Source organism: Vibrio sp. M260121, assembly GCF_036533715.1.
GTDB lineage: Bacteria > Pseudomonadota > Gammaproteobacteria > Enterobacterales > Vibrionaceae > Vibrio.
On the sequence record NZ_JATABF010000011.1, the window covers coordinates 57,064 to 114,501 of the forward strand.

Annotated in this window: 57 protein-coding genes and 1 pseudogene; 30 read left to right on the plus strand and 28 right to left on the minus strand. The window is 45.7% G+C overall.

The window, feature by feature from the left end; all coding sequences use genetic code 11:
• Nucleotides 1-328: 328 nt before the first annotated feature.
• The 4 genes from QTO06_RS08720 to QTO06_RS08735 all read left to right on the plus strand — a co-directional run bounded on the left by QTO06_RS08720 (nt 329) and on the right by QTO06_RS08735 (nt 4,542).
• Nucleotides 329-1,087: a PhzF family phenazine biosynthesis protein gene (locus QTO06_RS08720; RefSeq protein ID WP_077263401.1), complete on the plus strand. Its 759-nt coding sequence runs from the start codon at nt 329-331 to the stop codon at nt 1,085-1,087.
• Nucleotides 1,088-1,209: 122 nt separating this feature from the next.
• On the plus strand, nt 1,210-2,232 hold the full coding sequence (locus QTO06_RS08725) for a helix-turn-helix domain-containing protein (RefSeq protein ID WP_331407457.1): 1,023 nt from the start codon (nt 1,210-1,212) through the stop codon (nt 2,230-2,232).
• Between the two features lie 127 nt (nt 2,233-2,359).
• On the plus strand, nt 2,360-3,799 hold the full coding sequence (locus QTO06_RS08730) for a pyridoxal phosphate-dependent decarboxylase family protein (RefSeq protein ID WP_331407458.1): 1,440 nt from the start codon (nt 2,360-2,362) through the stop codon (nt 3,797-3,799).
• Between the two features lie 152 nt (nt 3,800-3,951).
• Entirely contained in the window at nt 3,952-4,542 is a 591-nt protein-coding gene (locus tag QTO06_RS08735; RefSeq protein ID WP_079401918.1) for a hypothetical protein, read from the plus strand.
• Between the two features lie 45 nt (nt 4,543-4,587).
• Here QTO06_RS08735 and QTO06_RS08740 read toward each other — a convergent pair whose 3' ends face one another.
• The 9 genes from QTO06_RS08740 to fliD form a co-directional block, all read right to left on the minus strand.
• Nucleotides 4,588-4,875: a hypothetical protein gene (locus QTO06_RS08740; protein ID WP_331407459.1), complete on the minus strand. Its 288-nt coding sequence runs from the start codon at nt 4,873-4,875 to the stop codon at nt 4,588-4,590.
• 88 nt (nt 4,876-4,963) lie between these two features.
• Complete coding sequence (locus tag QTO06_RS08745; RefSeq protein WP_005435951.1) at nt 4,964-5,956, minus strand: flagellar motor protein MotB; 993 nt, start codon at nt 5,954-5,956, stop codon at nt 4,964-4,966.
• A complete protein-coding gene (gene motA, locus QTO06_RS08750; protein ID WP_331407460.1) occupies nt 5,956-6,813 on the minus strand; it encodes a flagellar motor stator protein MotA in 858 nt (285 codons plus the stop codon). Before motA ends, QTO06_RS08745 begins: the two co-directional genes overlap by 1 nt.
• Nucleotides 6,814-6,823: 10 nt before the next feature.
• Nucleotides 6,824-7,552 (minus strand): FliA/WhiG family RNA polymerase sigma factor, encoded by a 729-nt coding sequence (locus tag QTO06_RS08755; RefSeq protein WP_331407461.1) that lies wholly within the window; start codon nt 7,550-7,552, stop codon nt 6,824-6,826.
• 12 nt (nt 7,553-7,564) lie between these two features.
• The gene (locus tag QTO06_RS08760; protein ID WP_331407462.1) at nt 7,565-8,074 is read right to left on the minus strand and encodes a flagellar basal body-associated FliL family protein; all 510 of its coding nucleotides are present in this window, start codon (nt 8,072-8,074) and stop codon (nt 7,565-7,567) included.
• A 22-nt stretch (nt 8,075-8,096) separates the two neighbouring features.
• The gene (locus tag QTO06_RS08765; protein ID WP_199454007.1) at nt 8,097-9,155 is read right to left on the minus strand and encodes a flagellar hook-length control protein FliK; all 1,059 of its coding nucleotides are present in this window, start codon (nt 9,153-9,155) and stop codon (nt 8,097-8,099) included.
• Nucleotides 9,152-9,472, minus strand: a complete 321-nt coding sequence (locus QTO06_RS08770) for a hypothetical protein (RefSeq protein WP_009705006.1) — start codon at nt 9,470-9,472, stop codon at nt 9,152-9,154. The genes QTO06_RS08765 and QTO06_RS08770 overlap by 4 nt, the downstream gene beginning before the upstream one ends.
• On the minus strand, nt 9,456-9,842 hold the full coding sequence (fliS, locus tag QTO06_RS08775) for a flagellar export chaperone FliS (protein ID WP_331407464.1): 387 nt from the start codon (nt 9,840-9,842) through the stop codon (nt 9,456-9,458). Before fliS ends, QTO06_RS08770 begins: the two co-directional genes overlap by 17 nt.
• Nucleotides 9,843-9,861: 19 nt before the next feature.
• Complete coding sequence (fliD, locus tag QTO06_RS08780) at nt 9,862-11,199, minus strand: flagellar filament capping protein FliD (RefSeq protein WP_331407465.1); 1,338 nt, start codon at nt 11,197-11,199, stop codon at nt 9,862-9,864.
• A 417-nt stretch (nt 11,200-11,616) separates the two neighbouring features.
• On the opposite strand from fliD, the gene QTO06_RS08785 reads away from it, so the two are divergent.
• Nucleotides 11,617-11,904, plus strand: coding sequence for a hypothetical protein (locus QTO06_RS08785; RefSeq protein ID WP_005435960.1), 288 nt, complete (start codon nt 11,617-11,619; stop codon nt 11,902-11,904).
• Nucleotides 11,905-12,020: 116 nt separating this feature from the next.
• Here the strand turns inward: QTO06_RS08785 and lafA are convergent, their stop codons facing one another.
• From lafA to QTO06_RS08830, 9 genes are all read right to left on the minus strand, one after another.
• On the minus strand, nt 12,021-12,869 hold the full coding sequence (gene lafA, locus QTO06_RS08790) for a lateral flagellin LafA (protein ID WP_005435961.1): 849 nt from the start codon (nt 12,867-12,869) through the stop codon (nt 12,021-12,023).
• 226 nt (nt 12,870-13,095) lie between these two features.
• Nucleotides 13,096-13,893 carry an EAL domain-containing protein gene (locus QTO06_RS08795; RefSeq protein WP_331407467.1) on the minus strand — a complete coding sequence of 266 codons (798 nt, stop codon included), beginning with the start codon at nt 13,891-13,893 and terminating at the stop codon, nt 13,096-13,098.
• Nucleotides 13,886-15,976, minus strand: coding sequence for a flagellar biosynthesis protein FlhA (gene flhA / locus QTO06_RS08800; RefSeq protein WP_038895901.1), 2,091 nt, complete (start codon nt 15,974-15,976; stop codon nt 13,886-13,888). Before flhA ends, QTO06_RS08795 begins: the two co-directional genes overlap by 8 nt.
• A 31-nt stretch (nt 15,977-16,007) precedes the next feature.
• Nucleotides 16,008-17,135 carry a flagellar biosynthesis protein FlhB gene (flhB, locus tag QTO06_RS08805; RefSeq protein WP_005435967.1) on the minus strand — a complete coding sequence of 376 codons (1,128 nt, stop codon included), beginning with the start codon at nt 17,133-17,135 and terminating at the stop codon, nt 16,008-16,010.
• Nucleotides 17,132-17,908, minus strand: a complete 777-nt coding sequence (gene fliR / locus QTO06_RS08810; protein ID WP_331407469.1) for a flagellar biosynthetic protein FliR — start codon at nt 17,906-17,908, stop codon at nt 17,132-17,134. Before fliR ends, flhB begins: the two co-directional genes overlap by 4 nt.
• Complete coding sequence (gene fliQ / locus QTO06_RS08815; RefSeq protein ID WP_005375036.1) at nt 17,908-18,177, minus strand: flagellar biosynthesis protein FliQ; 270 nt, start codon at nt 18,175-18,177, stop codon at nt 17,908-17,910. The genes fliR and fliQ overlap by 1 nt, the downstream gene beginning before the upstream one ends.
• Nucleotides 18,178-18,189: 12 nt before the next feature.
• Complete coding sequence (fliP, locus tag QTO06_RS08820) at nt 18,190-18,957, minus strand: flagellar type III secretion system pore protein FliP (protein ID WP_032802164.1); 768 nt, start codon at nt 18,955-18,957, stop codon at nt 18,190-18,192.
• An 18-nt stretch (nt 18,958-18,975) separates the two neighbouring features.
• Nucleotides 18,976-19,344, minus strand: a complete 369-nt coding sequence (fliN, locus tag QTO06_RS08825; protein ID WP_005435977.1) for a flagellar motor switch protein FliN — start codon at nt 19,342-19,344, stop codon at nt 18,976-18,978.
• Complete coding sequence (locus QTO06_RS08830; protein ID WP_331407470.1) at nt 19,341-20,159, minus strand: FliM/FliN family flagellar motor switch protein; 819 nt, start codon at nt 20,157-20,159, stop codon at nt 19,341-19,343. The genes fliN and QTO06_RS08830 overlap by 4 nt, the downstream gene beginning before the upstream one ends.
• A 486-nt stretch (nt 20,160-20,645) precedes the next feature.
• Between QTO06_RS08830 and QTO06_RS08835 the strand changes: the two genes are divergently transcribed.
• The 8 genes from QTO06_RS08835 to fliJ are packed head-to-tail and all read left to right on the plus strand — an operon-like array spanning nt 20,646 to nt 28,597.
• Complete coding sequence (locus QTO06_RS08835; protein ID WP_331407507.1) at nt 20,646-21,584, plus strand: MotY family protein; 939 nt, start codon at nt 20,646-20,648, stop codon at nt 21,582-21,584.
• Complete coding sequence (locus QTO06_RS08840) at nt 21,584-22,915, plus strand: sigma-54-dependent transcriptional regulator (protein ID WP_009704998.1); 1,332 nt, start codon at nt 21,584-21,586, stop codon at nt 22,913-22,915. Before QTO06_RS08835 ends, QTO06_RS08840 begins: the two co-directional genes overlap by 1 nt.
• 14 nt (nt 22,916-22,929) lie before the next feature.
• Nucleotides 22,930-23,286 (plus strand): flagellar hook-basal body complex protein FliE, encoded by a 357-nt coding sequence (fliE, locus tag QTO06_RS08845; RefSeq protein WP_331407472.1) that lies wholly within the window; start codon nt 22,930-22,932, stop codon nt 23,284-23,286.
• Between the two features lie 3 nt (nt 23,287-23,289).
• Nucleotides 23,290-25,041 carry a flagellar basal-body MS-ring/collar protein FliF gene (gene fliF, locus QTO06_RS08850; protein ID WP_005435986.1) on the plus strand — a complete coding sequence of 584 codons (1,752 nt, stop codon included), beginning with the start codon at nt 23,290-23,292 and terminating at the stop codon, nt 25,039-25,041.
• Nucleotides 25,004-26,023, plus strand: a complete 1,020-nt coding sequence (locus QTO06_RS08855; RefSeq protein WP_331407473.1) for a flagellar motor switch protein FliG — start codon at nt 25,004-25,006, stop codon at nt 26,021-26,023. Before fliF ends, QTO06_RS08855 begins: the two co-directional genes overlap by 38 nt.
• Nucleotides 26,024-26,027: 4 nt before the next feature.
• Entirely contained in the window at nt 26,028-26,783 is a 756-nt protein-coding gene (fliH, locus tag QTO06_RS08860) for a flagellar assembly protein FliH (protein WP_331407474.1), read from the plus strand.
• Nucleotides 26,776-28,125, plus strand: coding sequence for a flagellar protein export ATPase FliI (gene fliI / locus QTO06_RS08865; protein ID WP_331407475.1), 1,350 nt, complete (start codon nt 26,776-26,778; stop codon nt 28,123-28,125). The genes fliH and fliI overlap by 8 nt, the downstream gene beginning before the upstream one ends.
• Before the next feature lie 31 nt (nt 28,126-28,156).
• On the plus strand, nt 28,157-28,597 hold the full coding sequence (gene fliJ / locus QTO06_RS08870; RefSeq protein ID WP_038895910.1) for a flagellar export protein FliJ: 441 nt from the start codon (nt 28,157-28,159) through the stop codon (nt 28,595-28,597).
• On the opposite strand, the gene QTO06_RS08875 is transcribed toward fliJ, so the two are convergent.
• The 3 genes from QTO06_RS08875 to QTO06_RS08885 all read right to left on the minus strand — a co-directional run bounded on the left by QTO06_RS08875 (nt 28,592) and on the right by QTO06_RS08885 (nt 32,993).
• Complete coding sequence (locus QTO06_RS08875) at nt 28,592-30,814, minus strand: EAL domain-containing protein (RefSeq protein WP_331407477.1); 2,223 nt, start codon at nt 30,812-30,814, stop codon at nt 28,592-28,594. The two genes, fliJ and QTO06_RS08875, sit on opposite strands and share 6 nt — an antisense overlap.
• Nucleotides 30,815-30,946: 132 nt before the next feature.
• On the minus strand, nt 30,947-31,939 hold the full coding sequence (locus QTO06_RS08880) for a trypsin-like serine protease (RefSeq protein WP_331407479.1): 993 nt from the start codon (nt 31,937-31,939) through the stop codon (nt 30,947-30,949).
• Between the two features lie 151 nt (nt 31,940-32,090).
• The gene (locus QTO06_RS08885; RefSeq protein WP_331407480.1) at nt 32,091-32,993 is read right to left on the minus strand and encodes a LysR substrate-binding domain-containing protein; all 903 of its coding nucleotides are present in this window, start codon (nt 32,991-32,993) and stop codon (nt 32,091-32,093) included.
• A gap of 143 nt (nt 32,994-33,136) precedes the next feature.
• Here QTO06_RS08885 and QTO06_RS08890 point away from each other — a divergent pair, with 143 nt between their 5' ends.
• Together QTO06_RS08890 and QTO06_RS08895 are read left to right on the plus strand one after the other, a co-directional pair.
• Complete coding sequence (locus QTO06_RS08890) at nt 33,137-34,090, plus strand: DMT family transporter (RefSeq protein WP_331407481.1); 954 nt, start codon at nt 33,137-33,139, stop codon at nt 34,088-34,090.
• 249 nt (nt 34,091-34,339) lie between these two features.
• Entirely contained in the window at nt 34,340-35,287 is a 948-nt protein-coding gene (locus QTO06_RS08895; RefSeq protein WP_331407482.1) for an XRE family transcriptional regulator, read from the plus strand.
• Between the two features lie 8 nt (nt 35,288-35,295).
• Here QTO06_RS08895 and QTO06_RS08900 read toward each other — a convergent pair whose 3' ends face one another.
• Complete coding sequence (locus tag QTO06_RS08900) at nt 35,296-35,979, minus strand: diguanylate phosphodiesterase (RefSeq protein ID WP_331407483.1); 684 nt, start codon at nt 35,977-35,979, stop codon at nt 35,296-35,298.
• Between the two features lie 453 nt (nt 35,980-36,432).
• On the opposite strand from QTO06_RS08900, the gene QTO06_RS08905 reads away from it, so the two are divergent.
• From QTO06_RS08905 to QTO06_RS08915, 3 genes are all read left to right on the plus strand, one after another.
• Nucleotides 36,433-36,873 carry an SRPBCC family protein gene (locus tag QTO06_RS08905; protein ID WP_331407485.1) on the plus strand — a complete coding sequence of 147 codons (441 nt, stop codon included), beginning with the start codon at nt 36,433-36,435 and terminating at the stop codon, nt 36,871-36,873.
• An 86-nt stretch (nt 36,874-36,959) separates the two neighbouring features.
• Nucleotides 36,960-37,712, plus strand: a complete 753-nt coding sequence (locus QTO06_RS08910; RefSeq protein WP_331407508.1) for a phosphatase — start codon at nt 36,960-36,962, stop codon at nt 37,710-37,712.
• Between the two features lie 100 nt (nt 37,713-37,812).
• A complete protein-coding gene (locus QTO06_RS08915) occupies nt 37,813-38,202 on the plus strand; it encodes a cytochrome b562 (RefSeq protein WP_331407486.1) in 390 nt (129 codons plus the stop codon).
• Between the two features lie 215 nt (nt 38,203-38,417).
• On the opposite strand, the gene QTO06_RS25530 is transcribed toward QTO06_RS08915, so the two are convergent.
• Nucleotides 38,418-38,639, minus strand: a complete 222-nt coding sequence (locus QTO06_RS25530; protein ID WP_443088830.1) for a sigma factor-like helix-turn-helix DNA-binding protein — start codon at nt 38,637-38,639, stop codon at nt 38,418-38,420.
• Nucleotides 38,640-38,781: 142 nt separating this feature from the next.
• Nucleotides 38,782-39,288 (minus strand): sigma-70 family RNA polymerase sigma factor, encoded by a 507-nt coding sequence (locus tag QTO06_RS08920; protein ID WP_331407487.1) that lies wholly within the window; start codon nt 39,286-39,288, stop codon nt 38,782-38,784.
• Between the two features lie 538 nt (nt 39,289-39,826).
• On the opposite strand from QTO06_RS08920, the gene QTO06_RS08925 reads away from it, so the two are divergent.
• Complete coding sequence (locus QTO06_RS08925) at nt 39,827-40,186, plus strand: hypothetical protein (RefSeq protein ID WP_079401910.1); 360 nt, start codon at nt 39,827-39,829, stop codon at nt 40,184-40,186.
• 415 nt (nt 40,187-40,601) lie between these two features.
• Nucleotides 40,602-42,041, plus strand: coding sequence for a PepSY-associated TM helix domain-containing protein (locus QTO06_RS08930; RefSeq protein ID WP_331407488.1), 1,440 nt, complete (start codon nt 40,602-40,604; stop codon nt 42,039-42,041).
• Nucleotides 42,042-42,093: 52 nt separating this feature from the next.
• Here the strand turns inward: QTO06_RS08930 and gloA2 are convergent, their stop codons facing one another.
• The 3 genes from gloA2 to QTO06_RS08945 all read right to left on the minus strand — a co-directional run bounded on the left by gloA2 (nt 42,094) and on the right by QTO06_RS08945 (nt 43,988).
• A complete protein-coding gene (gene gloA2 / locus QTO06_RS08935) occupies nt 42,094-42,477 on the minus strand; it encodes an SMU1112c/YaeR family gloxylase I-like metalloprotein (protein WP_331407489.1) in 384 nt (127 codons plus the stop codon).
• Nucleotides 42,478-42,507: 30 nt separating this feature from the next.
• Complete coding sequence (locus QTO06_RS08940) at nt 42,508-43,437, minus strand: LysR family transcriptional regulator (RefSeq protein WP_042601221.1); 930 nt, start codon at nt 43,435-43,437, stop codon at nt 42,508-42,510.
• A gap of 77 nt (nt 43,438-43,514) precedes the next feature.
• Nucleotides 43,515-43,988 (minus strand): hypothetical protein, encoded by a 474-nt coding sequence (locus tag QTO06_RS08945; RefSeq protein ID WP_331407493.1) that lies wholly within the window; start codon nt 43,986-43,988, stop codon nt 43,515-43,517.
• A gap of 287 nt (nt 43,989-44,275) precedes the next feature.
• Here QTO06_RS08945 and QTO06_RS08950 point away from each other — a divergent pair, with 287 nt between their 5' ends.
• From QTO06_RS08950 to QTO06_RS08995, 10 genes are all read left to right on the plus strand, one after another.
• Nucleotides 44,276-44,959, plus strand: a complete 684-nt coding sequence (locus QTO06_RS08950) for a spondin domain-containing protein (RefSeq protein WP_331407494.1) — start codon at nt 44,276-44,278, stop codon at nt 44,957-44,959.
• 9 nt (nt 44,960-44,968) lie between these two features.
• Nucleotides 44,969-45,664: a spondin domain-containing protein gene (locus QTO06_RS08955; RefSeq protein WP_331407495.1), complete on the plus strand. Its 696-nt coding sequence runs from the start codon at nt 44,969-44,971 to the stop codon at nt 45,662-45,664.
• 142 nt (nt 45,665-45,806) lie between these two features.
• The gene (locus tag QTO06_RS08960; RefSeq protein ID WP_331407496.1) at nt 45,807-46,538 is read left to right on the plus strand and encodes a response regulator transcription factor; all 732 of its coding nucleotides are present in this window, start codon (nt 45,807-45,809) and stop codon (nt 46,536-46,538) included.
• A gap of 73 nt (nt 46,539-46,611) precedes the next feature.
• Nucleotides 46,612-47,985, plus strand: coding sequence for a sensor histidine kinase (locus QTO06_RS08965; RefSeq protein WP_045416902.1), 1,374 nt, complete (start codon nt 46,612-46,614; stop codon nt 47,983-47,985).
• 556 nt (nt 47,986-48,541) lie between these two features.
• The gene (locus tag QTO06_RS08970; RefSeq protein WP_331407498.1) at nt 48,542-49,942 is read left to right on the plus strand and encodes an aminotransferase class V-fold PLP-dependent enzyme; all 1,401 of its coding nucleotides are present in this window, start codon (nt 48,542-48,544) and stop codon (nt 49,940-49,942) included.
• 61 nt (nt 49,943-50,003) lie between these two features.
• On the plus strand, nt 50,004-50,936 hold the full coding sequence (locus tag QTO06_RS08975) for a transporter substrate-binding domain-containing protein (RefSeq protein WP_045370749.1): 933 nt from the start codon (nt 50,004-50,006) through the stop codon (nt 50,934-50,936).
• The gene (locus QTO06_RS08980) at nt 50,933-53,260 is read left to right on the plus strand and encodes a putative bifunctional diguanylate cyclase/phosphodiesterase (protein ID WP_077201992.1); all 2,328 of its coding nucleotides are present in this window, start codon (nt 50,933-50,935) and stop codon (nt 53,258-53,260) included. Before QTO06_RS08975 ends, QTO06_RS08980 begins: the two co-directional genes overlap by 4 nt.
• Before the next feature lie 212 nt (nt 53,261-53,472).
• Nucleotides 53,473-54,666: a glycine C-acetyltransferase gene (locus QTO06_RS08985; RefSeq protein ID WP_005432273.1), complete on the plus strand. Its 1,194-nt coding sequence runs from the start codon at nt 53,473-53,475 to the stop codon at nt 54,664-54,666.
• A gap of 202 nt (nt 54,667-54,868) precedes the next feature.
• Nucleotides 54,869-55,900 (plus strand): L-threonine 3-dehydrogenase, encoded by a 1,032-nt coding sequence (gene tdh, locus QTO06_RS08990; protein WP_331407500.1) that lies wholly within the window; start codon nt 54,869-54,871, stop codon nt 55,898-55,900.
• A 536-nt stretch (nt 55,901-56,436) separates the two neighbouring features.
• Nucleotides 56,437-57,156 (plus strand): carbonic anhydrase, encoded by a 720-nt coding sequence (locus tag QTO06_RS08995; protein WP_331407502.1) that lies wholly within the window; start codon nt 56,437-56,439, stop codon nt 57,154-57,156.
• A gap of 76 nt (nt 57,157-57,232) precedes the next feature.
• Here QTO06_RS08995 and QTO06_RS09000 read toward each other — a convergent pair.
• Nucleotides 57,233-57,438, minus strand: a pseudogene (locus QTO06_RS09000) (IS4 family transposase); the annotation flags it as partial.

Below are 57,438 nucleotides of genomic sequence, written 5' to 3' on the forward strand. Positions count from 1 at the left end.
ATATTGGGATTTACGGCCGGTGTGATCTTTTATCTGATGATTCGTTAATCTGAGCTTCGATACTTAACGCTTCAGAGTTCAAACACCACCTTCAAAGGGAGCCCTCACGGCTTCCTTTTTCATTCCCCTCATTTAGTTTATACCTTTACAGAGATAAATCGTCGCTTAAGGTCACTTAATGATATGAGCGTGCTTGCGTAATGATTTGTCGCACGATATTTTCACCTTCTGTTAGGTAAAAGTAGCATTTCCATCGTTTAGGGATGTTTGCTATTACCGAGCAATTTGATGTTTGAATGGCGATATGAGGTGAGTTATCGATACCCAAATTTATGATGTATTCTGCTCTGAGGATGCGCAAGGTAATCCTTGTGGCGTAGTGTTTTTGTCTGAGTGGTTGAGTGACTCAGAGATGTTGGAGATAACTCAAAGTATCGGCCAACCTATCACCTCATTCCTTTGTTGTGTGGATGGGCGTTGGTGGATTCGTTGGTTTTCTTTGGCCAGTGAAATCAACTTGTGTGGTCATGGCAGTATGGGCGCTGGCGCGGCGTTGATTGCTCATCTAAACCAACGCTCTGTTAAGTTGCACAGTAATTATGGGGACATCACCATTGCTAAGCATGGCACTCAGTACCAAATGGCTTTGCCTGCATGGGATGCCAGTCCTGTTCCTGCCAGTTTAGATTTACAGTTATTAAACATAGAGCAATCTGGTGTGCAAGTGTTAGATGTTGTCACTACCCGAGATCTTGTGGTGGTGTTAGCGTCTGAGCAGCAAGTGAAACAGTACCAGCCGGATTTTGAGCGCCTATGCCAAATCCGAGACTTTCATGCTGTGATGGTCACCGCTCAAAGTGGGCCTAACGATTATGTTTTGCGTTACTTTGCGCCCAAAATCGGCATCAATGAGGATATCGCAACAGGGTCAGCACAGTGCTCACTCGCTCCCTATTGGTTTAAGAAGTTGGATGTAGATAACCTCAATGCGAGTCAACTTTCCTCAAAAGGCGGCTTTTTCCAAGTCGCGAAACTCAGCTCTGATACGTTAGTGATATCTGCATCAGCGCGATTAAGAGAGCAGTAAAGCTAACGAGTTACTCCAAGAAGAACCACAAAAAGCGCAATGATCTCATTGTCGCCAAATGACAAGACAAGGCGCTTTCTTTTCTTTACCTTCCAACCAAACTCAATGTGGTAAGGAGAAAGATGATGGTGGGTTCATTCAAGGGCGTTCCGTTAGTCAGGGCGACATGTGCCCATGGTTTAGGTGAGCTTTTCAAAGAGCTTGATATTGATACTCATCAATTGATTCAAGTAACCGGAGCCCCAGATGATGTTCAAAAAAGAGAGTTCGAGTTCCTACCTGAAACGACATTAAAAAATCTCATTTTGACATTTGGAGAGTCTTGCTCGACAGAAGATTTTATCCTTACGATTTGGACTAAGTGCCGAGAGCTCTATATACCAAAGGTATTGGAGAACTTACATCTCGTACCAAGCATGACAGTGGCTGACGCCATTGAGGCCTTCTGTCGATTCATCCGAAAATACTCCAACAATGCTCAATTTTGTCTTGAGAGATACCATCATCATACTTGGTTTGCGCGGTACAAAGAGGGAGAAAACGAGCCGTGGTATAAGTATGCGGAGGTGTTCAGTATCATCTTTATGGATGAACTGGTCGCCGCACTTTCAAACTCTCGTCAAAAAACCATGAATGTGAGTTTGAAAAGTACTGAGATGGAGCCGTTTTTCACCTGTCCGCAGCTCCTGCATATTCAGTTTTATACCAATCGTGCTGCAACCGGTATTCAGCTTGATGATGCTATCCTTAACAAAGCGATTTTTATGCCCAAAAAACAAAGACGGGAGAGGGCAGCTACGCTTTGTGAGGTCCCAGAGTCTTTTCTATCTTCGTTTCGATTTGCAATTCAGCCTTATATCTCTGTTGGCCGACTTTCTATTCTCGATGCGGAACGTATTTTGGGGGTTCCGAAGCGGACTCTACAACGACGCTTGCACAAGGAAGGAGTGACCTATAGTCAGATTGTTGAAGAGCTGCTATTGGAGAGAAGTCTGCAATTATTGAGAAACTCTCGCCTGTCTATCACGGCTATCGCATCTTCTTTGGGTTATACCGATACAGCAAACTTTACTCGATTTATTCGTCGAAGAGTGGGCATGACCCCTTCAGCCTATCGAAAGCTTAACTCTTCGCGTCAGACATAGTAATAACCTGAGGTGCTGCGTTTCATCATTGCCACAACTTGTTCCATTTGATGGCACAGGATGACAAGTTATATTTCTCTCGATCAATAAGATGAAGGGCATTGAAACTAAAGAGAGAGAAACGAATATGTCCCATCGATTCCACGAATACCGTTCACCACTTTCCCAGTCCTTCGAGCACGCTGTTGAATACTTAGAATCACTAAATGAACGACCAGTAGACAAGTGCGTGACGTCTCAGGAGTTAAGAAAGGCCATTGGGGGAACACTTCCAACGACACCAACAGATCCATCCACTGTGATTAACGAGATGGTAAAAAATGTTGATGCAGGTCTTATCGCAACAGGTGGTCCGCGTTTCTTTGGTTATGCTATTGGTAGTTCTTTTCCTGCATCTTTGGCGGCAGATTGGTTGGTGAGTGCGTGGGACCAAAACGTCCCGTACTACGTTGCTAGCCCTGCGCTATCAGTGGTTGAAGAGACCGCCGCTGAGTGGATGACTCAACTGCTTGGTTTGGCTCCCAACTGTGGCATTGGCTTTACCTCTGGCGCGCAGGAGGCAATTTACACCAGTCTTATCACAGCCCGTAATGCGCTCTTGCTACGTGCTGGTTGGGATGTTGCCAACCAAGGCATGTACGGTGCACCACGTATTAATGTGGTTGTCAGTGACCAAATCCACTCAACGATTAAGCGAGCACTTTCGATGATTGGCATCGGTTTGGAAAACATTGTTAAGGTGCCGACCGACGACAATTTACGCATCATTCCAGACAATCTAATGGAAACGATCACCGCACTGGAAGGTCCAACGTTAGTTTGTGCGCAAGCAGGTTGTATCGACTCTGGTGCTTTCGACCCTTTCCACGCTTTGGCTGATGCCGTCGCTGCTCATGGCAATGCGTGGCTGCATGTTGATGGTGCGATTGGTCTATGGGCAGCAGCAAGTGCCAAACATCGTTACCTGCTTGATGGTATTGAGCGGGTAGATTCGATTGATACCGATGGCCATAAATGGTTCAACATGCCATATGACTCAGGCATGGTCATCGTAAAAGATGCGGGCTTGCTTTCTCAAGCCATGGGGGGGAGCAATATGGGCGACTACCTCAATGATGCAATGGACAAGCCTGATCGTAATGCGATCAACTTTGGTATTGGTGCTTCGCGACGTGCGCGCGGCGTGCCTGTGTACGCTGCGTTTAAGTCGCTAGGAAAACAAGGCATTGAAGAGCACGTTGATCGTTGTACTTTGCTGGCACAACACATGGCAGAAAGACTTTCAACGGTAGATGGCATTACTATTTTGAATGATGTGGTGTCTAATCGCTTCTCAGCGCAATTTGGTGAAGGGGATGAGGCATATCGGAATGAACTGACGGCGCGTGTGGTTCATCGACTGCAGCAAGAAGGAACGCTTTACCCTTCTACTTCGGGTTACAAAGGACTGAAAACTATGTTGTTCTCAGTACTAAGTTGTCATACCTGCTTGGAAGATATTGAACTATCAGCTGAGAAGATCATTGAAGCTTATCTGACTGAAAATGAGCTAATGAACGCTGAATAAAGCCGGTGGCTTTGCCTCCTAAATGAAAACCCAGCCTCGACGCTGGGTTTTTTATTTCTGGTCGATTTCTTTAGGCATGCAATGACAATTAATCACTCTTTGCTTTCCTTATTCTTTTTGAATCACTTCTCCGATTCAATAAGGATTCAGATATGAAATCAAAACCACTCACTCTTCTCTTTGGATTATTCATTTCCTTTGGGCTAGCTATGCTTAATGGCTGCTCAAGTGCGACGCCCTTAGATAGCCACCTCATCAGTGCCTCGGGGTTAGATACAGCCTTCTTAATAAGTAAAAAGGCTAGCTTGTTAGGGGAGATGGAGTACTCCAAAGCAGACACCAAAAGTAATGCTGCGCTTAACCAAACCCAAACCAGTATCAAAGTATTTAAAGATGACCAAAACACACTAACACTGGCCCAAGTAAAGAGCTGCAACAATTGCAATTATCAGCTAGAACGTAGACAGAAAGGTGTATTGTTTCCCGTTGGTGGTGAAAACCAACACACTTACATCGGTAGAAAGAAGTTAGAAGACTTGTACTCGGAGCATCCGGTTTATGTGGACAAGATTCGTTCTTTTATCACAGCTAACCCATCGCTAGAAGCGCATGAAGAAGCGTGTCTTGACGTGCTAGCTATCTACTCAAAAACCAGCCGTATCGAGGTTGGAACCATCACCAGCTGTGCAACGCCGCTAAAAAGTCATTCGATTAAAAATGTGCAAATGGTGCCTCTAAGCTAGCGTTTCTGCTGGATGGGCAAAAGTGCAATCGCATCATGCTTGAAGTTACACCAGAAAGAAAAAATACAGGAAGCAGACGAACGCCAGTAGCGTCGCTGAAAGTACAGGATAGATGATGTAAGAATCATGGTTGCTGGTACGCTGGTAGCAGAACGAAACCAGCAAGATATTATAAACCACGAGCAGTAGGCTAATCATGGTGCCGCTGTTAAGATTGAGGCTTGATAGCTGAGTGAGAAAAAACGCCAACAATAGGTAGTCGAAAATGATCAGCCAGAGAAAGGCTTTTTTAAGCGAGTCATTTTTTGATTTATTGGGCGCGGGTACGGGCATATCGAACTCAACTAAACAAATTTCAGCAATATTATCGTTGGAAATAAAAGGTCACGCAGAGGGTAGAAACTGGTGACCTTTTAGGGGGTTAGAGGTCTTGAATCTGAGCTTTTTGATCGCTCGGTTCGACCGAGTAACGAATCACTTCTTGCCTAATGACGGGCTGATTAAATTCCGCTTGTTGCTTGGCCTTTTGTAACTCACTGCCTTCTTGATTGCCAAAGAAGGTTTCCAAAACTTGTGCCGCTGGCGTAGTCAGAATAAACAACTCGATTCGACGGTTTTCGCTAGAGTCGGGCTCTTCAGGGTTCAGTAACGCCCGATCCGACATTCCCGTCACTTGCATAACGCGATCATCTGGCATGCCACCTTCCACCAAGGTATTTCTTGCCACATCAGCACGAGAGGCAGACAACGCCCAGTTTGATTGTCGACCAAAACGCTTCTTGAACGGTGTCGAATCAGTATGACCACTGATGATCAATGGATTGCTGATGCGTTCAAACACGGGAGCAAGCGCAAGTAATAAGTCTTCAAAGAAAGGGGTCAACTCAGCGCCGCCGCGGCTGAACATGTGCTGCTTGTAGTCATCTTGCAAAACAATACGCAGACCTTGCGGTGTGATGGTGACATTAACGTTACCCTGCGCACTGATTTGCCCGACGACTTCATCAATTACTTTAGCCAGCAGAGCAAGTTGCTCTTGAGTGTCGAAATTGCCCGGGATAAGTGAGTCTATCTCTGGGCCATCGCCGTCCCCTTGAAAGAACGAGCTGACGACATGGTTGGAGTTGTGTTTACTTGGCACAGAAGAGTCCTGTGCCAAGTCGATAGGAGAGATACTTTGTGAGGTATCGAAAGGGTTGCCGTAACTCTTATCAAAAACGCTCGAACTATGAAGGTGCGCCACAATGGCTTTGCGCTCTTCCTTGTCGACCACTTGCATGACCCAAAGGACAAGAAACAGCGCCATCAACGCGATCATGAAGTCGGCAAACGCGACCTTCCACGCGCCACCATGAAACTCATCATGGTTATGTGCTTTCGCGCGTTTGAACACCACATGCTCTTGTTTTTGCATTATCCCTCCTGTTCAGCTAGCCACTTCTCCATTTGGTTGAAAGTTGGTTTGATGTCTAACTGAATGTGTTTACGGCCAGCGTCGATAGCGAGCAATGTTGGTTTCTTCGCTACGTAAGCAACCAAAGTGGCGCGTACACACTCGAAAGCCGTCATGTTTCGTCTAACTCGTTGAGCCATGGCGTTACTGAGTGGATCTAAACAACAGTAACAACCGAAAATACCAATGAATGTACCAACGAGGGCGGCGGCAACGTGATAACCAATCAGTGCAATTGAGCCGTCAATGGCTTGCATGGTGATGATGATGCCACCGACTGCCGCAAGAATACCGAACCCAGGAAGAGCCTCTGCCGTGCGCTGCATAGAGCGTGAAGGCAAAAGCATCTCGGTTTGAATCGCTTCGATTTCTTGTTCTAACAGTCCCTCTAATTCATGAGGCGACATTTGTCCCATTGCCATTAAACGTAAATTGTCGGTAATGAAAGAAATTAGACGATGATCGTTACTGACTTTTGGATAAGCGAGGAAAATTGAGCTCTGCTCTGGTGATTCAATGTGCGAATCGAGAAACTTAAAACCGCGGCTGCGTGCGGTTTCGAGTAGGTTATTAAGCAGCGCCATCAGCTCCATGTAGTACTCATACTCTTGACGCGGGCCAGAGATGGTCGCACGTACTTGCTGACGCATTTCTTTTAACACTTGGGGCGGGTTGCCAATGATCAGTGAACCTGCGGCCGCACCGATGATGATCAAAAACTCGGCTGGCTGCCAAATTGCACCTAGGTTACCGCCTGCCCACATGTACCCGCCGAAGACACACATCAGGACGGTAATGGCTCCAAAAAACTTTTGCATCTTGTGACTCCTAAGAGGACATTAATTGGTTGAGTTGTTTAAGCGCTTGTTTGTGCAACTGACAGATGCGAGGTGGTGTCAGGTCGAGCACGAGCGCGATTTCATGGAGGTTGAGTTCGTGTTGATAGAACAAGGTGAGCAAGAGCTGATCGCGCTTCGACATTTTGCCAAGTGCGGTGTCTAAACTACGACGAATGTGTTCATGTTCCATACCGTCGTATTGGCCGCCGAAGTGGCTGTCTCCACCTGTTTCCATCAGTTGATCAAGGCTTTGCATTTCGCCCGCCAGTGCTGCATTTTGACGGTTGTAGAAGTCTTGCTCGTCAGTGCCAAGCGCTTTGATGATTTCAGCATCGGTCGGCATTCTGCCCAGCGCACGAGTGAGGTCTCGGGTTACGTCGTTCAACTCATGCGCTTGTTGGCGGGTTTTGCGAGAGCGCCAATCTAAACGGCGAAGCTCGTCCAAAATCGCGCCACGAACACGACAAACCGCAAAAGCGGGGAAGTGTGGGTCATCCACATCCCCATAACGACGTCCAGCTTCGACAAGCGCTATCAAACCAATTTGCTGCATGTCTTCAATACTGCAATGAGAGGTCGCGTGAACGCGCAGCTGGTTGACCACGCGTTTGACCATGACTTGATGACGTTGCAGCAAGGCATTTTCATCAATTGGGCAAGACGGAGTATTCACTTCCTCCGTCGCGGTATAACTTTCCTGTAAGTTCATCTCCAACATAGCTGTGCTCCGTTATTGCACAACGTATTTGGTCAGCAGAACATCATCGATATCGCGAACGATGTCAGTTTTTGCAAAGGCCAGTAGTAGGGTTTCCTTCACTTCGCTTTGCAGAATATCGATAGCGCCCGTTTGTTGAAGCTCATCAAAGGTTTTGTCACTGAACAGTTTTAACAGCGAGTTTTGTACCATTGGCATGTAAGCATCGATGTTCTTCATGCGTTCAGGACGGCGTGTTTCCACGGCAAGCTCAAGCATCACAAAGTGCGTCTGCTTTTTGCCTTTGATGGTCAGAACCACTTTGTCTAAAGGATGAAAGCTTGGGCCTTTCGTCGTCGGTTGCTCAGCAGTCAGGAAAGCCAGCGGAGAATCTTCTAAGAAAGTGCTCACGCTCGACTCTGATGAAGAAGACACCGAACTTTTGTTGAGGTACCAAATACCGCCTACCACAGTGGCAGCGGAAACGAGGGCACTGGTGATGATCATGGCGATAAACAGGGCGATCATTTGTTGTTTGGTCATAACCTTTTTCCTCGATGTTTAATTAGGCTTGAGTGTTCAGCCAATGCTCTGAATAGTTTGTTGTTGTATGTGTTTGAAATGCGTTGGTTTCACGCGCAGCGAAGATGTTTGCCTCTTCTTGAGCACCATCATGTGCTTGTCTTTCTTGACCTTGGTCCGAACCTACGTTGACATCTACATGCACAAAGTTTTGTTCTTGAAGCTCGGTGCGAAGGCGCTCAGATACTTGCATCAAGGCTTCACGAGTTGCAGCAGTATTGGCGTTGATTTGCACGCTCAGGCGGTCACCTTCCACGCGTACCAGCAAATCCAACTTGCCCAGTTCTGGTGGGTCGAGGCGGATCTTGGCTTCTTGTAGGTTTTGCTGAGCCTGCAAAGTCACGCGGTCTTGCAGTACTTGCATCATCTGCTCGCCCCATCTACCAGAGCTGGTATCCACGCGAACGGCCGCCCATTCGGCACCTTGAGCTTGAGTCGCTGCCAGTGGTGAGGTTGGGTTCGAATGCGGCGCTGCTCCTGTTGTTTGCGCTTGTGAGCTGGTCACTAGTACTTGCCCTTGAGCGGGTTGATTAAGCAGAGTTTGCAAGTCCGAAGCCGACACCTTTAGTGTGCTCGTTGAGCTGGTTTGAGGGGCGTTTTGGCTCTCTTGCACTGTGGCGTTAAGCATTAGGTTTGCTTGGTTTCCGACATTTGTATTTTGAGACACCTGGCCTGCCGATACTTGCGCAAGTTGGTCGGTTTCGCCTTGCTTAAGCGCGGTTTTGCTCATTCCTTGGATGAGGACTTGCGCTTGAGTGGCGAGATCCGTGGTAGCAGGAACCGCAGTCAGTAACGCGCCATCAGGGCTGACTTCAGCGTTGAGTTCCTGTGTGTCAGCTTCTGGTGGGGTAGCTTGCGTCGGTAAGGCTTGTGCATTTAAACGAAACCCCGCAACCACAAGAGGTGCGTTGGTTTGGCCCTGTTGATTTACCGAGGTTGCATCGGTTTGCGAAAAGCCTTGCTCTGAACGCGCTTGTGAGATTTTGCCAGCTGATGACGACTGAGAAGGCGCATTTGCAGGCACTGAATTGGTTACCATCATTGCGTGAGCTCCATCGTCATCGCGAGCTGATAAGCCATGGCACGTTCTTGTTGATCGTTCACCATATTCATCTCTTGTTTTAGCTCGCTGGTGGCTTTTTCCAATGCCGTGAACGCGCACGCATGCACGGCTTTTGCTCGCTGAATTTCCGGTGCGAGTTTCGGATCTTTCAAAAATGGCTTATGGCTGATCAGCAGTTCACGCAACTGTAAGTCGTAGCGTTTAAGCGCTTGCCAATCGGCCGTTTTAGTCGCGATTTGGATCAGTTTTGATAAGTGGCGAAATCGCTCTGGCGACACTTTATGCTTGCTGTCCAAAATTCATCCATCCTTCTCGTACGTTACCCATCACGCGCTCTACGTTGTCTAAACGTGCTGCGTCGTTCTGTGTGCTGGCGTAATACAACTCGACTTGGCAGAAGTCATAGAGCTGACGTAAGTTTTCCGCGATTTCGCCACCGTTTTCGTCATCTAACGCACTGCTTAAGCCGATAAGGATGTTCATGCACTTGTTAATGCTAACGCCTTTTGCTTCTAGGCGGCTCGCGGCAAGGTGGCCACGAATACGTTCAATTTCATCGAGTAACCCATCGATCAACATAACGACGAGTTGGTGTGGGTTGGCTGATGCTGCTTGCGCATCAAGATCGACCTGTTGGTATGAGTCGTAGCCGGAATCCATTAGCATGAGTACTTCTCCTAAAGCCTTAACCAAACATCGACATGGTTTGGTTCATTTGCGTCATTAAGGTGTTCATTTGAGTAAACTGGGTGAGGTAGCGGTTGTACGACATCTCGTACTTGCGTTCTAAAGTGGTTTGTTTGTCTTCAATTCGGTCTAAGTTGGCTTGCAGCGCATCTTTGCGAGAATTGAACGTGCCTGAAGAGAACTTCAAGAATGGTTCTGCCATGTCATCAAGCGAGTCGAGCAAGGCGCCATCACCGTTAAACATGGTTTCTAGTGCAGCACTGTTGTTCTTCTGTGCTTCGGCAAACTTATCCTGATCGACTTTCATTTTGCCGTCACGATCAATAGTGATGCCGACTTCACTTAAACGCATACCACCATGCTCTCCACGAACGAGCGTATTCAATTGGCTCTCAATAGAGCGCAGGGTAGGGTCACTGGCGAGCACACCACGAGCTTGGTCTTCGCCGCCGATTTGAGTGTACTCATCTAAGGTCGAAATCAATGCGTTATAGGTATCGACAAACTTGGTGATTTGTTCTTTCGTTCCCTCGCTATCTGCGCCTACTTCCATTGAGATCGGCGCTTCTCCTGAGGTTTGTGCTTTGGTGACGGTGATGTCGACACCATCAATCACGCCTTCAAAAGTATTGCTAGAGTTGGTGAGCTGAAGTCCTGTGCCTTCCGCGCCAAGCCAGATAACAGCATCTTGTGGTTTGCTGATTTCTGTCGTGTTGGTGAACGCATCTTCAAACCAAGCTTGTCCTGTTCCCGTCGCATTGACATTGATGGTGTTTGCCACGCCTGTCTCGGTACTAGAGAGCATTAAGTGTGTTTGTCCGTTTGAGCGAACAAGTGTGGCATTTACGCCTGGGTTATCAGGGTTGTTGTTGATTGCACTGACTAGGTCTGTCACGGTCGCTTTGCCATCGCCGTCGGTATCTACCGTCGACATATCTAACGTCATAGTTTCACCGTTGATGGTGAACTCTAGAGTGCCTGTAGTCGGAACTTCCGTTGAGGCATCTAGATTTGCTGGCATGCCAGTAGAGATTTGGTGTGACGTTGCGACTTGCTCAACAAAGATCTGGTAGTTACCGACTAACGCGTTCGCATCGGCACTCGCGGTGAAAAAGCCATCTTGAGAGGTCGTTGCCGTATTCTTGATGATGCTGTTTGTGCTGCTGTTCATCTCGTTAACCGCAGTGCGGAACTCACGTAGTGCACTTTCCACCTTACCTAAAGCAGTAAGCTGCGCCTGGTATCGATCGGCTTGCAATTGGTAGCGCTGTTGAAATGGCTGAACATCTAACGTGGCGAACTGGGTTGCCATAGTAATTGGATCTAACGAACTCATGAGGTCGCTCCCTCTCTCATCTGTATTTGGCTTTTGTTGTGCCAGTAATAAATACTCAATCGCAAGATGTGTGCCTGATGTTTATATCTATATAAAACAGTATCTTACGATATTTTTTGTTAGTTGGGAGGAAGCGCTTTTTCCACCTTGTTGGTTCCGCTTTCCCCTTGATGGTTAAAGGGGTTTCCCAAATAAAACAGGCGACCAAAAAGGCTGAAAGATTTAATCCAATGGAGGAAAGAAAGAAGAGGTATGGGGTTGTATGCATAACGAGCAGAATTCGGCGTTTACTGCTAAAGGATTCAGATTTTTCTGACCCTGTCTGAATGCAAAGGTTTGCTATCTTATGCCCCTGCAATTTTTGTGGTTGCTAACGTCTGGCTATTCCCCCCAATTCGACTAAAAAGAACGACAGTAATGAATGAATTTGTTTTACGACTGATGAAGTGTGCCCGTGCGTATGAGGCTTTCATTGGCACTAAACTACGCAGTAAACAGAACATTAATGCCGAAGAACTGGCGAACATCCGCATAGAAGCGATCTCTCGATTCCCCGAACTCAAAGCGTATCAACCTCATCGAGGAGTAGAGTCCGCCGAGTTGGAGTTGTTCAACAAGGTTTTGCACAACACCATGCTAAAAGCCGGTTTCCGTATTCCTGCTAGCCACACCAACGAAGCCACTTCCATCTACATCCGTCGCTAGAATTCTTTTCCAAACGCTTTTTTGCAGACAAAGAAAAAGCCTCCCGGATGAAGGGGAGGCTTTGAGCTTTCGGACGAACTAAATTTTGCGCGTTGTTAGCGAATAGAAAGGTTCTATTAACGCAGTAGCGACATTGCCATGCCTGGCAGCTGGTTAGTTTGAGAAAGAACTGTGGTACCTGCTTGCATTAGCATTTGGTTCTTAGTCATGTTTGAAGATTCAACTGCAAAATCTGCGTCAGTGATACGGCCTTTCGCTGCAGATGTGTTCTCAACCATGTTGCTTAGGTTCACTACTGTGTGGTCTAGGCGGTTGATTGTTGCACCCAATCCAGAGCGTGCTGCACCTACTTCATCAATAGCTGTAACTAGAGCATCCATAGCTGCGCTTGCATCACCACCGCTGCCAATGTCTAGGCCTGGTACTGTTGTTTTTAGAGCAGTATGTGCCGCTGCAACGTCAGTATCTACTGTTGTTGCTAGGTCTAGAGTTTCTGCAGAAGAAGAACCGATTTGTAGAGTAAGACCACCCGCTTTAATACCAGCACCAGTAATCAATGTATCGCCAGCGTATTTGGTGTTATCCATGATGTTTTGTAGCTCAGTACCTAGTTCTGCAAATTCTTTTTGAAGAGCATCTTGGTCTTTTGCTGTGTTTGTGCCGTTTGCAGACTGAGTCGCTAGGTCGTTCATACGGTACAGAATGTTAGTTGCTTCATCGAAAGCACCTTCCGCTGTTTGCAGCATAGACGTACCGTCTTGTGCATTACGCATCGCTACACTCATACCGCGAGTTTGAGCTTCTAAACGGTTAGAGATTTGTAGGCCAGCTGCATCGTCTGCTGCTGAGTTGATGCGGTAACCAGTGCTCAAACGCTCCATTGCAGTGTTAAGTAGGTTACTAGTGTTGCTTAGCGTGTTTTGAGTAACCAGCGAAGCGTAGTTAGTGTGCATTGATAGAGCCATAATCTGTTCTCCTTGATTGTTCAATGTGGGACTATCGCCCCGCTCACTAACTAGAGGCGGTCGGTTGGTTTTAATGATTAATTGGAAATTTAAAAATTTTTTCGAAATCGCCTAATTTGATGATTTTTGGTGATGTCTATTCCAGAAAATCCGCATTTTAAGGCTATTCAGACTTAAAAAAGGGCGAGTTCTTATTGCTGAACTCGCCCTTTATCGTTATCCCAGTTTATTCATCGTCGAACGATTTAAACGACAATGAGGTGGGAATATCACTGAAATAGCCGAAGTAATAACTCGCACCAAGTAAGCGGTAGCGATTGAGCTCATTTTGGCTTGCGACTCTCCCGGCTACCCAAGGAAATTGGTTGCGACGCAGAAAGCGCGCTATAGGTAGGAACGCGTGCTGATCTTGTTTGTTTTCCATGGTGACGGACAGCTTGATCATGTCGGGTTCAAACTCAGCGATGCGCTCGAAGTGTGCTTGGCTGGTCGCGATTTCAAACCATAAGGCATACGCATTGTCTTTCAGTTGCTCAACCAAAGTGGTGACTCGTTCGTGCAGACACAGGGCTTCATCGGCCTGCAAAGAGGGTACCACATGCTGAAATGCCGCCTTGTGGAACTGAATCATTTGATTCAAAAAATAGCCGCCTGCCTGCCACAACAAAGCGTCAACACGAATGGGCACGACGACATTGCTGATAAGGTCGGGATGAAAGGTCTCAAGTTGGAACTGTGTTTGGCGTAGCGCTAAATACAAGCTGTAAAAATCTAAGCAATATTGCATTTGCTCTGACAGTTCAAACTGATAGACACTCTGTTCGCCGCGTAGGCCAAAGCGTAGAGTGAGGTGTTGGTATTCCACCTCGCCAGTTTTGGTTTCACGGATGGCCTGACAGGCGTGTTGAATGTCATTGTGTTTAAGTGCATCAAACACCAGTTGGTCGTCGTCCGTGACAATGTGTTGCAGTGCGAGATCGCACAAATAGTCGTACATCGCTTTTGTTGAGATGAGATTAACCAAGGTTTCCTACCACGTTGATCTGTTTGTTTTCTGGAATTTCATTGTAAGACAGTACCGCCAATCCTTGGGTAAAGGTACGTGCGTATCGTGCCAGCAATGGGCGCAGTTGAGGCATGACCAATAAGATTGGCGGCAGCCCTTGTTGCTTCAATTGCTGACGAATTAAAGGCAAGTTCTGTTGGAACTGGCTAAGAATGTTTGGCTCGATTGGGAAACTATCGAGCATGACAGCGCCTGCGGCTTGTGCTTGTTGTAACGACGTCATTAGCATCTGTTCAAGTTCATCAGACAAGGCGTAGACGTTCAGTTCGTTTTTCTGACCTGCGACTAAGTTAACCAAGGTTCGCTTAAGTGCGCAGCGAACATCCGCCGCGAGTAAAATCGGATCTTTGGTGTTTTCTGAAGATTCCAACATGGTGTTAGCGATGGTGCGAATGTCTTTCAATGGCACTTGGTCGAGCAGAAGCTGACGGTAAACCTTAAGTTGCTGTGCTGGCGTTAGTGCAGCGGCTAAGGCTTCAGCCAATTTTGGCGCTTGCGCCGTAAGACGTTGAGTCATGGCTTCAACATCGTCATGGGTAAACAATTCAGCCAAATTGGTTTTCATGATTTTGCTGATGTGTGTGGCGATAACCGTGCCATCATCAACCACTTGGTAGCCCATGTTCAGCGCTTTCGCTTTGTCTTGATGTTCAATCCAAACCGCAGGCAGTTGGTAGGCTGGGTCACTGCCAAGAATACCATCCACTTCGCCATAGGTTTCACCCACGGCAATCGCCATCAAACGTTCTGGCTCGATAAAGCCTTGCTCAATCACTTCGCCGTTCAGAGCAATAGTGTATTGGTTCGGCTTTAAACTTAAGTTGTCGCGGATACGCACTTCCGGAAGTAGAAAGCCCACTTGTTCGGATAGATTACGACGAACACCGCGAATACGCTGCGCCAAAGGTGCACCTTGCTCTTTGTTAACCAAGTGCACCAATCGGTAGCCCAACGCCAGAGACAGGGTATGGACATGAGGAATATCGTCCCAAGTAAGTGCGGTTTCTTCTTCCTGCATCGCATGAGAAAGTGCTTCTACTTGGTCGATTTGCGTATCTTGCACTGGCTTTTTGCTCTGTCGCCAACCTGCAAATGCCAATACTGCTGCAAAGGTGAAGAACGCGAGATGAGGCATTCCCGGAACTATACCAATAACAACCATGATCGCTGCTACGGTAAACAAGGTAGCCGGAGTTGCGAGCAACTGCTTGTGCATGGTTTCCGACATGCCGTTATCGCTGTCGTTAATACGCGTCACGATAATCGCGGCAGCGGTAGCAAGCAACAGTGATGGAATTTGAGCAACTAAGCCGTCACCGATAGTCAGTAGGGCGTAAGTCTTGAAGGCTTCTGATGCAGGCAATCCGTGCTCGAATACACCAATGCTGATACCACCAATGATGTTGATGAACAGGATCAGCAAGCCGGCAACCGCATCACCACGAACAAACTTGGACGCACCATCCATTGAACCGTGGAAGTCTGCTTCGTTCGCCACTTCTTTGCGGCGTTGACGTGCGGTTTCTTGGTCAATCAAGCCTGCATTTAAGTCGGCATCGATGGCCATTTGTTTGCCCGGTAGCGCATCCAAGGTAAAGCGTGCTGATACTTCAGAAATACGTTCGCCACCTTTGGTGATCACGACAAAGTTAATGATCATCAAGATGATGAACACCACCATACCGACCACGTAGTTACCGCCGATCACCACTTCACCGAAGGCTTGAATCACCTTACCAGCAGCATCGCCGCCGTTGTGGCCTTCAAGCAATACGATACGCGTTGAAGCCACGTTCAGAGTAAGACGCAGCAAGGTCGCGACCAACAGAATGGTTGGGAAAATCGAAAAGTCGAGTGGTCGCTTCGCTGTGGTGCTGACCAACAATACTAAGATGGCTAATACGATATTGAAGGTGAACAGCGCATCCAATAGCAAGGGTGGCAAAGGCAAGATGACCATCGCCAGTACCATCAACAAGACGATTGGAATGCCAATGTAGCCTTTGGTGGAAGTTTGAAGTTGTTTTAACCGGTTAAACATACTCTGGTGTCCTTGGGTAAACGCGGGTTAATCAGTGTTGCAAATGCTTTGGAATTGAAAAATGAGGCAAAGGCGTTGGCTCTTTTCCATCCCCTTTACGGAAGGCTTTCAACTGCAAAACGTAAGTCAGAATGTGTGCCACGGCGATGTAGAGCTGGCTTGGTATGGCTTGTTCAATCGCAGTGGTGTGATAAATCGAACGAGTCAGCGGCGGCGAGTTGATGATCTCAACTTTGTTCTCGCGTGCGATGCGTTGAATGTGCATGGCGGTTTCATCGACGCCTTTGGCTACCACAAATGGTGCATCGGACAGGGATGGCTCGTACTTCAATGCAACGGCATAGTGGGTCGGGTTTGTGATCACCACGTCTGCGGTGGGCACCATCTTGTCGATTTTTCGACGTGCGAACTGTTGCTGAATTTGGCGAATGCGTTGTTTAACTTCAGGTCGACCTTCGTTGTTCTTAAACTCTTCTTTCAGCTCTTGTTTGGTCATGCGCAGCTCTTTGAGGTGCTCCCAACGTTGATAAGGAATATCAATCACCCCAAACAACAACAGGGCAAAGCCCATTAGCAACAGACCTTCAAACAGAATCGACATGATAAGTGAGAAGCCTTGGCTGAGTGGTAAGTTTTGCATGCCAAGCAGTGGCTGAAGGTGGTTGTCTAGGTAGCCATAAAGAATGCCGAAGATGACTAACACTTTGACGGTGGATTTAACCAACTCCACCACTGAGCGAGTGGAGAAAATACGCTTAATGCCCGAAATAGGATTGAGCTTACTCAGTTTCGGTAACACGTTCGCTGGGCGGAACATCCAGCCGCCTAACACCATGCTACTGCCAAAGGTGACAATGATGATGACCGTGAAGAGAGGCAAGAGCATCTCAATGATCACCGCGAGGCTTTGACCAAGATGCTCCACCAATTGCTTTGGGTTTTCTAGGTCTGCCTTGGTTAAGGTCATGTTGTAACGGAATACGCCCGACATGCTCTCCCAAATGCTATTGAGCTGGGAATAGAAAAACATCGCAACAGCTAAAAAGATAACCGCGGTAGTGAATTCTTTTGCGCGGGGAATTTGCCCTTCTTGGCGGGCTTTTTTCACCTTCTGGGGGGAGGCTTTCTCGGTTTTGTCTTGAGACGACTGTTCGCTCATGCGCCCCCCAACATAAAGTTATTTAAGAAACGAATGGTGTCGTGGACTAACGCGGTATAGCGACTTGGCACCCCAGAGACAGAGATCAACACGCTGAATAAGCCTAAGAGCATGGTCATCGGAAAACCCAGCGCATAAACGTTTAGAGAGGGCGCGGCTCGGTTCATCACACCAAAGCTGATGTTGGCGAGCAGCATAGAAACGATCGCTGGTAATGCTAAGGCAAGCGCAGAAGCAAACATCCACCCAAAGATATTTACGACGCCTTGCAAAGACAGGGCGGTGATACCCGATCCCACCGGCCAAACGACAAAGCTCTGAATGACGATGTCGATAACCAGTAAATGCCCTTCAAGCGCAAGAAACAGCAGAGTTGAGAAGATAAGGAACATGCGACCGAGAATCGCCACGGACAAACCGTTAACCGGATCGTTCATCACGGCCATACCCAAGCCCATTTGCAATGAAATTGTCTGGCCGAGCATGGTGAAAACATTGAATAACATGTGCAGGATTAAGCCGAACATCAGACCCCATATCGCTTGCTCAAACGCTAAGAAAAGCGAGGTCATTGAGAACAGTTCGACTTCTGGCATTGGTGGCATCAGTGGCGCGGTGATCACCACAATTGAGATGGCAAGCAAGCTGCGAACCCAGACTGGAATCAACGCGTCACCAAAAAATGGCATGGAAATGAACACGGCACCGACGCGAAAAAATGGCCACCAAAGCTGACCTAGAATCACAGACAGTTCCGCAAACGTGATCGCCATTAGCCGATCATCCCCGGAATGTTGTGGAACAAGAAATCAAACAGCTCCATAATTTTTCGCAGCATCCAGTGACCGGCAAAAATCACCATTAGCAGCGTGACCAACAAACGTGGCAGGAAGCTTAGCGTTTGCTCGTTAATTTGCGTTGCAGCCTGAAATACGGCAATACACAGGCCGACAATCAAACCCGGTACGACCAAAACGGCCACCATCAAGATGATCAGCCAAACAGCATCAGAAAATAGGGTAACGGTGAGTTCCGGTGTCATGATGCGCTCCCACTATCCAAAGCTGGCGGATAGTGTGCCGACCGTCATTGCCCAGCCGTCGACCAACACAAACACCACCAATTTGAACGGCAGAGAAATGATCAGGGGTGACAGCATCATCATACCCATAGCCATCAAGACGCTGGCGACGACAAGGTCGATGATCAGGAATGGGATAAACAACATGAAGCCGATTTGAAACGCGGTTTTCAGCTCACTGATGACGAAAGCTGGCAATACGACTGCAAACGAAATGTCTTCCACATTTTGGTCGATGGGCTCGTTGGCAATACGTAACATTTGTTCCAGCGAGCTTTGGTGGGTTTGTGCCAACATAAAGTTTCGCACTGGCTTTTCGGCCACCGAAAACGCCTGCATCAAGGTGATCTCGCCATTGTCATAAGGCTTAAAAGCATTGTCGTGGATATCGGTCCAAACAGGGCGCATGATCAGTAACGTCAATGCCAGTGCAATGCCGACCAAAACACGGTTTGGCGGGCTTTGTTGTAGACCTAATGCCTGACGCAGAATCGCCAAAACCACGATAATGCGCGTAAAGCTGGTGGCCATGAGGATGAAAGCTGGCAAGAAGCTGAGCGCCGTCATCAGCAATAGAATCTGCAGCTTAACGCTGTACTCTTGCTGCGTGTCCCCGTCGGAAACGGATAAGATGGTTAAACCGTTGTCAGCAGCCATGGTTGGAAGCGTAAACAACAGCAAACCAAGCAATGCAATCACCAACAAAGGTAATCGACGTTGACTGGCACCCAGAACATTCATCGCACAACCCACCTGAAACTATCGACCTACGCTGTTAAGCGCAGAATCATGAACGTTGATCAGGCGTAGGCCATATTTGTCGTTAATGACCACGACTTCCGCTTGTCCCATTAGAGAACCATTTACTTTTACATCAAGTGGTTCACCATTGAGCTTGTCCAGTTCAATCACTGTTCCTTCACCGGCTTTCATCAAGTCGCCCAAAGGAATTTCTTTGCTCGCCACCTCAAGAGTCACGGTAACCGGGATGCTTTTGAAGAAACTCAAATCGCGCTCAGCAACGGGCTCAGGAGCGAAAGCTTGTTCGGTTTCGAAATCTTCTAATTGAAAATCGTCAAAGTTTAATTCATCGGCGTCGAATGCTTGGTTCTCTTGCGCTTCGCTCATCGCTGCGATTCCTTATCTGGGTTAAAGATCAATACAAGCTGACCGTCTTGTTCTGCAACACGACCAGAGAAAAGAGTTTGGTTACCAATGCTTACTGGCACGGTGTTGAGAAGCTCGATGGGCAATATATCGTCCGGTTGCAATCCGACCACATCACTCAGTGCCATGGTTTTCTTGCTCAATACGACATTGAGACGCACCGGTGTTGATTCCAGAGAGCGACAAAACGGCTGATACAAGTCCGTATCGTTATGAAGGGCTAACTGCTCGATCAAAGTTTGAATCATGGTGCTATCAAGCTTGAGATGAATGGCACCTTGGAAATCTTCAAACGCGATTGAAAGCTCAGCATGCAGACCGATACCTCGTGGCGTTTCGTATTCGCAGGGCTGCCACATTTCTTGCGGCGCTAGCCAGTTGATGATGATTCGACTGATACGCTCTTGAAGGCGCAGGTCACTCGCGGTCAAGCTAGTAGAAGTACGCTCTGTTGCCGCACCGTAAAAACGGTCAGCCAGTTTGATTAATGCTTGTGCGTCTCCATGGATATACACCATGCCACCATCTTGATGCTGATAAGTGGAGGTTTGGTCTTTATCCAATAACGTTGGCGAGAATCTGTGTAACTCTACTGCAATTAAATTCGCTTCGATTTTGTTGGTGATGAGCCAATTTTGTAATTCATTGGTTAGGCTTGAACAAGATTCTGAAATCAAACTTTCGAGCTTTTCACGAATGATATGAATAGGTTTGCCTAGCAACTCTACATCAAGCAATTTGATGTCGGAAATAGGCTCGTTAACTCTGCTTTCCATTTATATTTTACCGTGCGTTAACAAACGAAACTGTTTTAACTTAATTGCGGACAGTCTACACAGACTTTTTTATGATCCTTTAGTTTCAACTTTAAAGATTGTGACTTTAGTTCACATGTTGATTTGAAGCTAACCATAGGTACTTTTAATAAAAATTAAAAAGAGTTAGTTTTGACTTATAAAAGAGTTAATAAAAAATTATAACAATTATTAGCTAAGTTGTTGTTAATTCGGTCAGTTTATGCTGATGGAGAAAACAGCGACTTTTTCAATTTGAGCTTTGTAACTCATTGTTTTGTTGGTCTGAAAAAGTCTTTCGACGAATGCTCCTCTAAGCTGCATGAACGATTAATGACCACTTTTAATATTTCAGAATAGGGAATTAATATGATTACCTATGCCAAATTTTTTCATCCAATGGCATATTTAATTAAACCTTCAATGTCAGGGTTGTGTGATAAATACCTGCAAAGAAGAGGTTTGATAATATTTTCTAAAGTATTCCTATTAGCTGGTTTAACTTCACCTAATTTTTCATTGGCAGGTGAAAAAATCACCATACCCATGGACCTTTCTACTTGGCTATATAAAGGAAATAAATTTGAGTGCAACTTAATGCATTCAAATATTCCGCAGGGGAAGTTTTATTTCCTAGCAGAACCAAATAACCAAGTTACATTTATTGCTGACGTTCACAATAACAACAATAAATGGAATAACGTTTTATTGTTTAGTGAGAGCGCTCCTTGGGAAAAAGAGCTTTTAAGGAAAGAAGAGGCTTCTCTTGCATTAACAACAGCAACGAATCAGTTTGCTTTCACGCATGGGACGGAGCCCCTACTTAAAGCCATTACTTCCGGAAATTGGGTTACGTTGTCACTAAGCGGAAAGAATGATTCCGCCATCAGTAGTGTCACCTTACCAACCATTCAAATTCAAAATGCGTTGGCGTCATTCAATCAATGTCGAGCGCAGTTGCCGAAGTTGTCGTACTCCCAAGCTCGTGATGTGAACTTACCATTCCAGTTTGGACAAAAAACACTAAGTCGCAGCCAACAAAGCACTATCGCAGCGTTATACAGCTACATTTCTGTCGATGATCGCGTCACCAAGATTCTGGTTGATGGTCATACCGACAATGTTGGCTCTCAATTGGCGAGCTTAACTGTATCTCGCCAGCGAGCGGAGCAAGTCGCAGAAGCTCTGGTTCAACAAGGTGTTGACCGTTCGTTGATTGAAGTTCGTGCTCATGGCTCGCGATACCCAATAGCAAGCAATAACACTCAAGCGGGACAAGCTAAAAACCGTCGCGTGACGTTGCGTCTTGTTCGAGATAACGAGCGTGTGGTTGCCAAAATCAACGTTGCTACCAACAACGCAGAAGTAAAACAACAAACCCAACAAGAGAAGGTAAAGGTTCAATGATGACGAAAACGGATATTTTGTTGGTTGAGCCAAATGAACACCTCGCTCAACCAGTGCTTGATGTACTTGGGAATGCTGGTTATTCCGCAAGACACAGCCGCACTGGTCGCAGCGCGCTATTGGAAGAGCGAGCTTGCATTACGTTGGTCAGCTCAAACTTACCGGACATGTGTGTGCGTGAGTTCGTCGCTTGTCATCAAAAGCAGCGCAATGCTGGCGTGGTGATTGCGATTGTTGACCAAGAGCAGGGCATTTTGGCGGCGGAGACGATGAAGTCGGGTGCGACGGATTACTTGCTTCGCCCATTTGAAACAAACCAATTGCTGAACTTGCTCAAGCGTGTAGAAGCGTTGGGCAAACCACTGGCAAACATCGTTGCCGAATCATGGCGCAGCAAACAAGTGCTTCAACTCGCGCATCGCGCTGCGTGTACTAATGCTAGCGTACTTATTACTGGCGAATCTGGCACGGGTAAGGAAGTGCTAGCGCGTTACGTTCATGAGCAATCGCCTCGTGATGATGGCCCGTTTGTTGCCGTGAACTGTGCCGCTATTCCAGAATCAATGCTGGAGGCGGTGTTGTTTGGTCACGTGAAAGGGGCATTTACCGGAGCCACCAACTCGCAAAGTGGTAAGTTTGAAGAGGCCAATGGCGGCACAATTCTGCTCGATGAAATTGGTGAAATGTCTCCAGCGGTTCAAGCAAAGTTGTTACGTGTACTTCAAGAGCGCGAAGTAGAACGTGTTGGCAGCCACAAAGCGATTCAGTTAGATATCCGAGTGATAGCCGCGACCAACAAAGACTTGCGTGAAGAAGTGCAAAAAGGCACGTTCCGTGAAGATCTTTACTACCGCCTAGATGTGCTGCCATTGCATTGGCCGCCATTGCGTGAGCGCAAAGAAGACATCTTACCTATCAGCCAATTCTTTATTGAAAAATACCAAGATAGCAGCCGTTGTCATCTGTCCCAAGATGCCATTGCTGCGCTGAGCCAGTACCACTGGCCGGGTAATATTCGCGAACTCGAAAACGTCATTCAACGAGCACTTGTCATGCGCCATGGGGATTACATCACCGCTCATGATCTAATGTTGCCGATTGAATTGCTGACGCCAGTGCCTTCCGCTGAGCCTGTTTCAAGCTTTGGCCATGTCGAAGCGAAGAAGCAAGCCGAGTTCCAATTCATCCTAGATAAATTACGTCAGTTTGGTGGAAACCGAACCAAAACCGCCAACGCTTTGGGTGTGTCTACTCGGGCGTTACGTTACAAGCTTGCAGCAATGCGCGAACACGGTATTGATTTACAGTCGGCGCTTGGCTCGGCTGCCTAAAAGGAGAAAAGTAGATGGCAAGTCAACCAACTAATGCAGTCTCAGCAGAGCAGTTAATGCTGTCTAAAATGGAGGCGATGCGAACGCAAGTTCAGCCACCTGAATTTGTTGTGAGTGCAAACCCGTTAGATCAACAGACTTTGAATGCACCGATTTCTTTCTCACAAGCGATGACCAATGTGCTCGACACGGTCAATCAGCATCAATCGGTAGCAAGCCAAAAAATGACCGCAGTTGAAACCGGCGCGAATGACGATTTGGTCGGCGCGATGGTCGCCAGTCAAAAGGCGAGCCTTTCATTCAATGCTTTGATGCAAGTGCGCAACAAAGTGGTCATGTCCTTTGAAGATATCATGAAGATGCCGGTGTAACCCATGTCAGAACTATCCACTCAAGTGGCCGGAAATTCTGCAATGCACGCCGGCTCCACTCAGACTCTGTCCTCAAACCGTGGGATGGATGACGTAACCAATAAACTCAAGCAACTGTGGTCAAGCAGCCAACGTAACTTGGTGTTGTCTGCGGTTTTAGCGGCCATTGTTGCGGCTATCATCGTGGTAGCACTTTGGAGTTCTTCGCAAAGTTTCCGTCCGCTTTACAGTCAGCAAGAGCGTTTTGATATCGGCGAAATTGTGTCGGTATTAGAAACTGAAGGCATAAGCTACCGCATGCAAGAGCAAAATGGCCAAGTATTGGTTCCAGAAGGTGAAGTCGCCCGTATCCGCATGTTGCTTGCGTCGAAAGGTGTCAAAGCCAAACTGCCTACGGGTTTAGATTCGCTTAAAGAAGACAGCTCTCTGGGTACGAGTCAGTTTATGGAAACGGCGCGTTACCGCCATGGTTTAGAGGGTGAGTTAGTGCGCACTATCATGTCGCTGAATGCGGTCGCAAACGCGCGAGTGCACTTAGCGATTCCTCGTCAAACCTTGTTCGTGCGTCAAAACACGGAAAACCCTTCGGCTTCTGTCATGTTAGAACTCAAGCCGGGTGAAGATCTTAAGCCAGAACAGGTGGAAGCGATCATCAATTTAGTGGTTGGCAGTGTCACGGCAATGAAGCCGGAATTTGTTTCAGTGATTGACCAATACGGCCGACTACTTAGTGCAGATGTGGCTTCTGCCGAGGCAGGTAAAGTCAACGCGAAGTACCTTGAATACCAAAAGAGTGTTGAGAAGCAGATTATCCAACGAGCGGCAGACATGCTAACGCCAATCGTGGGGCCAAGTAACTTCCGCGTACAAGTTGCGGCAGACATGAATTTTAGCCAAGTCGAGGAAACCCAAGAGATCCTTGATAACGCGCCAGTGGTTCGCAACGAGCACACCATTCAAAACAATTCTGTTGATCAAATTGCGCTGGGCATTCCAGGCTCGCTGAGCAACCAACCGCCAGTAACGGGTGAAACACCAACCAACGATAGCCAGAACACCAATGCGCGCTCAGAGATCAACCGTCAGTATGCGGTAGGCAGTAGCGTGCGTCGTACTCAATACCAGCAAGGCCAAATCGAAAAGTTGAGCGTTTCGGTATTGCTTAACTCGCAAGCGGCACCAGACGGCGTTGCTTGGAGTGAAGCGGACAAAACTCAGATCTCAACCATGATCATGGACGCCGTAGGTATCTCAAATACTCGTGGTGACAGTCTAAGTTTGATGAGCTTTAACTTCACTCCGATTGAGATTGATGCGCCGCCAGCACTGCCTTGGTGGCAAGACCCGACGGTACAGCAGCCACTGCGCTACGTGATTGGCGGCATGCTGGGCTTAGCGATGATCTTCTTCGTGCTTCGTCCTTTGATCATGCACCTAACGGGCGCGGACAAACCAGCACCAGAGCTTGAATTTGCTGAGCCACAAGTGGAGCCGGAATACGACAATCTTCAAACTCGTGAAGAGCGTGAGCGAGAAGAAGTGCTTAACCGAAAACTGTCGGAGAAAGGCATTGCCGTGTCGTCTGGCTTAGATGTGAACAGCGATATGCTGCCGCCAGCAGGCTCTCCACTCGAGATTCAATTGAAACACCTACAGCTTATTGCTAACGAAGAGCCAGAGCGTGTAGCCGAAATTCTGAAACAATGGGTAAACATCAATGAACACAGCGCAGTCGACGTCAAAGCAGACGCTTAGTTATGTAGAACAAACCGCACTTGTGCTGTTGGGCATGGGTGAAGATGCGGCCGCCAAAGTGTTGCAGCACTTCAGCCGAGATGAAACCCAACGCGTCACACGTGCAATGGCAAAGTTGAATGGCATTAAGAGTGATTCTGCACGAGGTGTGATTCAACATTTCTTTGAAGATTTTCGTGAACACAGTGGTATCCGCGGCGCATCAAAAGAGTACCTATCGAATACGCTGCGTAAAGCATTGGGTAATGACCTAGCGAAAGGCTTACTCAACAATCTGTATGGCGATGAAATTCGCAACAACATGCAGCGTTTACAATGGGTAGAAGCAGAAACGTTGGCACGCTTTATTGTCAATGAACACCCTCAGATGCAAGCTATTTTCTTGGCCTATTTGCCAGCAGACAGCTCTTCTGCGGTTTTGAAGCATCTACCTCAGGATTACCACGATGAAATCTTGTTCCGTATAGCTCAATTGCAAGACATCGACCATCAAGTGGCGAATGATTTGCATGAACTGGTGGAGCGTTGCATCGAGAAAGTGTCAGCAAGTCAAAGCACAACGCTTTCGGGCGTGAAACAGGCCGCAGACATCATTAACCGATTCGAAGGTGACCGCGCATCCTTGATGGAAATGCTCAAGTTGCACGACGAAAACGTGGTCAACGAAATCGAAGAGAACATGTTCGACTTTATGGTGCTTGGCCGTCAGCGCGAAGAAACCATGGATGCGCTTGTTCAGCAGATCCCGTTGGAATTGTGGGCGGTGGCATTAAAAGGCTCCGAAATTACCTTGCAGCAAACCATCAAACGTTCAATGCCACAACGCATGGCGAAAGCATTGGAAGACGACATGGAGCTGCGTGGTGCAGTGGTACTGAGCCGAGTACAGCGTGCTCGCCAAGATATTATGCAGTTGGTAAGAGAGCTTGATGAAGCGGGCGAAATCCAACTGGTACTCTACGAAGAACCAACGGTGGAGTAAAGCGATGAGCGAAAGAAGATCAAGTGCCATGCGCTTACCACCAAGCGGCTACCGTTTACATCGCTTTCCGCCTTTGGCTCAGCCAGTGAACATTGAAGATGACTTCGCCCTAGACGAGCAAGGTTGGCAAGATACGCAAGCGGATGTTCAACAGCAGCTTGAGGCTGGCTTCCAGCAAGGTCTACAACAAGGGCATGATGAAGGGCTCCGTCAAGGGATTGAACAAGGCAAACAACAAGGATTGCTTGAAGGGCAGAAAGAAGGCTTCCAGAAGGGATTCATCTCTGGTGAGCAATCTGGTAAGCAAAGCTTTGTCGAAGCGGCGAAGCCCGTCAATGAACTGTTTCAAGTCTTATCTCGTTGGCAAAATGACAAAGAACAACAGCAGCGTCATATGATTTGTGAGCTGGTGCAGAAGGTAGCGCAGCAAGTGATTCGTGCGGAGCTCACCTTGATGCCACAACAAATTCTGGCTCTTGTTGATGAAACCTTGTCAGCCATGCCGGGTAAAGCGGAAAGCGTGATTGTTCATCTCAATCCTCAGGACTTAGAGCGAATTACGCAAATCAATGCTGATTTACCAACGGCTTGGAAGTTAGTAGCAAATGCGGAACTGCCCGTTGGTGGATGCCAACTTGTGACAGAAGACGCAGAGGCAGACGCAAGCTGCGATTCACGTCTGCAAGCCTGCATGGATAACGTAAAACAGCATTTGCTTGATGAAGTCTCGATGCCACAAGTAGAGACTGAGCATGAGTAATACATTGAGCCATGAACTGTTAAACGAACGATTGAGTGATGCGTTGGCGTCGCTCGATTCGATTCCTGTTGCGCGAGTAACGGGACGTTTGATTAAAGTGAACGGCTTAATGCTGCAAGCCGTCGGGTGCCGATTCAAACTTGAACAGCGCTGCTTAGTGGAAACGGCAGAAGGCGACATGATCGAGGCACAAGTGGTTGGCTTTGATCATACCGTGGCCTACCTAATGCCAATTCGCCGCTTAGGGGGCTTGTTCGCTGGCGCCAAGGTGATTCCCCTTGATGGCGACAGTACGGTTCAACTCAGTTCACAATGGCTAGGGCGTGTAGTGAATGGACTTGGCGAACCTTTTGATGACGGTGCGCCGCTTAAGGGGGGAGATCGTGTTTCACTTGAACCTAAACCGATCAACCCACTTAAGCGTCGTCCTGTTGATACGCCTTTAGACGTTGGCGTCCGCGCGATCAATGGTTTGCTCACCGTGGGCAAGGGACAACGCATCGGCTTAATGGCGGGTAGTGGTGTCGGTAAAAGTGTCCTTATGGGTATGATTACTCAAAACACCGAGGCCGATGTGATTGTGGTGGGCTTGATTGGCGAACGTGGCCGAGAGGTGCGTGAGTTTGTTGAACGAAACCTAACTCCAGAAGCGCGTAAAAAAGCCATTATCGTTGCCGCGCCAGCCGACGAATCTCCGTTAATGCGATTGCGTGCGACACTACTTTGCCATCGTGTGGCGGAGTATTTTCGTGACCAAGGCAAAGATGTCTTACTGCTGATGGACTCATTGACGCGTTACGCGATGGCACAACGTGAAATTGCCCTTTCCTTAGGTGAACCACCTGCATCACGAGGTTATCCGCCTTCGGTGTTCAGTGTATTGCCTCAGCTTCTTGAGCGAGCAGGGAACAGCGAAAACCCCCACGGCAGTTTAACTGCGATCTATACCGTTCTCGCAGAGGGGGATGATCAACAAGACCCGGTGGTGGATTCGGCGCGTGCTATTCTTGATGGGCACGTGGTGTTGTCTCGTCAACTGGCTGAGCAAGGCCATTATCCAGCGATTGATATTAACGCCTCCATCAGCCGTTGTATGAACGCTTGTGCCCATGAAGCGCACAGTACGATTGCGAATAACTTCCGTCAGCTTTATTCCAACTATCTGCAAGTGAAAGAGTTATTGCCTCTTGGTGGATACCAACCAGGGCAAGATCCTGAACTGGATCAGTCGGTTTCTATGTATCCGCATTTACGTGCTTATTTACAACAGTCAGCCAATGAAGCGGTGGACTATCCAACCAGTTTGACGTCGTTAGCACAGATGTTTCAAAGCGAGCCGTAATTGCTGCTTGATAAGCGGATTAAGGAATTAGATGGAATCGAAACTTAAGGCGGTGGGCAAGCTGCAATTGATGGAAGAGAAGCAGCGAGACAAAGTCGGGCAGCAACTTGATGTCATGCGTCAGCGTCACTCCCACCTTACGATGCAACTAGCGCAACTTTCTGCCTTGAAAAACCACGCCGGACAATCCGCTTTAACCACGCCTGTGCTGAATAGTGCTGCGCTGATGAACCTCAACCGCGTAGACCAAATGCTACAAAAGATGCTGCGTCACCACGAACATGAACAAGCGGTGATGCAAGCGGAGTGTGCATCGGTACAAAAACACCTCGAATACAAACATGCTCGTGTACAAGGCTTGGAGAAGGTACTGGAACGTTGGCGCACTAAACAAAACTACGAAAAAGCCAAGAAAGAACAAAAGCTGATTGAAGATATCATCAACTCTCGCTTAAAGCGCAAAGCTCTATAGCGTCTCCAACTCTGGCTGTAGGGTTTGGTGCGCAACCGTAAACAACTCGTCTAAATACTCGCTCAAAGGCATCGGTTTCGCGACCCCATAACCCTGCGCAAAGTCGATGCCTAGACCTCTTAATATCGCAATGTGTGCGGTGCTCTCGACAAACTCTGCCACTGTTTCTAAATGCATTTCTTTTGCGACCGTCGCGATAGAGCTGACGATCAAACGGTCGGTTTCATTCTGCGTAATCTCACGAACAAACGCTCCTTCAATTTTAAGGATATCCAGTGGCAATCTGCGCAAGTACGCAAAGCTAGCATAGCCTGTTCCAAAGTCGTCTATCGCGATTTTGCAGCCCTGATTTCGCAAGTAATTCAAGGTTGCAATGGCTTGCTGTTCATTGATCAGGGCGGATGATTCGGTGATCTCAAAGCAAATCTTATTTAACGGAATAGAAAAGCTTTGGGCACTTTCAATAATGCGCGCTGCAAGGTTTTCGGCACTGAGTGTTTTGGCGGTTAAGTTGATGGCACAGTGCCCAATCGCATCCCAATTCTTAACCTTGTCACTCAGAATTCGAAAGGTATTGAGGATGACCCAATGGTCGAGCTTGAGTTCCAATCCAAACTGATTAATCAATGGGAAAAATGCCGAAGGTGGTAGAACTTGACCATCGCGCTCTTTCAGGCGAAGGAGCACTTCAAAGCTGTGCTTAGACGGCTCAGATTCAGAAAGCTTCATGTATGGTTGGCAGAACAACTCAAACTGCTCGCGCTTAAATACCTGTTGAATGTGATTGAGTTTGTCCACGCGGTCCATTTCAAAAGATTGAATGTTGACCCAATGGATGCTGCTGTCATTCTGCGGTGGCTGATCGCACAGAATCGACACCACTTTCTCAATGTCTTGGTCTTGGCTAACGAGCGTGCAGAAGATGGTTGGTGACACCAATGCGACGGATGTACCCCGCCAGTAGAATTGGAAGCTCTCTAAGTACTCGGCGACTTCGCTAAGGTCATCCTCTGCAGTATCTGAGTAATGGGTAAAGCTCAGCAGCCCTGTAGAGAAAGGCGGGCGATAGCAGCGATTGATGCTGTTGTTCCGTGAGTACAAAAACTCACTAAGCTGCATGATGAGTTGAGATTTTCCCTCATGCCCTAAATCGGTCAACATCGACAGCGTTGGCGTTAAGTCAAGGTAGATCAACAAGGAACGCGATTGATGACTGATGTCCTCTTTCAACTGAGCGATGTTTGAAAGCCCTGAATATGGGTCGATACGCTCTGAGCGGATTTGTCTTTGGGTCATCTCAAACAGTTTCACTGAGTAGCCACCAAGTAGGTAAGCTAACGTAGTGAGTACGGTAATGATGATCAGTAAGCCGTAGAACTGTTTGTCTCCAATCAATCCTTCATTGAAGTGACGAATACTGTCGTTAAGGATCAACAAAATAAACGGCGAGCCTACAAAGAGCGGGCGAATCAAACCGTGTTTTGCTAAACCAACTACGACAAGTAAGACGGCAAAGAAGCTCAGTGAATTGAGCATAAATGAAGAAGAAGAGAGTGCGGCCGCAAAGAAAATCGCGACGCAACTTACCAACCAAGTTATGTAGCTTTGACAACGGTTGTTAGAGACCCTCAAACGTTTATCCAGTGCGAGGTAGGACTGGGTATCGGTGTCGGTCAACAAACTGACCACTACGTACAAGATTGGCGTAACCAGCAATTGAGTTAAGTAGTTACCAAACGTTGCATAAAACAGAAAATCGGCACTCAAGAACTGGCCATCAACGAAGGTGTTGACCAACATCATTTTGATGGTATTAACGAACGGAAATAAACAACCAATAATGATGAAAAACAGGCTTATCCGCCGTGCAGCAGGTTGATGAAGTGAGCGACTGTTGAGGTAGTGAAATAGGCTTGAAAACGCAAAAGGTAAGATCGGAACGGTGAGCGAATACAACAAGGCATGCTCAGGGCTTCGACCGGTAAAGGCATAGTAGGCGAACAAGCTCAAGACAATTGCAGGCAAGGCTCGCCATTGATAGCGCAAAAAACTCACCACCATAACCGAACTCACCACCGAGATAAGCTGGAATGCATCTTTTTCTATGACAAACATCTGCGAAAGGGCAAATCCGGCAAACACAGAGAAGGTGACACCAAGCGTCAGAAACAGCATCGCTTTAACTTTAATACGGCGATCCGATGCAGCATTATTCATGAGTTTGATCTGAAAATGGTTGGGTAGCCGATAATAACAGGATTATCGGCATGGAATGAATAGGAAAATTTCGATAAATAGAGTTTTTATTCTAAAAAGTGTAACTAAGGTTAAAGCCACGTGCTACAAGGTTTATCGACGTCTTAACCACGTGAGTAAACCGCCTAATGCGAGCCATCCGAACCCGATAGAACCCCCACCGCTGTCATTGCTGCCAAAGTCGTTACTGGTGGTATCTTCTGGGTCAAAACCGGAGTCTCCTTCACTATGATAATCCTCGGTTGCCGCAAGCGAGGCATCATAAGTCGTTTTTGTTCCAGCGCTGGTTTGTGCTTCGATCCACGGGGTGTAATTCAACACTTCGGTAAATACGCTTGGAATCGCTGGGGATTCACATCTAGAAGAGCCATAACTGACAATACCTATTTGCTGATAGTTACCGTTGTTATCCTGGTAGGTTAATGGCCCGCCCGAATCGCCACTACAAATCCCTGTGTAATCACGGTCTGGAAAGCCATTCGCACACAAACTTTCTTGTGAGTTGAAGTCGGGCACCAGTGAAATACATTGGCTATCGGTGAGCGGCTGAATTTCTGCCCAGCGAAGGTAATTCGGTCCTGTTTGGTCGTCGGTTGACGTTTGCCCAAGCCCGAAGATCTGGTACACCGACTGGTTACTGTAGTCACCAAAGTCTTGCGGCAAAGTGATAGATTGAACGTTATCAGTGATTGGACGAGTGAGCTCCAAAATGGCGATATCGTTAATCCACAGGTCATTGGGATTGTAGTCTGGATGAATCGTAATTGAACGTACATCTTTGAACTCTTCCACAAACACATCATTCATGGTTGGGTTCTTCACTAAGACTCGAAGATCATTGATTGTCCAACCATCAGTAAATACGTCCGATTCTACACAGTGTGCAGCGGTCATGATGTAGCGGTCATTGACGATCGTACCACCACAGATGTTGGCAAACTGACGTGAGCCAGTGCGGTGCAATATTAGGCGAGCAAAGAAAGGGAGTTGATTAGCAGAGGCTTGTTGGCCGCCAATAATAAATGTTGTGAAATCAGAGTCGTCACCGTTATTCGCCGTTTCTGCACAAACTGCCAGTGGTCCCATGAGTAAAACACTACTCAGAAAAACATGATACAACCGCATAAAACCGTCCTTGGGTTTGAAAGTACTCTTCTTACTTTATACCAATTCCGGCATTATTCTATTCACCTAGAAAACGAATAAATGTCTTAATGCCTAGCTAATACTCAACAAGTTACACTTTCGTTTGGCTAAATTCTTGTCGTAGCCAAGAACGTAACAAATGAAAGGCTTCATGCTTAAGTTTATGCGGTGGACATATCAAGTAGAATTGTTGGGATGGATTAACGATAGGCCGCCCCAGTTCGACCAACTGGCCGTATTTGATGTCATCTGTTACGAACAATCGATGTGTGACCAGCAAGCCCAGACGGCGAATGGTCGCTTGTACTGCTTGAATGGACATGTCAAAGGTAACCGGTTTTTTTCCTTTTGGCCTTTCTATGCCAGTTTGTTCCTGCCAGATTTGCCAATCGTGCTTGCGGCGGTCATTGGTGACTTCAATAATTGGGTAGGTTGATAACAGCTGTTTGATGTCTTGGCTATTTGGTTGATCTAATAGTTCTGGGCTGCACACCAGGACTAACTCATCGTCGCTCAACTTCTCGCAGTAGTAATCTTGCCACTCTTGAGGGCTACCGTGCACTAAAGCAGCATCAATACCTTCTTGTTCCAAACTGAACTGCCCAATAAGGTTGGATAAGCGAACATCAAGTTGTGGAGCGAAGTCTTGTAAACTCGACATTCTAGGAATCCACCAATGCAGGGCCAGTGAATTGGCCATATTAAAGGTAATCCGTTTTGAATTTTGGTCGTGAAGGAGCGCTTCTGTTGCATCAACGATCTGCTCGAGTGCAGGGGCGACCTTGCGATAGTATTTTTTTCCTTCATTATTGAGGCGAACTTGGCGACCAACTCGATCAAACAGAGGCTTGTTCACTTGGCTTTCTAGGGATTTGATTGCTTGGCTAACCGCAGAGTGGCTAACAGAGAGCAGTTGAGCCGCTTCTGTCATGCTGCCAGTCTCTGCTACCGCAACAAAGGCATAGATTGACTTCAGTGGGACTAATTTGCGCATAGTGTCTTCACTCCTATTACCTTTGTAGTTAGCGGTAAGCTGATTCTTAATTTGTAAGTTTTTCTTACATTAGCGTTTAAAATAACTCGCTATTTCTGATTAACGCCTTTGCCTAAAATACTCCATGGATTAAGGAGTATCCAATGAAAGTCGAAAATAAACCCGTCATCTTTATGCTGATGTCTACATTAAGCTTATCTGTTACTGGACTGCTAGCGAAGCAGCTTAGTGATGATCTTTCGGTGACCTTATTCAGTTTCTTGCGTTTTTTCACTCCGGCTTTGATTTTATTGGTCATGCTGCGCTTCAAAAACCTGACTCTCCCTAATAGCAAGACTTTTAAACCCATTTTGCTTCGTGCCTTTTGTATTGGTATGTGTCAGTTGTGCTTTATCGCTTCTTTGCAAACGCTCACCCTAGTCGAAGGTGTGGTGTTGTTTGCGACAGGGCCTTTGTTTATGCCTATCGTTGAAAAACTCTTTATGCGCGGACAGATTCGAATGTCGACCATAGTGGCGCTGGTTATGGCATTTACTGGGGTCATTCTGTTGGCTGGCGCAGATGGTGAATTTACATGGCGAGTCGACCTGTTATTGGGCTTGGCTGGTGGTTTGTTTAACTCAGGCTCGCAACTGACACTCTATAAAGCCAGTAAAAGTGACCTGTCGCCATTAGAAATCAACTTCTGGACGTTCGGTTGTGCTGCTTTACTGATATTGCCACTGATGCTTTTCAACGATACAAGTGTGTTATTGCACTCGCTTTCACTCCACGCGTTTGAAACACCGAATACATTGCTTGTCTTTTTGATGTCTCTTTTGATCATCAATACACAGGTCTTTCGTTCGAAAGCGTATCAGCTGGTAAGTAGTGGATCTCAATTAGCTCCACTTATATTCACCAACCTGCTGTTTACCGCGGTGTGGCAGCACGCCTTCTTTGATGATCAAATGAGCCATAAACAAATATTCGGTATAAGCCTTATTGTTTTGGCGGTGATATCAAACACATGTTGGGTTCGGTTTTCTGTAGTTTTAGAGAATAAAAAGCGTTGTAATGAACGATATGACTTTAAAACAATAGGAAAAAATCAATAGGGTTTAATGCTCAAGTTAAAAATATCTCACCTTATAAATATTATATATCAATTGATACATTTGACTATTAGCACGAGCGTATGACTATTGATGCAGTTGCTAACTAATCTACTTTGTAAATTAGTGTAAGATCTATATATGAAACTGATCTGTTTGAACAGGTAATTTCGGTATAGCCACTAGTATGATTTTTATTAGTATTCACTAGTGTCTTGACTAAATAATTATAAAGATAGAGTGGTAGGATGTATGGAATATAACTTTGAGCGAGACTTGGCACATTGGTTAGAAGCAAGGGAAACCTCAAGGAAGGAACTCATCGCTATTTTACAACAAGCATATTATGAGGAGTTTGGGGGATTAGATTCGATAACGTTGAGTCGCTGGTTAACCGGTAAGGTGGTTCCCCCATTATATAAACAATTTCTTATTGCTAAGTGTCTTGACTATGATTTGAGAGAGATTATCTTAAATATTAATGTCGACGAATTGAAGAGTCCTTCGAGATATACCAACATCTTAACTAATTTGGTTAAAGCTTTTGACTTTTCTTTAACGGCGCTATCGTACAAAAGCCTACCTGAAAACGTGACTAGTGAGATAAGATCTCATACTTACTATGACCATATTGAATTATTTGATGAATTCTATGGAAATCTATCTGCGATAAGTGGTTTTTTATCAGAACTTTATTCCCTTAAATCAGAAGTTAAATATAAATGTATTTTACTTAAAAATAGTGAAGGCGAAGTTATTGGACATTGGGCTGGCATTTTGAACCTTGAGAAAATAGATAACTTGCCTTCCTTTATTCCTATTCCTGAAGATGAAGTTAAGCGTAGTTGTTTAGTTAAGTTAGGGCATGCAATGAATTCTAATTATTTTTTTGAACTCGTTGTACAAGCTATTTGTTATTACTTGCTTAACCATTTTAAGAGTAAAGATTATGTTTATATTTTTATCGCTGGTTATCCAATACTTGAATTTGCAAGAAAAGTTTTTAATGCAAAAGAAGTCAAGTATTACCCTCCTGTAAAAGGATCTCAAAAAATGGGACTCTATCTTGTAAAAATAAATATTATAAAAGCAATTTCAAACCCTATATTAATTCCAAAAATAAAGAAAAAACTCAAATGTCTACAGTCTTGTGATTTTGTAGATTGTAACTTGTGCAATCTTAGGAATTTCCGACAGTAGAATTTCTCTTACAAATTTACGAAAACAGTGGAATACAAAAAACCTTGCAGACCCCAGAAATTAACGTCATTTTTCATTATTTGCTTACGGGCTGCTTTAGTCTCGACGCGCTCAATTATTAATTTTGTGCGCGTTTTTTTACTTAGCTCAACCACCTTACTGTAATGATCTTCTTTATTAGAGTGCTCTACTTTGAGGAACTGATAAAAGCCAGATAAAAGCTCTTTTTCTCGAAAATCAGAATCTAAGTCGTAGTCGTCAGCTGCTAGCATAACCTTCTGTTTTTGAAGAAACTCGAATCCTTTTCTTATCTCTGAACAACTTTTACATGAATCTCTTTCTGTAATTTCTACAACTAAGTTAGCTTTTAGCTCCTCTAAGCTTTTCTTGAGAATGACGATATCGCACAGTAGATATTTGTCGCAAAGATTACTGCGTTCTAGGTTAATGAACAGATGTTTTCCTTTAAAATCATCAGAGTAACGATTGATGTAACGATCTAGCCTTGCAACTAATGCACGACTCATATGAGGATATTTGATTTCCCTAGAGTATACCTCTTTCGCTGCTTGTTTAGATAGAGTACTGGGATCAATTAGCACTTCGAAGCCCAAGTTATTACCTTTAATATCAACGATTTCTTGTAATTTATAATTGATATCGATAAGACTTATACCGTTGCTTTTGTTCAAGTAATCTTCAATTAGAAAGCACATGGTTTATTTTTCCATTTTCTTGAATATGATGGTGGCAAACTCCATCTCTTTGTAAGAGATAAGTGGTTTCTCTTCTATAAAAGCTCTCCTGACAAACTTAATGACGTTTTTAACTTCGTATGATTGTTTTGGTTTCACTTTATTTATGTTGTGCTGTTTATTGGAGCGCACCACTTTTTCGTTCATTGATACGTAACTTTCTTCATTGTGATTTCTATCGACATGGCATAGTTTAATGAAAATAGCCAAATTTTGGGTTGGCATAGATGTTTTAATAATGTTCTGATTGCTAAATATCATCTTAATGATTACGCGTCGGTAAGCGGCCTAATTGATGTCGGGCTTCGCAATTCTCCTTTGGTTGCCATTGAGTTGTTTGATTTTTAATCAGAATGGACTAGCGTCAAGAAAGGAGCAGGGAGAGAGAATATGCTGACTTTAAACTATCACGTCGAGATTGCCGCGACGCCTCAACGCGTATGGAGCGTATTGACCGATGTCGGACTATACAAGCGATGGGCGCAAGCCTTTTCACCTCAGTCTCAATTTGATGGTGCATGGGAAGAAGGAAGTGACATTACTTTCTTTGACCCAGATATGGGCGGGACAAGGGCGATCATCGATACGGTGCTGCCGCTACAAAAACTCGAGTTTCATCATGTTGCCATTTTTAACCCGGATAATCGGCAGCAATTGGATGGGGATTTGGCATCTAAGTGGATCGGATCTCGTGAGATCTATCAGATCGAGACGATAGAAGATCGCTTGTTGCTGAGTATCACCATTCATACTCACAGTGATTTTGTGTCGATGTTCAATCATGGTTGGGAAAAGGCGCTGCCGTTGATCAAGCTCATCAGCGAAGAGTAAGGTTAGATTGCGGGTCAATTTGGGCTGACGACAGGTTGCTTGTGGGTATACAATAGCCGCCAATTTGCGCACCAAGAGAGTTGATGATGGAATTTAAGGTTGATACCCACACGCATACGTACGCCAGCGGCCACGCTTATAGTACGTTGATTGAAAACGCGAAATCGGCAAAAGAGAACGGGCTGGATATGTTTTGCACGACCGACCACGCTGAATCAATGCCGGGTGCGCCTCATTACTGGTTCTTCTCTAACCAGAAAATTCTGCCTCGCTTTCTTGAAGGAGTTGCGATTATTCGCGGTGTTGAATCTAACATCATGAACACCAAGGGGGAGATCGATATTCCAGATAGCGTTGATCGCAACTTGGATTGGTTGATTGCTAGCTTTCATGAGCCAGTATTCCGCCCAGCGGACAGTGCTACGCACACTGAAGCGCTGTTGAACATCATCAAAAACGGTCGCGTTGACGCGCTAGGCCATTTAGGTAACCCCAACTTTGACTTCGATTTTGAAGCCGTGCTGAAGTGCGCAAAAGAGCACAATGTCGCGATTGAAATCAATAACACCACATTGAAAGGTAACAGCCGTGTCGGTAGCGTAGACCGTTGCCATGAGATTGCACAAATCGGTAAAGAGCTCGGTGTCTTCTTCACCACAGGCAGTGATGCGCACTTCTGCCACGATGTAGGTAACCTGAGCTTGGTTGGTGAGTTAATGGATAGAGTCGGCATCGATAGCTGCAAGGTTATTACTCACACAGCACAACAATTCTTAGCCTTCTTAGAGCGGCGAGGCCGTATGCCAATTGCAGAGTATGACGAGATTCGCAACGCATAAACTTGATTACATTTTTGGTTATGCAAGTGTTAAGGGATTGCTTTACACTGCTCGCATTAAAAAGCCGACTCAGAATTCGGCATTCAATGGAGAAGTGAAGATGTTACGTCCTTTAGTGTTGGGGTGTGTAATTGCGTTAGGCTCAACGTGCGCAATGGCAGAAGCCGTCAACTTAAAACAAAACATGAAGCAGATGAAGATGGAATTCAAACAGGCGGCAGAAGCGTCTGATATTGAAACCATGAAATCTGCGATTGATAGCTTGCAAGCGATCGTTGAACAATCTAAGCGTGGAAATTACCCACCAGAGAAGTTCGATATCTACCTAGAAGGCTTTAATAAGCTGACGGTAACGCTAGATAAGATTGAAGCGGATCTTGATGCGGGTAAGCTAGAAGAAGCGAAAGACCAACTGCGAGAAATCGATAGCCTTCGTGAAGAGTACCACGACAAACGCAACCCAAGTATCTGGAGCAAACTGTTCGGTTAATCACTCTGAGTCTTTGCCAAACAGGGTATGATATCAGCCGATAAAATTCGGCTGATTGTGCAAAGAGAAGAATGTTAAGATGCCATAAGAGCCAAATATGCTAATTACTAAGTTTTCTATCAACTTTAACTTTTGTTTTTATGGCTTTTCAATATTTTTCTTCTGGAATTAAATATAAGTATCTTTAAGATAACTTAAATTATCAAATGTTCAATTTACATAGAGTGCTTTCTTAATAATAGTTGTAGCTTGCCTATACCTAAAGCTTGTAGCCTTCGAACATTTTCTCTACTACATCCCAAATCTTTGCTAATTTCTTCTAGTGTTTCTTGGTTATACCCATGCAATCCAAACCTACGTGACAATACATTTTTTATCTTTGGGTCAAGGTTGTTATAACAAATAGAGAGTACCTGCAATGAATTGTCATTCTCCAATTTTTCTTCTGATGAATGTTGGTCCTTGAAAACTAGAGTATCTTGTAGAGATTTTGAATTTTCATCAAGAGCTGTTGGTGCATCAATCGATATAGCAACTCTATCAAAACTTAAGTTTTTATTACGCTTTCGATAGGTATGCCTAAGTAGTAAGAAATTTCATTAGGAGTGACTTCGTCACTTTTTTCCGAGATAACTCTTTGTATGCTTTTTTATAACGCTTCAATTCTTTCACGATATGTATAGGAAGGCGAACGATACCAGTTTGATTCATTAACTCACGCTCGATGTTTTGACGTATCCAGTGAGTGGCGTAAGTCGAAAATCGAAACCCTAGTTCGGGGTCAAATTTTTCTACAGCCTTTATCAATCCAATATTACCTTCTTCTATCAAATCTAAAAGTGGCATACCTCGTCCTTGATAGCGCTTAGCTATACTGACAACAAGTCGTAAATTGCAGTTTATCATTGTCAGGCGTGCAAATCGTTCTCCTTTTTTAACTGCCCGAGCATACTCTACCTCTTTTTCTTTGCTTAATATCGGATATCTACCTATTTCATATAAATATAAACTCTCAGGAGTCTTCTCACGATTTTGTATCTTTGTGTTATTTCTTTCGGTATCTCCCTTTAACTTAGAACTAGACATGCCTCTTCCTACTATAAATAAAAAAGTATGCGAAATATAACAGAATTGGTTTTCAGTAAGTAATTACATTGCTCACAGATTTTTAAAATTAAATTTGGTCTATTTTTTAAGCTCTATAATTTACGTTTCTGCACTGTTTTTTGATTAGTCTTGTTAGCAATTTTAAATTAATTTATTTTGAAATGCTTAGCTATATGATGTTTAAATGCTCATATAAATAATGAATTTTTCTTTCGTTTAATTGGCTGGTGTTTAAATTAGTTAGATTATAATATTATTCGAATTCTATTTTTGATTAAAAAGTCCCTCCATGAGGGAGGAGGGAAAGAGATATGAGTGATGCTCACAGTTCGTCGACTGTTCACTAAAAAACTACATCGACTCGAGTATAAATTTAATAGCATTCTTAGAATTTGATTTTGTGATTTGCCATGACAATATTCAAGAAAACCTGTGAGGCAGAATCCACTTATTGATTCTCTTTTTGAGCTACCACTCAGAATTGGTTACGCTGTGTGAAATTTGTTAAGTCACCGTTATGCGTAGATTAATTCCTTTTTATCGCTCCATGCTATTTGCTAGTGCTCTAAGTTGGGTGCTAGTGACGCTGATGCCTGTTATCAATGCTCATGGTAACAGCATGGGAGTGTGGGCGACGCTATGTACGCTTAACGGTTTTGAATTGGTTCAGATAGAAGAGGGCGACAACTCTGTCAGCCACAAAGGTAAGCCTTGTCCTTTTAGCCACTTCTCGACTTTTCATCACGATACACTTCCAACGACACCGATACTTTCACGACTGAGCTCGGTGATTTCTGACAGTTACACTTATTTGGCTCTAAGTGTGCGATTTGAAACACCAGTTCCTCGAGCGCCGCCAGTTTCCCTTTTCTCATAACAAAAACAATTACACGATACCCAAGTAACCTCGAGATGCTTGGTTCAGCGAGAATGACTTGGTTTGTAGACGCGGCGGCGATTTAAAGGTCTAGTGGGTCTAAATCAAGATATCGACAACAAAGTATACAAGCCAAGGCAACTCGCCCTTCGGGAGCGTGTCATTGATCCGATTGCTGCTTCAAACAACTTGGAAAGAGTTGTCTATTACACAGCGTTGTTTTCTTTGCACTCGAATCAATGACAACGCTCTGAATCCAGCATCTTGAAGTCACTTGGGTATATAGTCAGCAACACTGCCACTTCGAGCAGTGGTACTCCCGAATCTAAGTCAATTAGCGCCGCATACGAATGCGTATGTTCAGGATGCGTTTGACTGAATTTGGGTGTTCAACAATGAAAAAAGGAAAATACACATGTTGAGAAACTCGGCAAAGCCTCAACTCAAGGAAGCCTCACGCGCAAAATCCATCTACTTTATGACTTGGCGATGGCACTTCTACGCAGGTTTGTTCGTCATTCCATTTATGCTCATGCTTTCCCTCACAGGGTTGGTAATGTTGTTTGATGACGAAATCGAACTGGCTCGATACGAAGCGACATTACAAGTTTCACCACAAGAGCAAATGGCTCCTGTATCTGCACAACTGGAAACCGTAAAGCAGGCGTATCCCGATTTTAATGTCACTCAATTTTTACCTGCTAAAACGGCCGATATTGCTAACCGATTCTCGATTCAAAACCAAGAAGGCAGCTCACTGATTGTTGCAGTAAATCCTTACACAGGAGACGTACAAGGCACCATTAATCGTGGTGATAGCATCTATGAACTGATGAACAGCATTCACGGCACGTTGCTCATCGGCGACCTAGGCGACCGTTTAATTGAAATCGCCGCAAGTCTGGGGATTTTGCTGTTGGTATCTGGTTTGTACCTTTGGTTACCTAGAGACAACGCCAGTCGCGCCGGCTTTTTGAAAATTCGCTTTAACAATGGCCCTCGGATTTTGATGCGTGACCTGCATGCGAATTTAGGTGGCGTGCTGTCGATTGTTCTGTTGTTCTTTTTGATTTCAGGTTTGTCTTGGGCAGGGATCTGGGGAGCGAAAATGGTGCAAGCTTGGAATACTTTCCCAACCTATTACACGTGGGGTGAAAAACCGGAATCCACACTGACACATAAAGATCTTAACCATGGAGCTTCAGAAGAGATGCCATGGAACTTAGAGCTTGCTGCTGTGCCAGAATCGAAAGATAAGCCCGCTCACGATCATGCCAATATGAAGGAAGAGATGGCATACGCAGGCAGTCATGATGCGCTCTCCATTGATGATATCATCCTCAAGGCTGAAATGATGGGCTTCACTGGCTATAAGCTGTTTTTGCCACGCTCTGAGACGGGCGTTTACACCGTTGCAGCTAACTCTATGGGCGGCGATATTTCCGACCCAAGACAAGATCGCACCAGTCACTTTGACCAATACTCCGGTCGTTTGTTGGTGGACGTCACATGGCAAGATTACAGCGTATTTGCCAAGTTCATGGCAGCAGGTGTGTCATTGCATCAAGGTGATGTCAGTGTGCTTAACAAAGTACTCAACGTGGTGTTCTGTTTGGCGTTCATCTTAATCTCAATCACAGGTGTGGTGATGTGGTGGATTCGTCGCCCTAGCCGCAGTGCAGCATTGGGGGCGCCACCTAAGTTTCAGCAAGATGGCATTTGGAAGCTTGGTTTGGCAACGTTAGTCGTATTGTGTCTGGCGTTCCCGATGGGCGGTTTGGCGATTGTGACGGTTCTCGCATTGGATTGGTTGTTGTTCAACCGAGTCGAGAAGCTGAAAACAGCGTTGAATTAGCAAAACAGATAATAGTGGAATAGTAAAAGAGCCAGCTAAGTGCTGGCTCTTTTTATTTCTGGTAAATCTCCAGCGGCAAGCCATCTGGGTCTTGGAAGAAGGTAAAGGCTTTGCCTGTGAATTCGTCAATACGAATTGGCTCAACTTCAACGCCATTCGATTCTAGGTAGGCTTTTATTTGTTCAACATCATCAACCAAAAACGCAAGATGTCGCAGGCCTTGTGCTTCGGGAAAGCTCGGTCTCTCTGGTGCGCCAGGAAAGCTAAACAGTTCCACTTGGCTGCCGTCAGGTAAAGCGAGGTCAAGCTTGTAGGAGTCTCTGGCTTCGCGATAGTTTTCAGCAATGACTTTCAATCCCAACACTTCAGTGTAAAAGCGTTTTGACCTTGGGTAATCGCTGCAAATGATCGCGACGTGATGAATAGCCTTAAACATGGTTAGCCTCTTCAAACATGGCTCGTATCCTCAAGCATGGTTAGTGTCCTCGGAGACTAAATGCTCCTTAACGAAGTCGATAAACACGCGCAGACGAGCAGGCATGTATTTGGTTTGCGCATACTGCATCGCGATAGCGCCGTGGTAGTTACTCTTTATCATCCAATCCGGCAGAACCTCCACCACTTCTCCTTGCTCTAACGCGTCTTTGATCACGAAGTCATGGAAGATCCCTATTCCCAAGCCAGACTTAACCCCGTTCAAGCGCATTTGAGAATGGTTGACGGCGTAGCGTCCACTTACTGCAATCGAGTGGAACGCTTCCTCTTTAAAGAACGACCAGATGTTGTCTTTGTCGTTCTCGGCAAGGTAAATGCAGTCGTGCTGTTCAAGCTCCGTGGGATGCTCAGGCATACCGTGTTTGGTGAGGTAATCTGGAGAGGCACATAAAACGAGATTGGTCTTGCTGATCTCTTTGAGTACCAGATTCTCATCGGGTTTGTCGGTGAGCTTAAATGCGACATCAATTCCTTGGCGGAAAAGGTCAATCTCACCATCTGCTGCACGCAGCTTAAGCTGTATATTTGGATAACGTTCTAGGAATGGCAACACAAATGGTTGAAGCACCGAATTAAGAAATGCTTCAGGGGCTGCCACTGTGAGTGCGCCTGTTGGCTCAGCATGATCTTCTGCAGATAACTCAACGGCTTGCTGCGCGGCATTCACCATTGCGATGCTTTGGTCGTAAACCTTTTGCCCAGCTTGAGTAATGATCAACTTGCGAGTCGTGCGCTCAAACAGTTTCACCGAAAGGGCTTGCTCTAGTCGGGTGATCAACTTACTTAAAGCCGATGGCGTCACGCCGAGTTGTTTGGCTGCAGCGGTAAAACTGCCTTCGTTTACCACTAAGATAAACGAAGCAAGATCAGGAAGTAGGGCAATGAGTTTTGGATTAACCATAGTTGTTCAGTTCTGCGCTGCGGAATAACGATATTGTCTGGTACGGTTTCACGAGGTTCAAGTGTCACCGTCTCGCTTTAACGATATTTTGCCAAAAATACATGGAGTGCAGGCAAGCCAGATTCACCAGTATGGTATTGCTGCCAACAGTGATAAATGGCCGTTTCGTGGTCTGCAATCAACTCGATAGCTTCTCGCTCAGCGATTGAATACTGCTGTGAAGCTTTCACTTCTTCATGCCACTCTCGATACTTGACCTCATAAGGTTCTACCCATTTCAGAAGAGTCGCCACCAACTCTTGCCATGGTAAATCAATCCACTTGGTTGCATCTGCCAAGCCTTTACCCAGCATCTCTTGGTGTCGACTTTCGATATCCATGCCATTTGTCAGCAGTACAGGTTTGAGCTTTTCTGCGGTGAGTTCTTCCACTTCAATCAAGGTTTGCCACAGCGTTTGTTGTTCACTTTGGGCGTAATGGCTCAAGTAGTGATTGAAAAAAGCGATGCCGTAGATTTCGCCATAGTAGGCAGACAGAACGTTATGAATCATGGTGAGAATCGTGATTTAAACAGGGAATATCGCATTGTAGGAGGGGAAAGCGCGAAGTGTAAATAGCTGATTAAGAGTAAAAATTGCTGCTGAAAAAAATCGTACAGAACTTGTGAGAATTTTATGAGAATTCGATGAACTTGCTGATAGATTTGCTCGTCATTCTTAGAGGCAAGAACGCAAAACGTTCGAAACGTAATGCTTAACCTACTCAAGTCACGAACAAAGAAGTAAAGCCGTACACATGGACTTGGGTAGTTCAACCCTCATTAAAGGATGGAATCACAATGAAAAAACGTACCCAACTCGGACTCGTCATGACTTCAGTCGCTATGGCACTAGGCTCTGCATCAGTGAATGCGGCGGAATTGGAAATCACCGTGACAAACGCAACCAAAGGTATCTACTTTACGCCACTTATTGTTGCTGCACATGGCTCTGATCTTCAAATGTTTAGAACGGGTCAAGCAGCAACGCCAGAACTAGAAGCAATGGCAGAAGGCGGTGATATCTCTGGGCTTGCTAGTGTGATTGGTAACGCTGGTGGTGCGGTAGTTGAGAATCCTGCTGGTGGTATTTTGAATCCGGGTGTGGCAACCACCTTCATTTTGGACAGTGGCGACCACGGTTATCTTTCTCTGAGCGCGATGTTGCTGCCAACTAATGACGGTTTTGTCGGTCTGGATAGCTGGAAGATTCCAACGGAAGCGGGTACATACCGAGCAACGCTAAGAAGTTACGATGCCGGTACAGAAGCGAACGATGAACTTGCGTCTAGCATGCCAACCCCACCTTTCATTACCTTTGGTACTGGCGGCACAGGCGTTGAAGCTACGGTAACTAACGACAAAGTTCACGTGCATCCGGGTAACCTTGGTGATAGCGATCCAACCGGCGGCATCAGTGACCTAGACAGCAGCAGCCATCGTTGGTTAAACCCAGTTGCAACCATCACAATCGTTGTGAAGTAAGGGGGATGTATGAAATACAGAATCTTACTAGTAGCAGCTTCAGTCGGCTTGCTCGCTGGTTGTCCAAGCGATGATGATAATGACGTAGTGAAATCGTACCGCTACACCGTCAACGTGGCGAACTTGACTGCGAATCAACCTATGTCTCCGCTTGCGGTACTCACTCACAATGGTGACTACCAACTGTTTGAAATAGGACAAGCGGCATCTGTTGAACTTGAACATCTCGCCGAAGGCGGTAGTAACGCTGAGCTGATTGAATTGATGAACAGCAATGACAGTGTTTACCAAGGTATTTCGGGCAATGGATTGGTGTTGCCGGGTGCATCGGACGAAGTCACCATCACGGTTGACCCTAGTCGTTACGGTTACTTGTCTGTGGCGTCTATGTTTGTGAATACCAATGATGCCTTTGTTGGTGAAACAGGGCTGTCGCTAAAATCGTTAGCGGTCGGTGAAAGCTATGAAATGAGCATGAACGTTTGGGACTCCGGTACGGAGCTGAACGATGAGCTTGCCGCAACCATTCCGGGTCCTGCAGGAGGTGGTGAAGGTTTCAATGCTGTTCGTAATGATAGCAATGATGTCGTTGCTTTCCATGCTGGTGTTATTAGCCAAGATGACGGATTAGCAAATTCTGCGCTCTCTGCTAACCACCGCTTCTTAAACCCTGGTGCGAAAGTCACCATCACTCGAGTCGAATAAAACAGGCTCCGATGACGTCTCCTTTCCAAAGTGCTTGTACTAAGCGCATCCCTCATGGCGTCATCGGAACCTTTTTTGAAAGAATTTCTAATTTGTTCCGGTCATGTGCAAAGTGAGGATACTTGAAGGCAAGGAAAGGACCATGGAACAACAGGTAATCAATTTAGTCGCGAACATCTTGCTGGTGGAAGATGACGATGATTTGGCGGAACTGGTTCAAATGCATCTCAAGTTTCAAGGGCATCAAGTGTTGAGAGCAACGAATATCGCCGAGGCTAAAGCGCAATATCAACAGCAATCTTTTGATTTATTGATACTTGATAGGGGTTTGCCAGACGGTGATGGTCTCGACGTCTGCCATTATTTGCGCCAGAAACAAGATTGGAGTCCGGTACTTATGCTGACAGCCAGAGATGGGGAGATGGATAAAGTCGACGGTTTAGAAGCGGGAGTGGATGATTATATTACCAAGCCATTTAGCGTATTAGAGTTCCAAGCGCGAGTCCGCAATGTGCTGCGTCGTGTTAGCCATACCACGGAAGTGCAAACGGATAAAAACGTCGTAGAAGATGCGATGGATTTTGGTCCGTTAAAAATTATTCCAGAGTTGCATCAAGTCTCTTTGCATGACAAGGACGTGACCCTCACTGCGACCGAGTTTACCTTGCTTCAATTCCTCGCGACGCGTCCGGGTAGAGTCTATAGCAAAGATGAGTTGCTCGACCACGTTTGGAACACCAACCATTCCGGTTATCACCATACCGTGTGTAGCACCATCAACCGCTTACGTAGCAAGTTGTCTTTGTCTGATTCTGATCATCATTTCATCCAGACCATCTGGGGTGTTGGGTATAAATTTCAACCTAGACAATGACTTGGTGAATTTATGTGTTGTCATGTTCTCAATCACGCTCACAACCAATATTGCTGTTTAGGGAGGCGATAAAATGAGCTTCAAATCTCGCTTAGTGATATTCACAAGCTTATGGTTTTTGTTGGCAGCAATGGTGATAGGCCTCACTTACAATTGGCAGAAAGAGACGATTGAGTTGCGTACCAAGCAGAGCTTGCACAAAGACCTTGCAAGCCATATGCGCGATGATAGCCCATTGATGATAGGTACCGATTACAACCCCAAAGCGCTTAAATCTATCTTTCATACGCTCATGCTGATCGGTCCTGATTTCGAAATTTACTTTCTTGATAGTCAGGGCAATATCACTACCCATGCAGCGCCAGAAGGGGCAGAGATCATGGGTAAAGTGGATCTCCAGCCCATCAAGCAATTCTTAAATGACGAACCCTTTCCTATTTTGGGGGAAGACCCTCGTAATCGTGGTGAACACAAAGTGTTTTCCGTTGCCGCGATTGAAGAGCTCGGCTCGACCTTGGGTTATCTCTATGTTGTGATTGGCAGCACCAGACATGATGCCATTGCCAGCGCACAGGTCGACACACCTTATATTGCGCTAGCGGGGTTAGTTTTGGTGTCGATTTTAGGCTTTGCATTGGGCGCTTATGTACTGGTAAAGCGCAGCTTGTTGAATCCAATTGAGCGCGTCACTAATCAGCTTCAACAGCAAGCAGAACATGATTTTCGTCTACAACCCGATTTTACTCGTCAAGTGCCGGAGTTAGTGCCGATCGCGAACTCTTACCAGATGATGGCGAAGCACATTCAGCAGCAGTTTTTACAGTTAGAATATCAATCTTCTCATCGTCGCCAGAGCTTGCTGCAACTTAGCCATGATTTGAAAACACCGCTATCGAGCGTACTTGGGTATTTGGAGACGTGGCGTTTGCAGCATCCGGAGTCTGATCCTCTGATTGACGTGGCTTTTCGAAATTGTGAGAAGCTTTCAACGCAATTGCACTCATTGCTTGATTCGGCGCGCAAAGAAGCGCCAATACCAAACTACGAGTATCGACCTGTCGATCTTGAGGCACTGATGACCGAATGTACCGAGACGATGCAGAGCCAGTTTTCTCGCAAAGAAGTCGTATTGAAAATGGATGTCGACGATAAGATTCAAACCGTAGGTGATAAAGGTTTACTAGAGCGCCTAGTGCTTAATCTGCTAGAAAATGCGCTGCGCCATAGTCCTATGGGTTCGGAGGTTCATTGCCAAGCGCGTTTGAGTGAGGATAAATCGCGTATCCATTTTACCTTTGTTAATCATATCGAGCACGAAGCAGAGAGCGGTTCTTTAGGGATAGGCACTAAGATTGTTCAATCGATATTAATGCTGCATCACAGTTATCTTGAGACCAGCGATACGTCGTGTCTGTACCAACAGAAGTTTACGTTGAGAGCCGTGTGAACGTTTTGTTCTCAGCGTAGCCGTGCTCCATTCATCAAAAGCCCTCCTACTGGGTGTTTTTCTATGCCTCTATTTTAAGGCTTCTCGCTTTAGGAAAAACGCCTCGCCAAAATAGCTAATTTGACAACTTAGTATGTTTATCTTGAATAATTGATTAAATTTTTTTCAAAGACTATATACAAATCAAATTAAACCAAAAGGTACATATTGTTACATATTTAACGTGCTAGAAGCGATATTAACCTTGTTGTCTAATTTGTGATTTAAATATTACAAATCATTAATTTGTATTTCTAAGGGAAGTTATAAATTGATTTGTGATTTATATTGGTAATAAGTGTTTTAATGAATATTCTGTTATGTGTTTAGTTGTTTATTTAATGTTGTATAAAATGTTGCTTATATCATCACTCGAGATGAAAAAGTGGAACTAAAGTCACTTAATAGCAGCGAGAACCCATAAACTATAGGTCTATTAGGTAATAATAGTTTAGTAACAGATAGTTACGGATTCATAATTTATAATATGGCTAAACTTCCGACAAGGATCGAAAAGATGAGCGACAAGGAATCTATTCAGACTAATCGCAGCCGCCGCAATTTTTTAAAAGGTGCAACTGGTGCAGTTGTGGCTGGCGTCAGTGCTTCAGCGTTTTCTGGTGCTGTTCAAGCAAAGGAACCGAATATCGACTGGAGCCGTCTAGGTAAAAAGAACGATAAGCGCTTTTGGCGTAAAGTTCAAAAGCAGTTTGTATTGGATAAACGAACGACTTACATGAATATTGGTACGACGGGTTCGATGCCAAAACATGTTCTTGAAGGATACGAAGACAACAACAAAATCGTTGCTAAGTACCCGTGGGATATGAAAGACAAGTTTGGCGCTTGGCCTCATGTTTCTGAAATGGTGACAGACGTTGCACCAGGCTTTGGTGCTAATCCAGACGAAATCATTTTGAGTCGTAACACTACCGACGGTTTATGTTCAATCATCAACGGTCTGCATTTCGAGCCGGGTGATGTAATCTTAACTACTCACCACGAACACGTTGCTGCAACGTCACCAATGAATGTGGCAAAACACCGCTTCGGTGTCGAGGTCGTTGAAATTCAACTTCCTGTTTTCACGGGCACGGAAGAGGTTTCAGAAGAAGATTACATTCAAGCCTTCCGTGAAGCGATTGAAGCGCACCACAATGTTCGCCTCATCGTGTTCTCTCACATTACCTACAAAACAGGTACAACGCTGCCAGCCAAAGCGATTTGTTCTCTAGCAAAACAGCACGGTATCCCAACATTAGTTGATGGTGCGCACACTGTCGGTATGTTCGACTTAGACTTCCACGATATGGATTGTGACTTCTATGCAGGATCTGGCCATAAGTGGCAGTGTGGTCCGGGCGCGACAGGTATCTTGTATGTACGTGATAACGGCAACCGTTTGAATGAGTACTGGAGCGATCGTGAAAATCCACTGTGGTTGATCAATTCTTCTCTTTCTCACGCTGATCATCTAGGCAAGCAATTGCAAATGCAATACATTGGTAACGATAACTACCCGGCAAAACAAGCACTTGCTGATAGCTGTAAGATGTGGGATGAGATTGGCCGTGACCGCATTCAAGAGCGTGTACTAGAGCTGAGCGATCTATGTAAGACGCTGCTTAACGAAGCGTTACCACATGCTCAGATGTATTCGCCAAACGTGGAAGGTTTAACCAGTGGCCTAACAACGTTTAACCCATTAAGCGATGTGACAGATAAAGAGCGATTGACTCTGTTCCGTGACCGTCTTCGTGAAGAATACGGATACATCATCCGTACAACAAACTTCAAGCTGTACAAAGACGACGCTTACGAGACGCAAGCACTGCGCATCTCGACTCATTTATTCCATGATGAGAAAGATGTGGAAAGTCTTGTCGAAGCGATTACGGATCTTTACTACTCGTTCTAACCTTGTTGAACTGTCAAAGCGCCCTTTAATGGGCGCTTTGTAGAAGAGAGGGATATTCACCATGTCAGTGAAAACAATCAAACGAACCATGACGGCACTTGCCATTGGGGTGGCATCATTTATGTCGACTTCTGTCTCGGCTGGCGATCTGCAAGACATCAAAGATCGAGGTGTGCTACGTCATATCGGTGTACCTTACGCGAACTTCGTTTCGTACATTGACCAAGGCGAAATGCAAACACTGACCGGTCTTGATGTCGATATCATAAAAGGGTTCGCAAAATCTCTCGGCGTTCGCTATCAATACGTACCAGCGCAATGGAACAACGTAGTAGGTAAGCTGACAGGCCAGCAAGTTGAGTACAAAGATGCACAGCTTGTCGTCGGTGAGAAGATGGCAGTGGAAGGTGACCTGATTGCGAATGGTGTGACTATCCTCGATTGGCGTAAAAACGTGATCGATTTTTCAGATGATTACTTTCCTTCTGCGGTATGGTTGATCGCTCGAACAGATTCAACGCTAACGCCGATCACACCAACAGGCTCCGTGGAACAAGACATTAATAAAGTGAAAGCGCTCATTAATGGACGCGAAGTACTCGCGATGGAGCACTCATGCTTAGACCCGAACCTTTACAATCTGTACGACACCGGTGCGAAGGTGATCCTGCCTGATGGCCAGCGCCGTTTGAATGAGATGGTGCCCGCCATCATGAAGAACGATGCAGAGAGTACACTGCTGGATGTGGCAGACACATTGATTGCATTAGAGAAGTGGCCAGGTGAGATCAAAGTCATTGGTCCAATTTCAGAAAACCAAAAAATGGCAGTGGCTTTCCGTAAGGGCTCTCCTGAACTAAAAGCCGCATTTAACCAATATTTGAATTCAATTAAGCAAGATGGGACCTACCAAGCCTTGGTCGAGAAATACTACCCATCTATTTACTATTTCTATAATGACTACTTCTTAGAAGATAGTAAGAAAGATATATGAGAAAGTCTGTAAAAAAAATATCAAGCCAAAGAATCATCACCATTAGTGCGATTTTAGTGTCGCTCTACTTGGCGATGATTATTACGGTAACGAGTTTAGGTCAAAATAAATTAAAAGATTCACAACACCGAGAACTTGACTTAAAGGTGAAAAGTTACGCAGGTACCCTTGATAATTTATTTACGCTTGCCAGCGAAGATGTCGATCATTTATCCACCGATAAAACGGTGCAGACTTTTTTTGCCAACCTTGCTTCCGGGATGTCGATGGAATACGGGTTAGGCGCGAGCTTGATCAATTTGAAGCGTAAGCTCCAAGAGAAAGCAGAAGCGAAAACCGTCAATAATCAAATCATCTATAAAAAGCTGACATTAATCGGGTTAGATGGCTCTACTATTGTGACCACTGGCGAAAAAACCGATCACCGTATAGACACTTCCCGACTGCTTAACGAGCACGATCACCCTGAAGAAGTCAGAGCGATACGAGAGGGCGGCAAAGTCCTTATTCAAGTGGTTAAGCAAGTGATGTTCTCTGGTAAGCCTGTTGGCTACTTGATTGCAGACATCAACAAACAAGTGGTGATTTCCCAACTGACTAACCAGGAACACGAAGACAGCTACAGTCGTATGGTGTTGAAGATCAATGATGTTGAAATGGAAGTGTGGGACTCGATCAGTCGCAAACTCGAACAAGAAAACATCACGGCACCAGAAGCGTTAGCTCAAGAGTTAAAGCAAAAAATCTACTTTGAAGTTCCGATCGAACATCATCACTTTAAATTAATGGCGTGGTTTGAGTCATTAAGTGAACGTGACATCTACACCTCTCGTCTGTTCATCAATGGTTTGAGTGTTCTCGCTATCATGATTGTCGTTGGACTACTGTACGCATTCACGCTTAATAACACTCGTGTCGAACTGAAAATCAAACTGGAAGAAGAGAAAAAGCGTAAAGATTTCTTGTCTCAGCAAAACGAGCGTTTAACCAGTGAAATTGAGCGCCGTAAATCGTCCGAGATGGAACTGGCATATCAAGCCAAACATGATGCACTTACTGGTTTGCCTAACCGTGTTTATGGTTCTGAACGTTTGGATTTAGAGTTGTCACGCGCAGAGCGAATGAAATCAAACGTACTGGTCATGTTTATCGACCTTGATCACTTTAAACAAATCAATGATTCAATGGGGCACTTCGTTGGTGACGAAGTGTTAAAGCTGGCGGCAGAGCGATTGCACAACGCAGTACGTAAAACCGATTTGTTGGCACGCATTGGTGGTGATGAATTCCTATTGGTTATCCCTGATTTACAAGATGCCGACAGCGCAAAACGTTTTGCAGCTACCGTGCTGTCGGTATTCAATGAGCCGTTCGTTTGGCAGAACCACGAGTTCTTCCTGTCGGCGAGTGTCGGTATGTCGGTGTTCCCTGAAGATGGCGACAATGCAGAGCAGCTACTGGCGTGTGCGGACATGGCGATGTACCGAGTGAAACAAGATGGCCGTAATGCATTCTGCTTCTATGATCACAACATGAACCAAGATTTGCAGCGCTTTCTAGAGCTAGAAAGTCGTCTTCGTCATGCCATTTCTCATGATCTTCTGGAGCTGTATTACCAACCTATTATCGATCTCGATAGCGGCGTCATTGTTGGTGCAGAGGCTCTGATGCGTTGGAACGACGAGAAGTTTGGCTTTGTGAATCCAGAAGAGTTTATCTCCATCGCCGAAAAGAACGGTCTGATTCACCAGCTGGGCGACTTTGCGATTCGTCAAGCTTGCCAACAGGCGGCACAGTGGCAGGACGTTGCTCCTCTGTTTGTGTCGGTAAACTTCTCAAGTGTGCAGTTTAGATACTGCGATCGACTTTTCGAACAGATCAAGCAGCACATAGAAGAGTCGGGCTTGTCACCTGAATTGTTTGATGTGGAAGTGACAGAGAGCTTGCTGTTCAACCACAGTAGCGACTTGATGGAGATGCTAGACAACTTACGAGCACTGGGCGCTAAGCTCACCATTGATGATTTTGGTACGGGTTACTCGGCGTTGAGTTACTTACAGAAGTTCCCGTTTGATCGCCTTAAGATCGACCGCAGCTTCTTGCAGAACATGTTTGAGAATGAGTCCGACCGTGAGCTTGTGAATGTGATTATTGCGATGGCGAAAGCGCTGAATCTGAAGATTGTTGCAGAAGGCATCGAAGAACAGCGTCATGTGGATTACTTGAAAAACCTAAACTGTGAGTTCGGGCAAGGTTTCCACTATAGCCGACCATTACCCGCTAAGGACTTTGAAGCGCTTTTAGCTAAGCCAACTTGGCTATAACTCCTTTCATTACAACGTCATAGAAAAGCATTAATTGGATTCGTGCCTCGGATTCATTAATGCTTTTCCACCTTGAGGGATAATCGTTTTTCCTTCCTTGAATTACACTACACTTAATTGATAAGTAAATGCCTGTGATGCCCGTCACATAAAGGCTCAACCTCATTCTAATCGAGTAAAAACTCGACAATATAAACAGGAAGGAATTGCGAATGTCTTCTGCATTTTACCAACAGATTGAACAGCAAATTGAAGAAGTGAAGGCGGAAGGCCTTTACAAAGCAGAGCGTATCATCACGTCTCAACAGCAAGCAGCGGTTAAAATCTCTACTGGTGAAGAAGTTCTGAACTTCTGTGCGAACAACTACCTTGGTCTTGCTAACCACCCAGCGCTTATCGAAGCGGGTAAAGCGGGTATGGACGAGCACGGTTTTGGTATGGCTTCAGTACGTTTCATCTGTGGTACTCAAGACATCCATAAAGAGCTTGAGCAGAAGCTTTCTAAGTTCCTAGGTAAAGAAGACACGATTCTTTACACCTCATGTTTCGATGCAAACGCGGGCCTATTTGAAACTATCCTAGGCAAAGAAGACGCAATCATCTCTGACGCACTAAACCACGCGTCAATCATCGATGGTGTTCGCCTATGTAAAGCGATGCGTTTCCGTTACTCAAACAACAACATGGAAGAGCTAGAGCAACAACTGATTGCTGCGAAAGAAGCAGGCGCTCGCCATATTCTTATCGTAACGGACGGCGTGTTCTCAATGGACGGCGTAGTAGCAAACCTTCCTGCTATCTGCGACCTAGCAGAGAAGTACGGCGCATTGACGATGGTTGATGATTCTCACGCTGTTGGCTTCATGGGTAAAACTGGTGCAGGTACGCACGAGCACCACAACGTGGTTGACCGTATCGACATCATCACTGGTACGCTAGGTAAAGCAATGGGTGGCGCTTCAGGCGGTTACACGTCTGGTAAAGCAGAAGTGATTGACTGGCTACGTCAGCGTTCTCGTCCATACCTATTCTCTAACTCTGTTGCACCAGCAATCGTAAGCGCTTCTATCCGCGTTCTAGACCTACTAGAAGAGAGCGGTGACCTACGTGACCGTCTATGGGAAAACGCTGCACACTTCCGTACTCGTATGGAAGACGCTGGTTTCACAATGGGTGGTGCTGATCACGCAATCATTCCAATCATGCTTGGCGATGCAAAAGTAGCAGCAGAATTCGCAGAGCGCGCTTTAGAGAAAGGCATCTACGTAATTGGCTTTTCATTCCCTGTTGTACCAAAAGGTCAAGCGCGTATCCGTACTCAAATGTCTGCGGCGCACTCTCGTGAGCAACTAGACCGCGCAATCGACGCGTTCATCCAAGTTGGTAAGGACATGGGCATCATCTAAGTTTCGTTTCCCCTTCCTAGCCTCCTCCTAAAACATAGGAGAGGGATTAGATTGGAAGGAGAAAGAGTTTACGCTTAAAGATAAAAGGCTTTCCCAACTCTTCTGAGTCGGCTCATGGGCAAAGCCTTTATTTCTTCTTTAAACGCATTAGATGAAAGAATTTTTTGTCACGCATAGAGCGGGGCAATGTTTGGTGAATACTATGAAAATTAAAGCATTATCAAAGCTAAAGCCTGAAGAAGGCATCTGGATGACTGAGGTTGATAAACCTGAAGTTGGCCATAACGACATTCTGATCAAAATTAAGAAAACCGCTATTTGTGGTACAGACGTACACATCTACAACTGGGACGAATGGTCACAAAAGACAATTCCAGTGCCTATGGTTGTCGGTCACGAATACGTGGGTGAAGTGGTTGCAATTGGTCAGGAAGTTCGTGGCTTTGAAATCGGTGACCGCGTATCTGGCGAAGGTCACATCACATGTGGTCACTGTCGTAACTGTCGTGGCGGCCGTACTCACCTATGTCGTAACACGATTGGTGTGGGCGTTAACCGCGAAGGTGCATTCGCAGAATACCTAGTGATCCCAGCATTCAACGCGTTCAAGATCCCTGAAGGCATCTCTGACGATCTAGCGTCTATCTTTGACCCGTTTGGTAACGCAGTACACACCGCGCTTTCTTTCGACCTAGTAGGCGAAGATGTGCTAATCACTGGTGCTGGCCCAATCGGTATCATGGCTGCTGCAGTTGCGAAGCACGTTGGTGCTCGCCACGTAGTGATCACAGACGTGAACGAATACCGTCTAGAACTTGCACGTAAGATGGGCGTAACACGTGCAGTAAACGTTGCTGAAGAGAAATTGGAAGACGTAATGTCTGAACTAGGCATGACAGAAGGCTTTGACGTAGGTCTAGAAATGTCTGGTAACCCAGCCGCATTCAACTCGATGCTAACGGCAATGAACCACGGTGGTCGTATTGCACTACTAGGTATTCCACCATCAGACATGGGTATCGACTGGAACCAAGTTATCTTCAAAGGCTTGGTGATCAAAGGTATCTACGGCCGTGAAATGTTCGAAACTTGGTACAAGATGGCTTCACTGATCCAATCGGGTCTGGATCTATCGCCAATCATCACGCACCACTACAAGATTGATGACTTCCAAGAAGGCTTCGATGTAATGCGCAGCGGTATGTCAGGCAAAGTTATTCTTGATTGGGAATAAGGTCGCGATAAAGCAGCCTAAAACCTCTTGATACAGATTAATAAAAGCGCCCCAAGTGAACCTTGGGGCGTTTTTTTGTTTTTAATGACAGACTATTTTGTTGAACAGCGCTTCGTTTACAACTCAAACTCATTACTACTTCAGCGTTAGCGCTTTATTACAATTGTTCCTGTTTCAACTACACGAGAATCCTTTGACGCCATGACTTTTGCCGTGTGCTTTTCTGATGAGAAAAGAGTTTTAGCTGATGTCGTGGATCAGCCAAGAGCTGGCGCATGTGCTTGCTTGTGATAATGGATTTCACAACGGCGTGTTCTCGGTGGTAATACTTTGTCCTTATCTGAACCTGATAACTTTCTAATCATCGACTTATCAATTACATAAAATGTGGAGATCATTTCCAAATTTAGCAGGTAAACATAGATTGCGTAGCGCGAGCTAATCCATTTTCTTCATTCCTTTGTTAATACTGCATGCGTGAACATATGCATAAGAAAGTGTTCATTACTTAACCATAGATATAAAAGGAAATGAAAATGAGAAAGTCACTGACAGCACTTGGTTTAGCATTGGTATTTGCAGGCTCAGTAAACGCGGCAAACTGGGGCTATGAGGGTGAGCACGGCCCTGCAAATTGGGGCGAGTTCGCATCTGAATGTGCGAAAGGCCAAAACCAAAGTCCAATCAATATCGAATCAGCGACCGAAGCAAAGCTAGAAAAACTGGATTTCGATTACGAAGGTAAGGCGATTTCACTGCTGAATAACGGCCACACTTTACAGACCAGTTTAGAAGGCAAAAATACGCTCACTATTGATGGTAAAGAATTTACACTAAAGCAGTTCCACTTCCATACACCATCTGAAAACCATGTAGATGGTAAAGAATATCCACTAGAAGCACACTTTGTGCATGCCGACAAAGTTGGCCATCTGGCCGTTGTTGCGGTGTTCTTTAAATTGGGTGACGAAAATCCAGATCTAGCGAAGCTGCTCACTAACATCCCAACTAAAGATCAGAACGTAGCCATCAAGGTTCCATTTGATGCTGACGCGCTTATCCCAAGTGATAAAGATTACTACCGCTTCAATGGCTCTCTGACTACGCCACCGTGCTCTGAAGGTGTTCGCTGGTTGGTAATCAAAGAGACACAAACCATCTCCCCAGAGCAGGTGAAAGAGTTTGCGAAAGCGATGGGGCAAAACAACCGCCCAATCCAACCGCTTAACGCTCGAATGATTCTAGCGCAGCAATAATGGTTGAAGTGACCAGTCATAAAAAAGCCCGCTGATTAAGCTGACTCTTGATCACTAGACTTGTGATCAAGAGACAGCCTTTTTGGGGGATGGTAAGCTCCTTTGTCTCGACACTTGGTAACGCTTGCGCATAGTCGTAAAGCTTTTGAGCGTGTTCTTCTAGACAACGACTTTGCATTGAGCGAACGACAAAGCGCTGCTGATGTTGACGTTTATAAGTCAAGTATTCGAATAGGTCTGCTTCTCGGTCACAGACCGAGATAACATCTAACATTTTATCCC

Excerpts from the sequence above, each read along its gene's own strand:
- QTO06_RS08905 (WP_331407485.1), top strand. The coding sequence starts at position 36,433 with ATGCTGACTTTAAACTATCACGTCGAGATTGCCGCGACGCCTCAACGC.
- QTO06_RS08880 (WP_331407479.1), bottom strand. The coding sequence starts at position 31,939 with ATGGGACCACTGGCAGTTTGTGCAGAAACGGCGAATAACGGTGACGAC.
- fliD (WP_331407465.1), bottom strand. The coding sequence starts at position 11,199 with ATGAGTTCGTTAGATCCAATTACTATGGCAACCCAGTTCGCCACGTTA.
- fliP (WP_032802164.1), bottom strand. The coding sequence starts at position 18,957 with ATGAATGTTCTGGGTGCCAGTCAACGTCGATTACCTTTGTTGGTGATT.
- QTO06_RS08955 (WP_331407495.1), top strand. The coding sequence starts at position 44,969 with ATGAAATACAGAATCTTACTAGTAGCAGCTTCAGTCGGCTTGCTCGCT.
- QTO06_RS08930 (WP_331407488.1), top strand. The coding sequence starts at position 40,602 with ATGTTGAGAAACTCGGCAAAGCCTCAACTCAAGGAAGCCTCACGCGCA.
- fliE (WP_331407472.1), top strand. The coding sequence starts at position 22,930 with ATGGCAAGTCAACCAACTAATGCAGTCTCAGCAGAGCAGTTAATGCTG.
- QTO06_RS08765 (WP_199454007.1), bottom strand. The coding sequence starts at position 9,155 with ATGATGGTAACCAATTCAGTGCCTGCAAATGCGCCTTCTCAGTCGTCA.
- fliH (WP_331407474.1), top strand. The coding sequence starts at position 26,028 with ATGAGCGAAAGAAGATCAAGTGCCATGCGCTTACCACCAAGCGGCTAC.
- fliI (WP_331407475.1), top strand. The coding sequence starts at position 26,776 with ATGAGTAATACATTGAGCCATGAACTGTTAAACGAACGATTGAGTGAT.
- QTO06_RS08910 (WP_331407508.1), top strand. The coding sequence starts at position 36,960 with ATGGAATTTAAGGTTGATACCCACACGCATACGTACGCCAGCGGCCAC.
- QTO06_RS08975 (WP_045370749.1), top strand. The coding sequence starts at position 50,004 with ATGTCAGTGAAAACAATCAAACGAACCATGACGGCACTTGCCATTGGG.
- QTO06_RS08965 (WP_045416902.1), top strand. The coding sequence starts at position 46,612 with ATGAGCTTCAAATCTCGCTTAGTGATATTCACAAGCTTATGGTTTTTG.
- QTO06_RS08980 (WP_077201992.1), top strand. The coding sequence starts at position 50,933 with ATGAGAAAGTCTGTAAAAAAAATATCAAGCCAAAGAATCATCACCATT.
- fliF (WP_005435986.1), top strand. The coding sequence starts at position 23,290 with ATGTCAGAACTATCCACTCAAGTGGCCGGAAATTCTGCAATGCACGCC.
- QTO06_RS08950 (WP_331407494.1), top strand. The coding sequence starts at position 44,276 with ATGAAAAAACGTACCCAACTCGGACTCGTCATGACTTCAGTCGCTATG.
- QTO06_RS08985 (WP_005432273.1), top strand. The coding sequence starts at position 53,473 with ATGTCTTCTGCATTTTACCAACAGATTGAACAGCAAATTGAAGAAGTG.
- QTO06_RS08830 (WP_331407470.1), bottom strand. The coding sequence starts at position 20,159 with ATGGAAAGCAGAGTTAACGAGCCTATTTCCGACATCAAATTGCTTGAT.
- QTO06_RS08725 (WP_331407457.1), top strand. The coding sequence starts at position 1,210 with ATGATGGTGGGTTCATTCAAGGGCGTTCCGTTAGTCAGGGCGACATGT.
- QTO06_RS08875 (WP_331407477.1), bottom strand. The coding sequence starts at position 30,814 with ATGAATAATGCTGCATCGGATCGCCGTATTAAAGTTAAAGCGATGCTG.
- QTO06_RS08730 (WP_331407458.1), top strand. The coding sequence starts at position 2,360 with ATGTCCCATCGATTCCACGAATACCGTTCACCACTTTCCCAGTCCTTC.
- QTO06_RS08785 (WP_005435960.1), top strand. The coding sequence starts at position 11,617 with ATGAATGAATTTGTTTTACGACTGATGAAGTGTGCCCGTGCGTATGAG.
- QTO06_RS08925 (WP_079401910.1), top strand. The coding sequence starts at position 39,827 with ATGCGTAGATTAATTCCTTTTTATCGCTCCATGCTATTTGCTAGTGCT.
- fliR (WP_331407469.1), bottom strand. The coding sequence starts at position 17,908 with ATGGCGATCACGTTTGCGGAACTGTCTGTGATTCTAGGTCAGCTTTGG.
- QTO06_RS08740 (WP_331407459.1), bottom strand. The coding sequence starts at position 4,875 with ATGCCCGTACCCGCGCCCAATAAATCAAAAAATGACTCGCTTAAAAAA.
- QTO06_RS08960 (WP_331407496.1), top strand. The coding sequence starts at position 45,807 with ATGGAACAACAGGTAATCAATTTAGTCGCGAACATCTTGCTGGTGGAA.
- QTO06_RS08840 (WP_009704998.1), top strand. The coding sequence starts at position 21,584 with ATGACGAAAACGGATATTTTGTTGGTTGAGCCAAATGAACACCTCGCT.
- QTO06_RS08760 (WP_331407462.1), bottom strand. The coding sequence starts at position 8,074 with ATGACCAAACAACAAATGATCGCCCTGTTTATCGCCATGATCATCACC.
- QTO06_RS08735 (WP_079401918.1), top strand. The coding sequence starts at position 3,952 with ATGAAATCAAAACCACTCACTCTTCTCTTTGGATTATTCATTTCCTTT.
- QTO06_RS08885 (WP_331407480.1), bottom strand. The coding sequence starts at position 32,993 with ATGCGCAAATTAGTCCCACTGAAGTCAATCTATGCCTTTGTTGCGGTA.
- QTO06_RS08745 (WP_005435951.1), bottom strand. The coding sequence starts at position 5,956 with ATGCAAAAACAAGAGCATGTGGTGTTCAAACGCGCGAAAGCACATAAC.
- QTO06_RS08945 (WP_331407493.1), bottom strand. The coding sequence starts at position 43,988 with ATGATTCATAACGTTCTGTCTGCCTACTATGGCGAAATCTACGGCATC.
- QTO06_RS08995 (WP_331407502.1), top strand. The coding sequence starts at position 56,437 with ATGAGAAAGTCACTGACAGCACTTGGTTTAGCATTGGTATTTGCAGGC.
- fliN (WP_005435977.1), bottom strand. The coding sequence starts at position 19,344 with ATGAGCGAAGCGCAAGAGAACCAAGCATTCGACGCCGATGAATTAAAC.
- gloA2 (WP_331407489.1), bottom strand. The coding sequence starts at position 42,477 with ATGTTTAAGGCTATTCATCACGTCGCGATCATTTGCAGCGATTACCCA.
- motA (WP_331407460.1), bottom strand. The coding sequence starts at position 6,813 with ATGCAAAAGTTTTTTGGAGCCATTACCGTCCTGATGTGTGTCTTCGGC.
- QTO06_RS08920 (WP_331407487.1), bottom strand. The coding sequence starts at position 39,288 with ATGTCTAGTTCTAAGTTAAAGGGAGATACCGAAAGAAATAACACAAAG.
- QTO06_RS08755 (WP_331407461.1), bottom strand. The coding sequence starts at position 7,552 with ATGTTGGAGATGAACTTACAGGAAAGTTATACCGCGACGGAGGAAGTG.
- fliJ (WP_038895910.1), top strand. The coding sequence starts at position 28,157 with ATGGAATCGAAACTTAAGGCGGTGGGCAAGCTGCAATTGATGGAAGAG.
- QTO06_RS08855 (WP_331407473.1), top strand. The coding sequence starts at position 25,004 with ATGAACACAGCGCAGTCGACGTCAAAGCAGACGCTTAGTTATGTAGAA.
- tdh (WP_331407500.1), top strand. The coding sequence starts at position 54,869 with ATGAAAATTAAAGCATTATCAAAGCTAAAGCCTGAAGAAGGCATCTGG.
- QTO06_RS08895 (WP_331407482.1), top strand. The coding sequence starts at position 34,340 with ATGGAATATAACTTTGAGCGAGACTTGGCACATTGGTTAGAAGCAAGG.
- flhA (WP_038895901.1), bottom strand. The coding sequence starts at position 15,976 with ATGTTTAACCGGTTAAAACAACTTCAAACTTCCACCAAAGGCTACATT.
- QTO06_RS08970 (WP_331407498.1), top strand. The coding sequence starts at position 48,542 with ATGAGCGACAAGGAATCTATTCAGACTAATCGCAGCCGCCGCAATTTT.
- QTO06_RS08940 (WP_042601221.1), bottom strand. The coding sequence starts at position 43,437 with ATGGTTAATCCAAAACTCATTGCCCTACTTCCTGATCTTGCTTCGTTT.
- flhB (WP_005435967.1), bottom strand. The coding sequence starts at position 17,135 with ATGAGCGAACAGTCGTCTCAAGACAAAACCGAGAAAGCCTCCCCCCAG.
- QTO06_RS08915 (WP_331407486.1), top strand. The coding sequence starts at position 37,813 with ATGTTACGTCCTTTAGTGTTGGGGTGTGTAATTGCGTTAGGCTCAACG.
- fliS (WP_331407464.1), bottom strand. The coding sequence starts at position 9,842 with ATGCTAATGGATTCCGGCTACGACTCATACCAACAGGTCGATCTTGAT.
- lafA (WP_005435961.1), bottom strand. The coding sequence starts at position 12,869 with ATGGCTCTATCAATGCACACTAACTACGCTTCGCTGGTTACTCAAAAC.
- fliQ (WP_005375036.1), bottom strand. The coding sequence starts at position 18,177 with ATGACACCGGAACTCACCGTTACCCTATTTTCTGATGCTGTTTGGCTG.
- QTO06_RS08890 (WP_331407481.1), top strand. The coding sequence starts at position 33,137 with ATGAAAGTCGAAAATAAACCCGTCATCTTTATGCTGATGTCTACATTA.